Genomic DNA, 57,083 nt, shown 5'->3' on the forward strand with positions numbered 1-57,083 from the left:
ATCAAAATGGATTCCGGCTTTCGCCGGAATGACGGGTTGGGGGTTGCGAGGTTTCTGGAAGCTACGGCGGAGCTACGCCGCTGCGGTTGGATTCCGGCTTTCGCCGGAATGACTGGATTGGGAGCTTCGGGTCTTCGGGGGAGTTCGGCGGGGCTACGTCGCTGCGGTTGGTCGCGACTCGCGTCGCTCCTACAGGGGCTCCGGCCGGCTACGTATCCGACTGTAGGAGCGGCGCGAGCCGCGACCACGACAACCCAGCCATGACGTAGTTGCGCACTTGCAGCCGCGACTCGCACCGCTCCTGCAGCAAGACATCAAACCTGCCGCAGATTTCGCAGGGCGCCGCCCGCCTCAGCTGCGCAACCCCACACCGCGCTTGAGCAACCACAAGCCCAGCGACGACAGCGCCACCACGAAGGCCAGCATCAGCGCATACGCCACCCACAACGGCACGTCGCTGCTGCCGAGCAGGCCGTAGCGGAATGCGTTGACCATGTAGAAGATCGGATTGGCGTGAGTCGCCGCTTCCGCCCACGCCGGCAGCAGCTTGACCGAATAGAACACGCCGCCAAGATACGTCAGCGGGGTCAGGATGAAGGTCGGCACGATCGCCACGTCGTCGAACTTCTTCGCGTACACGGCGTTGATGAAGCCCGCCAGCGAGAAGATCGTCGCGCCCAGCAGCACGGTGGTGAAGGTCACCAGCGGGTGCGGGATGCGCACCTTGGTGAAGCACATCGCGATCAGCAGCACGATCGCGCCGACCATCAGCCCGCGCAGCACCGCGCCGGCGACGTAGCCCCACAGGATCACCCAGTTCGGCATCGGGCTGACCAGCAGTTCCTCGACGTGGCGGCCGAACTTGGCGCCGAAGAAACTCGAGGAGATGTTGCCGTAGCTGTTCTGGATCACGCTCATCATCACCAGGCCCGGGACGATGAACTCCATGTAGCTGTAGCCGCCCATGTCGCCGATGCGCGAGCCGATCAGGCCGCCGAAGATCAGGAAGTACAAGGTCATGGTGATCGCCGGCGGCACCAGGGTCTGGCCCCAGATGCGCAGGATCCGCGTCACTTCGCGGCGCACGATGGTGCCCAGCGCCGTCAGGTTGCGGCGCGCGGGCGAAATCGCGGCGCTGTCGGCCGTTTGGATCTCGCTGCTCATGCGGCGCTCCCGGTGGCGGCGGCGGAAGGCGGAGCGATCATGCGCACGAACAGCTCCTCCAGGCGGTTGGACTTGGTCCGCATCGAACGCACCCGGATGCCGGCTTCGCCGAGCGCGGCGAACACGCGGTTGAGGTCCATCGCGCGCGGCATTTCCAGGTCCAGGGTGTGGTCGTCGGCGGCGGCCAGGGTCGCGCCTTCGATCTGCGGCAGCGCGGCCGGCAGCACGCCGTCGATGTCGAGCAGGAAGCCTTCCACGTCGAGCATCGCCAGCAGCGCCTTCATCGGGCCCTGCTGGACGATGCGGCCCTGGTCGATGATCGCCAGGTTGCGGCACAGGTTCTCGGCTTCTTCCAGGTAGTGGGTGGTGAGGATGATGGTGGTGCCGGCGGCGTTGATCTCGCGCAGGGTCTTCCACATGCCGCGGCGGATCTCGATGTCGACGCCGGCGGTGGGCTCGTCGAGGATCAGCAGACGCGGCCGGGTCATCATCGCGCGGGCGATCATCAGCCGGCGCTTCATGCCGCCCGACAGCGTGCGGCTCATCTTGTCGGCCTTGTCCCACAGCTGCGCGCGCTTGAGTTCTTCTTCGGCGCGCACCAGCGCCTGTTCGCGCGGCACGCCGTAGAAGCCGGCGTAGTTGACCAGGATGTCGAGCGGCTTTTCGAACATGTTGAAGTTGATTTCCTGCGGCACCAGGCCGATCAGGCGCATCGCTTCGTCGCGGCGGCGCTGCAGGTCGGTGCCGAAGATTTCCACCGCGCCGTCGCTGAGATTGACCAGCGAGCTGACGATGCCGATCAGGGTCGACTTGCCGGCGCCGTTGGGGCCGAGCAGGGCGAAGAAGTCGCCTTCGGCGACGTCCAGGGACACGCCCTTGAGCGCCTGGACCTTGTTGTCGTACGTCTTGCGCAGGTCGCGCACGCGCAGGGCGGGAACGGCGGCGCCGGCCGCGACGGCGGCGGCGGAAACCTGACGGGGGCCCGTGGCGAGGGCCGTTGGCTGGGTCATTGCGGGAGGGTCTCGGTCGCTGGCCGCGGGCCTCGCGGCGAATGGCTTAGTATAGGCCGCCCCGTGGCGCCACCCCGGCCACAGACTGTTGCGGACCGCGCCATTTCGACGGCCGCGCGCAGCCCGGACCGGCCGGAGTTTGCGCCGCCGGTCGCTTCGCCCGCCTCGCGGCGCGGCGTCCCTGCCCCCTTTCGCACCCGGCCGCGGCCGGACGCCCATCGAGAACTCCGTCGCATGAAGCAATTCCCGCTCAAGCTCGTCTCGCGCCGCATGCTCGCGCCGACCGTGGGCCACTACGTGTTCCAGCGCGGCGATGGCGAGCCGCTGGACTACATCCCCGGACAATTCATCCAGGTCCACTTCCAGTACGCCGACGGCACCGCGACCAAGCGCAGCTATTCGCTGGCCACCATCCACGACCACGCGCTGGGCCCGGGCGAGGCGGTGGAGATCGCGGTCAGCTACGTGCCCGGCGGCGCCGCCACCGCGCTGTTCGAAGGCTTGGGCGAGGGCGACGCGGTCCAGGCCAGCGGCCCGTTCGGGCGCTTCTGCCTGATGCCGGCCGACGCCAACCGCCGCTACCTGCTGATCGCCACCGGCACCGGCGTCACCCCGTACCGGGCGATGCTGCCGCAGCTGGAACGGCAGATCCGCGAACGCGGCATCGAGGTGGTGCTGCTGTTCGGCGCGCGCACCCCGGCCGAGCTGCTGTACGGCGACGAGTTCCGCGCCTTCGCCGATCGCGTGCCGGGCTTCCGCTTCGTGCCGTGCTTCTCGCGCGAACTGCCGGCCGAGCCGCATGCGGACGTGCGCCACGGCTATGTGCAGCAGTTCCTGGCCGAGTTCGCGCCGGACGCGGCCGGCGACATCGCCTATCTGTGCGGCAACCCGAACATGGTCGATGCCTGTTTCGAGGCGTTGAAGGAATACGGGCTGGCGGTGCCGCAGATCCGGCGGGAGAAGTACGTTTCGTCGAAGTGATCGGTAGGGCGCGGCGGCGGGTACTAGAGCGTCGGGCCTGAAGGCCCTCCCACAACAGCCGATGCTGCGCGGCATCGCGGCGGTTGTGGGAGGGCCTTCAGGCCCGATGCTTTTGGCTCAGCCGCTGCGCGGGCGGAAGAGCCGGCGGAAAGATCTTCGCGCCGGGTGGTCACATTCTTCCCGCCACCGTGGTCTGTCATTCTTGCAGGCGCAACCGCCCTGGCGACGAGATCACGGAACATGCCCATCGATTGGAAGCACCCCCGGCCGCGCTGCGCGGCCATCGCGCTGGCCGCCGCGCTCGCGGCCCTGACCCTGGCCGGCTGCGGCCGCGGCGCGGACGTCGCTGGTGCCGATGGCGGCGCGGTCAAGCGCCGCTACGGCGCGATCGCGTTCGAGCCGTGCACCCTGGCCTCGCCGTTCGCCACCGGCACCATCCCGGCCCAGTGCGCGCGCTTCAAGGTGCCGGAAAACCACGCCGAGCCGAACGGCCGCAAGATCGAACTCAACCTCGCCTGGCTGCCGGCCACCGACAGCAGCGCGGCCGAGGACGACCCGGTGTTCTTCCTCGCCGGCGGCCCGGGCCAGGCCGCGACCTCGTCGTGGCCGCTGGTCGACGCGGCGTTCCGCGACGTGCGCAAGCGCCGCAACATCGTGTTGGTCGACCAGCGCGGCACCGGCAAGTCGGCGCCGCTGACCTGCACCGAGGCCGTGCCGCAGGACGACGACGGCGGCGACGAAGCCGCGCAGTTGGCCGCTTCGGTCGACGCCGTGCGCCGCTGCGCGCAGGGGCTGAAGGTCGACGCGCGCTACTTCACCACCACCGACGCCATCGCCGACCTCGACGCGGTGCGCGCGGCGATCGGCGCGGCCAAGGTCGATCTGGTCGGCGTGTCCTACGGCACCCGCGTGGCCCAGCAATACGCCGGGCGTTATCCACAGCGCACCCGCGCCGTGGTGCTCGACGGCGTCGCCCCGAACGAACTGGTGCTCGGCAGCGAACACGCGCGCAACCTCGATGCCGCGCTGGCCCAGCAGTTCAAGCTGTGCCAGCAGACGCCGGCGTGCCGCGCGCGCTTCGGCGCCGACCCGCGCGAGCAGCTGCGCCAGCTGATGGCGCGGCTGCAGGCGCAGCCGGTCGAAGTCGACTACCGCGACCCGTCCACCGGCGAGCCGCGCCGCGAGCGCGTCACCGCCGGCCACGTGGCGATGCTCACGCGCATGTTCTCCTACCAGCCCGAGGCCGCTTCGCTGCTGCCGCTGGTGCTGTCGGAGGCCGACCAGGGCCGCTACGCGCCGCTGCTGGCGCTGTCGAAGATGATCGGCGGCCAGCTCAGCGAAGAGCTCAACTACGGCATGCAGCTGTCGGTGACCTGCGCCGAGGATGCCGACCTCTTCGTTGCCGATCCGGCCGACAAGGACACCGTGCTCGGCAACGCCATGACCGACGCGCTCAAGGCGCAATGCGCGGTCTGGCCGACCGGGACGCGGCCGAAGGATTTCCACCAGCCGCTGCGTTCGAACCTGCCGGTGCTGCTGCTGTCGGGCGAGCTCGATCCGGTGACCCCGCCGCGCTATGGCGAACAAGTGCTGAAGAACCTGCCCAACGGCCGCCACCTGGTGCTGCGCGGCCAGGGCCACGGCGCGCTGCGCGTGGGCTGCACGCCCAAGCTGCTGGGCCAGTTCCTGGAGAGCGGCGACGCCAAGGCGCTCGATGCGCGCTGCCTGGATGCGTTGGGCTACGTGCCGCCGTTCGTTTCGTTCACGGGGTGGGAGCCGTAGGCGACGGAACCGGGCCACGGGGAACAGGGAGCCGATAGCCGCGCGAGTCTCGCGCCCGCTGTCGATCCCCTCGCCGCGCGATGCGCGCCCCCGTCGCCCTTTCCGATCCTCGACGTCCCATTCCCCATTGCCGAGCCACGACCATGATCACCGCTCACGACCTGCATAAATCCTTCAAGACCAAGTCCGGCATCGTCGCCGCCGTGCAAGGCGTCGACTTCCAAGCGCGCGACGGCGAAATCACCGGCTTGCTCGGCCCCAACGGCGCCGGCAAGACCACCACCTTGCGCATGCTCTATACGCTGATGCGTCCCGACCGCGGCGAAGTGCGCGTGGACGGCGTCGATGCGGCCAAGGACCCGGCCGCGGTGCGGCGCTCGCTCGGCGTGCTGCCCGACGCGCGCGGCGTGTACAAGCGCCTGACCGCGCGCGAGAACATCGCCTACTTCGGCGAGCTGCACGGCCTGAGCCGCGCCCAGATCGAACGGCGCACCGCCGAGCTGTCGCGCGCGCTGGACATGGGCGACATCCTCGACCGCCAGACCGAAGGCTTCTCGCAAGGCCAGCGCACCAAGACCGCGATCGCCCGCGCGCTGGTGCACGACCCGCGCAACGTGATTCTGGACGAGCCGACCAACGGCCTGGACGTGATGACCACCCGCGCGATGCGCGGCTTCCTGCGCGGGCTGCGCGAGGAAGGGCGCTGCGTGATCTTCTCCAGCCACATCATGCAAGAGGTCGCCGCGCTGTGCGACCGCATCGTGATCGTCGCCAAGGGCCAGGTCGTCGCCGCCGGCACCGCCGACGAACTGCGCTCGCACACCGGCGAAGACAATCTGGAAGACGCCTTCGTCAAGGCGATCGGCAGCGACGAGGGCCTGCACGCATGAAAGTCAATCCGTTCGCCGCATTCTGGTCGGTCGTGCGCAAGGAACTGCGCGACATCTCGCGCGACCGCCGTACTCTCGCCATCACCTTGCTGATGGGCCCGCTGCTGTATCCGCTGCTGATGCTGGGCATGGGCTCGCTGGCCGAGAACCGCGCCCGCACCCAGCTCGACAGCGTGCTCAAGGTGCCGGTGGTCGGCGCCGAGCGCGCGCCCAACCTGGTCAAGTTCCTCGCCACCCAGAACATCGTCGCGGTGCCCGCGCCGAAGGACCTGGACGCAGCGGTGCAGAACCAGGAGCACGACGTCGGCCTGATCGTCTCGGCCGACTTCGGCAAGGACTGGAAGGCCGGGCAGCCGGCGCTGGTGGAGATCGTGCAGGACAGCACCCGCCGCGACGCCGACATCCCGGCGCGGCGCCTGCACGCGGCGCTGGAGGGCTACAGCCGCCAGGTCGGCGCGCTGCGGCTGCTGGCGCGCGGGATCGCCGCCAGCGTGATCCAGCCGGTCAACGTCGCCGACCGCGACGTCGCCACCGCCGAGGCCAAGCGCGGCCTGATCCTGTCGGCGCTGCTGCCGTACCTGCTGATCATGACCTCGTTCGCCGGCGGCGCGTTCCTGATCATCGACGCCACCGCCGGCGAGCGCGAACGGCAATCGCTGGAACCGCTGCTGGCCACGCCGGCGCCGCGCGCGGCCATCGTCAGCGGCAAGATCGCCGCGGCCTGCGTACTCGGCTTGTTCTCGCTGCTGCTGACTCTGCTCGCGTTCAAGCTCAGCGCGCAGATGAGCAGCGGAGTGGGGCGCATGCTCGATGTCAGCCTGTACGCGATCGGCAAGATGCTGCTGATCCTGCTGCCGATGTCGTTCATCGGCACCGCGCTGCTGACGTATCTCTCGGCCGCGGCCAAGAGCCTGAAGGAAGCGCAGAGCCACGTGACCTGGCTGATGCTGCTGCCGCTGCTGCCGACCTTCGTGCTGATGGTCAACCCGCTCAAGACCCAGCTGTGGCAGTTCGCGGTGCCGTTCCTGGCGCAGAACCAGCTGCTGCTGAAAGTGATCCGCGGCGAAGCGATCAGCGGCCAGACCTGGGCGATGTACCTGGCCTGCGGCTTCGGCCTGGCGGCATTGCTGTGGGTCGCCGCGGTGCGGCGCTACAACAACGAACGGCTGGCGATTTCGGGCTGATCCGAACCGGCTGCCCCTGTGTAGGAGCGGCGCGAGCCGCGACTGCGGGGTAGCCGGTTGCGTCGCAGCTGCGGTTTCGCGGTCGCAGCTTGCGCAGCTCCTACAGTCGGCTGTCGGCACTATGCGCAGGTCGGGGAGCTCCCTGTAGGAGCGGCGCGAGCCGCGACCGCGACACCCCGCTTACGACGCAACTGAGATGTCGCAGCCGCACACACGACATCTGCGATATCCACAAAGAAAAAGCCCGGCTCGCGCCGGGCTTTTTCGTTCAACCGGATCTTCGTTCCGCGACGATCAACCGCCCGGATTGAACCCGATCGTGCGGCGCGTGGTGACCGGCGCGGGCACCGGCTGGAAGCGCCACTTGCGCACCGCGTTGACCGCTTCGCGGTCGAACACGCGCGGCGGGTTGGCGCGGACCACGCGCGCGGCGGTGACCGAGCCGTCGGTGCCGACGGTGAACTCGACCTGGACCTCGCCGGACGTGCCGGCGCGCAGCGCGTCGGGCGGGTAGCGCGGGGCCGGCGTGGACACCGCGCGCAGGTCGCTGGCGGCGGCGGCCGGTGCGCTCGGCGCGGTCGGCGTCGGGGCCGGACGTTCCGGTGCGGCGGCGGTCGGCGCCGGACGCTGCTCGGCGGCGCGCTGTTCGGCGGCGCGTTGCTCGGCCGCGCGCGTCGCGGCCTGGCGTTCGGCCGCCTGCTGCGCGGCCAGTTGCTGCGCGGCCTGCTGCTGCTGTTGCTGCTGCTGAGCCAGGCGCTGCTTTTCCAGCTCGGCCTGCTTGCGCACCTGGTCCTCGGCGGTGAGCTTTTCCTGTTCGGCGCGCTTGGTCACCGCCTGCTGGGCGCTGGCGATGGCGGCCTTGAGCCGGGCCATGGCCGGGTGCTGCGGGTCGGCGCGTTCGATCAACGCCGACAGGCGCTGGGCTTCGCTGAAATCCTCGCGGCCGATGCTCTGCTCGGTGGCGATCACCGTCATCGGCAGCAGGTCGGTCAACGCGCTGGAGGCGACCGCATCGGCCGGCGCCTTCTCGCGCAGGGCCAGGTAGTACTCCACGGCGTTGTCTTCGGCCGGCGCGTACAGGCGGTTTTCCGCATACGCCTTGCGCGCGGCCTCGCGCAGTTGCTCCACGCTCAGGGCCGAGACCTTGGCCGAGACCGCGTTGCCGGCGTTCGCCGCCGGCGCGCTCGCGCTGGGCGCGGCCTGCTCCGGCGCGGCCGGCGCGGCTTCTTCTTTCTTACCGCAGGCCGCCAGCGCGCATCCGAGCGCGAACACGGCGGAAACCTGCTTGACAGCGGACAGCCGGCTGCAATGCCGGTCGTTATTGGCGATCATCGATAAAAGCTCCCCTGAAGTACGCGAGTCCCCGTCCGATACGGGGCCGGGCGCACGCCGGATAGAACGCGCTAGCGAGCCGCGTTTGTCAAGCGTTCAGGTTGCGACGGGCCCCCGCGATGGGCGTCAGACCCCGAGTGTGCCATCCATCGCGGGCCGCACCGATACCGGGTGTGTCGGTTCGCAGCGGCGCCCGCGACCGCCGCCACAGTTTGCGTGCGCCGGACGCGACCGCCGGCGGCCCCCGTGCGCCGGCGAACGCACGCGCCGACGAGCCCGCGCCGGGTCGCACCGAACCGGTGCCGAACGCGTGCCAACCCGAGGCCGGGCCCGCACCGGGCTGGCCGAACCCGCGCCGCCCTGCACTAGAATCGCCGCACCACGGGCAGGAAGCAGGAGCGGGAACATGAGCATTCTGGGTTTCATCAAGGGCGAGCTGCTGGAAGTCATCGAGTGGACCGACGACTCGCGCGACACCCTCTCCTATCGCTTTCCCGACGACGACAAGGAGATCAAGAACGGCGCGCAGCTGATCGTGCGCGAGTCGCAGCAGGTCCAGTTCGTCGCCGCCGGCCAATACGCCGACCTGTTCGGCCCGGGCAAGCACACGCTCAAGACCGAGAACATCCCGGTCCTGTCGACCATCCTGGGCTGGAAGTACGGCTTCCAGTCGCCGTTCAAGTGCGACGTCTACTTCCTCAACACCCGGCTGTTCACCGGCAACAAGTGGGGCACGGCCAACCCGGTGATGATGCGCGACGCCGACTTCGGCGTGGTTCGCCTGCGCGCGTTCGGCACCTACGATTTCCGCATCGTCGACCCGCCCAAGTTCCTCAAGGAAGTGGCCGGCACCGACCAGAATTTCCGCCTCGACGAGTTCGCCGACACCATGCGTTCGCGCATCGTCAGCGTGTTCACCGAAGCGCTCGCCAGCGCCAAGGTGCCGGCGCTGGACGTGGCCTCGCGCTACACCGAGCTGGGCGAGGCGCTGCTGCCGCTGATCAACCCGGCGATGACTTCCAAGTACGGCATCGAGATCGCCTCGTTCGTGCTGGAGAACGTGTCGGTGCCACCGGAAGTGGAGAAGGCCATCGACGCGCGTTCGAGCATGAGCGCGGTCGGCAACCTCAACGACTACGTCAAGTTCCAGATGGGCAGCGCGATGGGCCAGGGCGGCGACGCCTCGGCCGCGGTGCCGGCGCAGATGGCGATGGGCTTCGGCATCGCCCAGGAAATGATGCGCGGCATGCAGGGCGCGCCGCAGGGCAACGCCGCGGCCGCGCCGGCGGCGGACGCCGCGCCCGCCGGCGGGCTCGAAGTGCTCACCCCCGAACAGGCCGCGACCGCGCTCGGCGTGTCGGTCGAGGACGTGATGGCGGCGATCGCCGCCGGCGACCTCAAGGCGCGCAAGATCGGCAACGCCACCCGCATCGCCAAGAGCGCACTCGAAGAATTCCTGCGCGGCTGATGGATAACGCTACCGTCGGAAAGCATCCCTGCCCGGAGTGCGGCGGGGATCTGCAATGGAATGCGGGCAAGCAGGCGCTGGCCTGCCCGTACTGCGGCACCGTGGTGCCGTTGGCGTCGGCGCCCGCGGGCGCGGGCGACGGCAGCGCGCAGATCGTCGAGCACGATCTGGAGGAAGCGCTGGCGCGGATACCGCCCGAGCTGCCCGAGCCACGCGCGCAGGGCGCCGCCGCGAACGGCGCGCAAGACCCTGAGCTGGCCGCGGTCCACGCCACCATCGAGCGGCTGGCGCGCTCGCCCGGCGGCGCGCCGGGCACCGCCACCAGTTGGAGCGTGTCGGCGCGCGGCCAGGACGGCGAGTTCGAGCTCAAGGGCTCGCAGAACGGCCACGCGCTCGAATTGCTGCGCAGCATGGCCGCGACCCCGGCGGAGCAACGCGGCTACGGCGCGCAGCGGCGCGAGGTGCAATGCCAGAGCTGCCACGCGATCTCGGTGTTCGTCGACGGCAAAGTCGCCGACCGCTGCGAGTTCTGCGGCTCGCCGTCGATCATCGATCACGAATCGCTGGGCGATGCGATCACCCCGGAAAGCCTGCTGCCGTTCAAGATCAGCGACGGCCAGGTGCGCGACGCGATCCGCAAGTGGTACGGCAGCCGCTGGTTCGCGCCGAACCGGCTCAAGACCGCGGCGCTGACCGACACCCTCAAGGGCGTGTACCTGCCGTACTGGACTTTCGACGCCGACGTGTCCGCGCGCTGGAGCGCCGAGGCCGGCCACTACTACTACGTCACCGAGAGCTACACCGAGAACGGCCAGCGCAAGACCCGCGAAGTGCAGAAGATCCGCTGGGAACCGGCCTCCGGCTCGCTGCAGCTGTTCTTCAACGACGAGCTGGTGCCCGGCACGGTCGGCGTGCATGCCGACCTGCTGCAGAAGATCGGCGAGTTCCCCACCACCACCGACCTCAAGCCGTACTCGCCCGAGTTCGTGCGCGGCTGGACCGTGGAGCGTTACCAGGTGGACCTGCGCCAGGCCGCCCAGCGCGGCGAGGCGCAGATGCGCGAACGCACCCGCGCGGCCTGCTCGGCGGAAGTGCCCGGCGACACCCAGCGCAACCTGCAGGTCGACGCCACGCTCAGCCGCCGCACCTTCAAGCACGTACTGGTGCCGGTGTGGCTGGTCAGCTACACCTACGGCTCGCGCAGCTACCAGGTGCTGGCCAACGGCTACACCGGCGCGCTGGCCGGCGAGCGGCCCTACAGCTGGGTCAAGATCTTCTTCGCCGCGCTGGCGGCGGCGCTCGCGTTGCTGGTGCTGCTGGCGGTGTTCGGCGCGCTGCGCTGAACTTATCCACAGACGCGGTTTATCCACAGCCTCGGCCGCAGGGCGGTCGAGGCGGCGGAGCGCCCGGCTTGTCTTGTGGATAACACCGTTGTGGATAAGCCGGATGGCCGCTATCGCCTTGTGCAGCCTGGCTTTCCGGTTTTTTATCCGGCGCTTGTACCGTGCTTATCCACAGCATGCGGCCCGCTCTATATTTGACTTTGAGTCAAATGTAATTCGATAGAAACCCTGTTTTTCCGCAAAGGCCGCCGGCCGACACTGCGCATCCCGAATCGCTCGATTCCCCGGATGCCCGCCATGCCTCTCGCTCTGTTGGCCCTGACCCTCGGCGCCTTCGCCATCGGCACCACCGAGTTCGTCATCGTCGGCCTGATCCCCACCCTCGCCGCCGACCTCGGCGTCGACCTGCCCTCGGCCGGCCTGCTGGTCAGCCTGTACGCGCTCGCCGTCGCCATCGGCGCACCGCTGCTGACCGCGCTGACCGGGCGGGTGCCGCGCAAGCCGCTGCTGATCGGCCTGATGGCCTTGTTCACCGCCGGCAACGTGGTCGCCTGGCTGGCGCCGGGCTACGCCACCTTGATCGTCGCGCGCGTGCTCACCGGCCTGGCCCACGGCGTGTTCTTCTCGGTCGGCTCGATCATCGCCACCAGCCTGGTGCCGAAGGAAAAAGCCGCCAGCGCGATCGCCACGATGTTCAGCGGCATGACCGTCGCCTTCGTCACCGGCATCCCGCTGGGCACCTTCCTCGGCCAGCACTTCGGCTGGCGCGCGACCTTCCTCGCGGTCGCCGGGTTCGGTTTGATCGCGCTGATCGGCAGCGCGCTGTTCGTGCCCCGACGCATCGCCCACAGCGCGCCGGCGCCGCTGCGCCAACAGGCCGCGCTGCTGCTGCAGCCGCGCCTGCTGCTGGTCTACGCGATGACCGCGGTCGGCTACGGCGGCTCGCTGATCGCTTTCACCTTCCTCGCCCCGATCCTGCAGGACATCGCCGGCTTCGGCCCGAACATGGTCGGCGCGGTGTTGCTGGCCTACGGCGTGTCGGTCGCGATCGGCAACGTCTGGGGCGGCCGCCTCGCCGACCGCCACGGCCCGGTGAAAGCGCTCAAGACCATCTTCGCCCTGCTCGCCGCGGTGCTGCTGGCGCTGAGTTTCACCATGCACAGCCAATGGCTGGTGGTGTTGACCGCACTGGCCTGGGGCGCGGTCGCGTTCGGCAACGTGCCCGGTCTGCAGGTGTACGTGGTCAAGCAGGCGCAGCGTTACGCGCCGCAGGCGGTCGATACCGCCGCCGGCTTCAACATCGCCGCGTTCAATCTCGGCGTCGCCGGCGGCGCCTGGGCCGGCGGCCAGGTCGTCGCTCACCTGGGCCTGGCGCATACGCCGTGGATCGCCGCGCTGGTGGTGTTCGCCGCGTTCGGTCTGACCGCGTTGAGCGGCCGTCTGGATCGCCGCGACGGCGTCGCCGAACGCGCCGAAGGCATCGCGGTCGCCGCGCATTGATCCGCCTCCTTCCTACTTTCCGGAGATATCCACAATGAACGTCCCCGCCTTCGGCCTCGGCACTTTCCGCCTCAAGGGCCAGACCGTCATCGACTCGGTACGCACCGGCCTCGAGCTCGGCTACCGCGCCGTCGACACCGCGCAGATCTACGGCAACGAAGCCGAAGTCGGCACGGCCATCGCCGACAGCGGCGTGGCCCGCGATGAGGTTTTTCTCACCACCAAGATCTGGACCGAGAATCTCTCGCGCGAACGCCTGATCCCGAGCCTGCGCGAGAGCTTGGCCAAGCTGCGCACCGACTACGTCGACCTGACCTTGATCCACTGGCCGTCGCCGAACGATGCGGTGCCGGTGGACGAATTCATGCACGCGCTGCTGCAAGCCAAGCGCGAAGGCCTGACCCGCGCGATCGGCGTGTCCAACTTCAACATCGATCTGATGCAGCGCGCGATCGCCGCCGTCGGCGCCGAGCAGATCGCGACCAACCAGGTCGAGCTGCATCCCTACCTGCAGAACCGCAAGCTCGCGCAGTTCGCGCGCGAAGCAGGAATCGGGCTGACCTCGTACATGACCCTGGCCTACGGCAAGGTGCTCGGCGATGCGGCGCTTGTGGATATCGCCGCGAAGCATCGCGCGACGCCGGCGCAGGTGGCGCTGGCCTGGGCGATGCAGTCGGGGTATGCGGTGATTCCGTCGTCGACCAAGCGCGAGAACCTGGCCGGCAATCTGTTGGCGGTTTCGCTGCGGTTGGACGACGAGGACATGCGGCGCATCGCCGGGTTGGACCGTGGCGAGCGGTTGACCGATCCGGATGGTTTGGCGCCGGCTTGGGATTGATGCGCTTGCGTCGTCGCTGAGTTGTCGCGGTCGCGACTCGCGTCGCTCCTACAAGAGCTTCGGCCGCCACGGGATCTACCTGTAGGAGCGGCGCAAGCCGCGACCGCCATCGCACACCCTCGCGCCGCAACCTTGTCCACATCCGCGCAACACAGCATCGGCGCCGCGACGCATACCGCCGCGCGCGCCGCGCCCCACCTCGTTCCCAACTGCCACGAGAACTCCCCATGCTGTTCACCCCACACCGCATCGGCGCCCTCGACCTGCCCAACCGCATCGTCATGCCGCCGATGACCCGCTCGCGCGCCGGCCGCGGCGAAGTCGCCACCGAACTGATGGCGCAGTACTACGCCCAGCGCGCCGGCGCCGGCCTGATCGTCAGCGAAGGCACCCAGATCAGCCGCCAGGGCCAGGGCTACGCCTGGACGCCCGGCATCCACACGCCCGAACAGATCGCCGGCTGGCGCCGCGTCACCGACGCCGTACACGCCGCAGGCGGTCGCATCTTCGCCCAGCTGTGGCATGTCGGCCGCGTCTCCCACGTCGCCTTGCAGGACGGCGGCGCCGCGCCGGTGTCCTCGTCGGCGCTGGTGGCCGAAGGCGTGAAAGTGTTCGTCGACGTCGAAGGCCGCGGCCCCGAGGCCGGCGTCGGCGAAATGGTCCAGCACTCCACACCGCGCGCGCTGCGCGCCGACGAGATTCCCGCCATCGTCGCCGACTACGCCCAGGCCGCGCGCAACGCGCTCGCCGCCGGCTTCGACGGCATCGAACTGCACGGCGCCAACGGCTACCTGATCAACCAGTTCATCGACTCGCAGGCCAATGCGCGCGACGACGAGTACGGCGGCTCGCTGCCCAACCGTTTGCGATTCCTGCGCGAAGTCGCGCAAGCCGTCGGCGACGCCATCGGCGCCGACCGCGTCGGCGTACGCCTGGCGCCGCTGACCACGCTGCAAGGCGCGGTCGACGACACGCCGCAAGCGACCTACCTGGCCGCGGCGAAGATCCTCGACGAGATCGGCGTCGCCTACCTGCACATCGCCGAAGCCGACTGGGACGACGCCCCCGGCATGCCCGACGCATTCCGCGAAGCATTGCGCCTGATCTACCGCGGCACGCTGATCTACTCGGGCAAGTACACCAAAGCCCGCGCCGAAGACGCGCTGGCCCGCGGCTGGGCCGACCTGATCGGCTTCGGCCGCCCGTTCATCGCCAACCCCGACCTGCCGCATCGCTTGCAACACGACCTGCCGCTCAACGAAGGCGACCGCACACGTTACTTCGGTGGCGGTTCCGAGGGTTATACCGACTACCCGCGCGCAGCATGATTGCGACGGATGGCGGCGGTGCGGCATGCACAACGATATCCACATGCCCTTGCACCGCCGCGACCGCGACATCGCGCTTGCGACGCAACTGAACTAGCGTGGTCGCGGCTCGCGCCGCTCCTACAGGGAGATCGCGCAGCGCGTCGCGATCGGTTCACTGCACAAAGATATCCACACCATCGTTCGCAGCCACAACGAAGCGACTGTAGGAGCGGCGCAAGCCGCGACCGCGACACCGCGCTTGCGACGCAACTGAACTAGCACGGTCGCGGCTCGCGCCGCTCCTACAGGGAGATCGCGCAGCATGTCGCGATCGGCTCACTGCACAGAGATATCCACACCATCGTGCGCAGCTACAACGCAGCGACTGTAGGAGCAGCGCAAGCCGCGACCACGACACCACGCTTGCGACGCAACTGAATCATCGCGGTCGCAGCTCACGCTGCCCCTGCAGGATCACCGCCACGACGCCCGCTCCCGCACGCATCACTTGCCGATGCAGAAACTCGAAAAGATATGCCCCAGCAGATCGTCGGCGCGCACGCGCCCGGTGATCTCGCCCAAGGCATCGTGCGCATGGCGCAACGACTCGGCGGCCAGGTCCAGCATCTCGTGGTCGAGTTGCGCGCGCGCTTCGATCAGCTCCTCGCGCGCGCGGCGCAGGGCCTCGACATGCCGCGCGCGCGCGGTGAACGCGCCTTCGGTCGCATCGCTGCCGTCGCCCTGCGCCAACGCGCGCAAACGCGCGTGCAGCGCGTCGAGCCCGGCGCCGCTGTGGGCGGAAACGAATACCCGATTCTCGCCGCCGACATCCGCCGGCCCCGGCGACTCGTAGTCCGATTCGAGCAGGTCGATCTTGTTGTAGACGAATAGGCGCGAAGGCACCGGTTCGATCGCATCGGCGACCGCAGCCAACCCGCCATGCGGATCGCGCGCGTCGAGCACAACGATCGCCAGGTCCGCGCGGTCGAGCTCGCCGCGCGCGCGGCGCATGCCTTCGCGCTCGATCGCGTCGCCGCCGTCGCGCAGGCCGGCGGTATCGACCAAGGTCAGTTCGACGCCGTCGAGTTTGATCGTCTCGTGCAGCAAGTCGCGGGTGGTGCCGGCGATATCGGTGACGATGGCGCGTTCGCTGCCGGCTAGCGCGTTCAACAGCGAACTCTTGCCGGCGTTGGGCGGGCCGACGATCACCGCGTGCAAACCGTCGCGCAGGCGCCGGCCGCGTTCGGCCGCGGCGAGCAATGCTTCCAGCGATTCGGCGGCGCCGCGCAGGCGTTCGCGCAATGCGCCGCCGCCGAGCGTGTCGATGGGTTCGTCGGCGAAATCGATCGCCGCTTCCACGTGCACGCGCACCGCCAGCAGATCGCCGGCGAGCGCTTCGACGCGGCGCGAGAATTCGCCGTCGAGCGCGCGCCGCGCCGCACGCGCGGCGCGCGCGTCGGCCGCGGCGATCAAGTCGGCGACGGCTTCGGCCTGGGCCAGGTCGAGCCGGCCTTCAAGAAACGCGCGTTCGCTGAACTCGCCCGGGCGCGCTCGGCGCGCGCCGAGCGCGCAGGCGCGCGCGAGCAGTTCCTCCAGCAGCGCCGGGCCGCCGTGCGCCTGCAACTCGGCCACGTCTTCGCCGGTGTAGCTGGCCGGCGCGGCGAAATACAGGGCGATGCCGTCGTCGAGCGTTTCGCCGTCGGCGTCGCGAAAACGCACGTAGTGGGCGTAGCGCGGCTGCAGCGTGCGGCCGGCCATCGCCTGCGCGATCGCGCGCGCCTGGGTTCCCGACAGACGCACGATGCCGACGCCGCCGGCGCCGGGCGCGGTGGCGATGGCGGCGATGGTGTCGCGGGCGGGGGCGGCGGAGGTCATGGGCGGATGATAGTGGGTGCTGGGACTGTGGATAAGGTCGGGATCGAAGCCTGGCGCTGAAGTCTCTGGATGCCCGCCTTCGCGGGCATGACGCCAGGTAGGTTTCGTGGCGTCTGTTCAAAGCCGTCATCCCTGCGAAAGCGGGGATCCAGGGCTTCACCGAAGCATGACGCTGAAGTCTCTGGATCCCCGCCTTCGCGGGGATGACGACCGTGGTTGTTGTGGGAGGGGCTTCAGCCCCGACGCTCTTGGCTCAGATCGCGGCGTCTGGCACGACAGCGTCGGGGCTGAAGCCCCTCCCACAACAACTACAGCCGCGTCGTGACCCGGCTAACCCGATCCCAATTCGGCGCAGCTATCCACACAAACGCAAAAGCCCGCCTTGCGGCGGGCTTCGCGAGTACCGATGCGGCCTGCACCGATCAGCTCTTGTCCTTGTCCTTGCCGCCACCGCCGCTCGCATTCTCTTCCGCGTAGCGCTTGGTGGTGATCCACTGCTGCAGCAGGCCCAGGCCGCCGTTGGCGACTTGGTACAACACCAGACCCGCCGGCAGGAACGCCAGGATCGCGCCGAACACCAGCGGCATGAACTGCATCATCTTCTGCTGGGTCGGGTCCATGCCGGTCATCGGGGTCAGCTTCTGCGTCGCCCACATGATCGCGATGTTGCACAGCGGCAGCACGAAGAACGGATCGCGCGAGGTCAGGTCGTGGATCCACAGCGTCCACGGCGCGTGGCGCAGTTCCACCGACTCGGCCAGCATCCAGTAGAGCGTCATGAAGATGATGATGCTCGGCAGCAGCGGCAGACAGCCGCCGACCGGGTTGATCTTCTCCTTCTTGTACAGCTCCATCAGCGCCATCTGGAACTTCTGCTTGTCGTCGCCGTAGCGCTCCTTGAGCTGGGCCACGCGCGGCTGGAACTTGCGCATCTTGGCCTGCGACTTGTACTGCGCCGCCGACAGCGGATACAGCGCCAGCTTCAGCAGCACCACCAGGCCGATGATCGCCCAGCCCCAGTTGCCGAACAGGCCGTGCAGCTTGTCGAGCAGCCAGAACAGGCCGTTGGCCAGGGTGGCGAAGATCGAGTAGCTGCTGAAGTCGACCGCGCGGTCCAGGCCCTGCACCTTCTGCGCTTCGATCGCCTTGACCAGCTTCGGGCCGACCCACAGGCGCGCTTCGGTGCTGGCCTTCTGGCCCGGCGCGACGTTGACGCCGGGGCCGAGGTCGCGGATCAGGTACTGCGGCGCGCCGCCGGCGTTGAGCTGCTCGAGCGAGAACTGGCCCTGGTCCTTCTCGCCCGGAATCCAGGCGGCGAAGAAGTGGTGCTGCAGCATCGCGATCCAGCCGCCGGTGACCTGCTTGTTGAGGTTGCCGTCGGCGGCGAACTTGTCGAACTTGCGCTTCTCGTACTTGTCGGTCGGGCTGTACCACGCCGCGCCCTGGAAGCTGTACTGCTCGGGGCTGAAGGGCCCCTTGCGCGCCAGTTCGCGCGGCACGCGGCTGAGCTGGCGGTAGACATAGCCCTGCCACGCCGCAGCGCCGGCGTTGCTGACTTCGTCGCGGACCTTGATGACGTAGTCGCTGCGGCCGAAGGTGTAGGTGCGGGTGATGGTGACGCCGTTGGCGCCGGTCCACACGAACGGCACCGAGATGTCCTTGGCGCCGTCGCCGAGCTTGAGCTCGCGCGCGTCGCCGGCGTAGCGAAAGCCGCTTTCGTGGGTCGGCGCGCTGCCGCCCTGGCTGACCCAGCCGCTCTGGGCGACGAAGTACAAGGTGGAGTCGTGCGCGAGCAGGCGCATCGGCGGGCTGCCCGGCTCGGTGCCGACCGGATAGCGCAGCAGGTCGGCCTCGCTGACTTCGCCGCCGCGCAGGATCACCTTGAGCACGTCGGTGTTGACCACGACCGGCGCGTCGGTGGCCGGGGCGGCGCTGGCGACCGCAGCCACACCGGCGACGGCCGGCGCGGTGGGCGCGCCCGGCACGCCGGGCTGCGCGGCCAGGCCGGCGGCGCTGGGCACGGTGCTCGCCGGCGCGACCGCGCTCGGCGGCAGAGCCGGCGGCGCCGACGTCTCCTTGCCCCATTCCATCCACAGCAGGGTCGCCACCATCAGCCAGGCGAGGATCAGGAAAGCACGGGTCTGGTTCATGGGCAGCAGGCAGGCTCAGCCGGGACCGGGGTCCGGCAGGGGGTGAGAAGGGGAAGCGGCCGGCATTGTGCCGGGGGCCGCAGTCTCGGGCAATGCGAGCGCGCTTCGCGCGCCGGCGCGCTTGAGCAGACTCTCGAACGCGGCGCGGAGTTCCGGGCCGGAAAGCTTCGACGCGCCGGGGCGCGCGACCAATACATAATCGCCCGGCGCGAGCTCGGCGCGCAGGTGGCGGAAGGCATCGCGGAAGATGCGCTTGATGCGGTTGCGGCCGACCGCGTTCGGATCGACCTTGCGCGAGACCGCCAGCCCCAGCCGCGCCGGAATCGCCGGGTCGGCCTGGAAATGCAGCGCGAGCACGGGCAGCGCCACGCGCCGTCCATGCTTGAAGATGCGGTCGAAATCGGAACGCGCGCGTACCCGCGCGGTGCGCGGGAAGCGGGACGAAATCATTGCAGGCGGTCGGCCGCGCGGCGCCGGATCGTTCCGAAGGGGCCGCAAACGGCCGGGAACGACGGCAGCGCCGACAAGGCGGCCGGCAACGCTTAGGCGGTCAGGCGCTTGCGGCCCTTGGCACGACGACGGGCGAGGATCTTGCGGCCGTCGGCGGTCGCCATGCGGGCACGGAAACCGTGGTCGCGCTTGCGCTTGAGGTTGCTGGGCTGGTAGGTGCGCTTGGTGGCCATGACAGGCTCGCAAAGGTAACGACGAAAGTGGACCGCCGATTCTAGCGGCGCACCCAAGGCAGGGTCAAGCCCTTGTCCCGATTGGGATTGCAGATGCGCGACGCACGCCACCAAAGCGCCTGGGGGCAGCCTGTGTACGAGCTGTGCATGAACCTGTGGATTAGTCCTGTTCCGAACCCGACCGCGGTGGTAGTCTGACCGACCCCCCGGCTTCCTGCGTCGCGATGTCCGCATCGTGCGTTGGGCCGCTTTCGTCCGTCGCCGGCGCCGCCGTCGCGATCGACCGCACCACGCATAAAGAAGACACGCTACAGATGGAAGCCTGGCCCCGCTGCCTCGAACGCCTCGAAGCCGAATTTCCGGTCGAGGACGTGCATACCTGGTTGAAGCCGCTGCAGGCCGCGCAGCGCGACAGCAAGACCGTGCTCTACGCGCCCAATGCGTTCGTGGTCGAGCATGTGCGCGAGCGCTATCTGGCGCGCATCCGCGAGCTGTTGTCGTATTTCGCCGGCAGCGAGGACGTCAGCCTGGAAGTGGGTTCGCTGCCGCGTTCGCCGGCCAGCACCCAGCCGTTGCCGCTGGAGCCCACCACCAGCGCGGTGCGCCAGACCCCGGCCGCGGTGGTCGCGCCGGTCGAGCCGTTCCAGGGCAATCTCGATACGCATTACACCTTCGACAACTTCGTCGAAGGCCGCAGCAACCAGCTCGGCCGCGCCGCCGCCTGGCAGGCCGCGCAAAAACCCGGCGAGCGCGCGCACAACCCGCTGCTGTTGTACGGGGGCACCGGCCTGGGCAAGACCCATCTGATGTTCGCCGCCGGCAACGCCATGCGCGACGCCAATCCGGCGATGCGGGTGATGTACCTGCGTTCGGAGCAGTTTTTCAGCGCGATGATGAAAGCGCTGCAGGACAAGACCATGGATGCGTTCAAGCGTCAGTTCCAGCGCGTCGACGCGCTGCTGATCGACGACATCCAGTTCTTCGCCGGCAAGGACCGCACCCAGGAAGAGTTCTTCCACACCTTCAATGCGCTGTTCGACGGCAAGCAGCAGATCATCCTGACTTGCGACCGCTATCCGCGCGAAGTCGAAGGCCTGGAGCCGCGGCTGAAGTCGCGCCTGGCCTGGGGCTTGTCGGTGGCGATCGAGCCGCCGGACTTCGAGACCCGCGCCCAGATCGTGATCTCCAAGGCCAAGGAGCGCGGCGCCGCGATCCCGGAGGAAGTCGCCTTCCTGCTGGCCAAGAAGATGCGCTCGAACGTGCGCGACCTGGAAGGCGCGCTCAACACCCTGACCGCGCGCGCCAACTTCACCGGCCGCGCCATCACCGCCGAGTTCGCCCAGGAAACCCTGCGCGACCTGCTGCGCGCCCAGCAGCAGGCGATCGGCATCCCCAACATCCAAAAGACCGTGGCAGACTACTACGGCCTCCAGATCAAGGACTTGTTGTCCAAGCGGCGCACGCGTTCGCTCGCCCGTCCGCGCCAGGTGGCCATGGCGCTGACCAAGGAACTGACCGAACACTCGCTGCCTGAGATCGGCGATGCCTTCGCCGGTCGCGACCACACGACCGTCCTGCATGCCTGCCGTCAGATCCGCACCCTGATGGAAACCGACGGCAAGCTGCGGGAAGACTGGGACAAGCTGATCCGCAAGCTCAGCGAGTGATCCGCAGCGCCCGTTCCGCGGGCGCCGGCCTCGGCCTGGGATGCGCGGCAGCGCCGACGGCGCGATCCCGACATCGCGCTGGCGGCTGCGTCGCGCGGCCCGCGCCCAGCTGGCGCCGCCTTCCGGCTCCGAGCCGGCGAACCGGCCGCGAATTCTCGCCAGGCGAACGGGCCAGCGGCTCGTTTGCGTAGGGCGGCTCCTGCCGGCATCCACGACGACGAGCGCAACGCAGGGCACGGCCGTCCGGTCGCCGCGCTGCCGTCCGCGCTCATCCGTAGAGATCGCAGGACCGCGGCTGCAGGGCCGAGCGGTGTTTCGTCGTTGGCGGTATCGCGCGGTCCGGGCAGAACCGGCTTATCCACAGCATGCGCAGTGCGCAGCGGCGGGTTCGAAGGGTTCGGTCCAGGTTCGGTGTCGCTGCCGGCGGTTTGGGGTCCGCAAGGGACGCCGCGCTGCCGGTGGACACAAGGTAGTCGCTAAGTTGCTGATACGAAAGGCATAAGTTCGGGGACTAGACTCGTACAAGCTGTGGATAAAGTTGCGGCCGCGACCACGCGCTGAGGTTATCCACAGGATCTACCGGTCCTCCAGGGCCAGTTCTACCCGCTTTTGAAGTACCGAAAAACGCTTGTAGATCAAAAGCTTAAGCCTGTTTTCAACCGTTTTTCGCCGCTCCACCGCCACTAAGATTTTGATTTATACATCTCTTTTGTAATTGGGCTTGCGCCCACCGACCGGCCAAGGGGTCCGCATGCGTTTCAGCCTGCAACGCGAAGTTTTTCTCAAGCCGTTGGCCCAAGTGGTCAATGTCGTCGAACGCCGGCAGACGTTGCCGGTCCTCGCTAACCTGCTGGTACAGGTGAAAGACGGCCAGTTGTCGCTGACCGGCACCGACCTGGAAGTCGAAATGATTTCCCGCGTCAACGTCGACGACGCGAAGGACGGCGAAACCACGATCCCGGCGCGCAAGCTGTTCGAAATCGTGCGCGCCCTGCCCGACGGCAGTAAGGTCACCGTGAGCCAGGCGGCCGAGAAGATCACCGTGCAGGCCGGGCGTTCGCGCTTCACCCTGTCGAGCCTGCCGGCCAACGACTTCCCGTCGATCGACGAGGTCGAAGCGACCGAGCGCGTACGCGTGCCGGAAGCCGCGCTCAAGGAGCTGATCGAACGCACCGCGTTCGCGATGGCCCAGCAGGACGTGCGCTATTACCTCAACGGCTTGTTGTTCGACCTGCGCGAAAACAGCCTGCGCTGCGTCGCCACCGACGGCCACCGCCTGGCGCTGTGCGAAGCGCCGTTCGAAGGCGGCGCGCAGACCAAGCGCCAGATCATCGTGCCGCGCAAGGGCGTGCAGGAACTGCAGCGCCTGCTCGAAGGCGGCGATCGCGAAGTCGAGCTGGAAATGGGCCGCGGCCACATCCGCATCAAGCGCGACGATGTGACTTTCACCAGCAAGCTCATCGACGGCCGTTTCCCCGACTACGAGGCGGTGATTCCGATCGGCGCCGACAAGGAAGTGCGGATCGAGCGCGAAATCCTGCGCGCGTCGCTGCAGCGCGCGGCGATCCTGTCGAACGAGAAGTACCGCGGCGTGCGCATCGAAGTCTCGCCGGGCCAGCTCAAGATCAGCGCGCACAACCCGGAGCAGGAAGAGGCGCAGGAAGAAGTCGAAGCCGACACCAAGGTCGACGACCTGGCGGTGGGCTTCAACGTCAACTACCTGCTCGACGCCCTGACCGCGCTGCGCGACGAGCACGTGGTGCTGGCGCTGCGCGACGCCAACTCGTCGGCGCTGGTGCGCGAGGCCTCGAACGAGCGTTGCCGTCATGTGGTGATGCCGCTGCGGCTCTGATCCACGCCGCAACGCTCGCGTTCCACGTGGAACAAAACACACGCCCGGCTGATGCCGGGCGTGTTCGTTTTGGGGTTTCGAAGCGTTTTCGACCGCCGCGGAAGGTTCCTGAGCGCCCTGTAGGAGCGGCGCGAGCCGCGACAAACCGAAGAAATTCACTTCCGCGTCGGTGCCGAAGTGGTTGATCTGAAAGCGAAAGCTTTAGATCTGGTGGTTTTGTAGCTTCGGTTGCCCCGCTGACGCACGCCGCTTCGGTTTGTCGCGGCTCGCGCCGCTCCTACAGGTAGCCCATGCGGCTCCATCCAGGTCTCGGCCCATCCCGCCGCCCCGCCCCCGAACCAATCTGCGATCATTTCCCCCATGCACGTAACCCGCCTGGACGCCCGCGGCCTGCGCCGCTTCGCCGACGTGAGCCTGTTGCCGGCGCCCGGGATCAACCTGATCACGGGCGAGAACGGAGCGGGCAAGACCAGCCTGCTCGAAGCCCTGCACCTGATGGCCTACGGCCGGAGCTTCCGCGGCCGGGTCCGCGATGGGCTGATCCGCGCCGGCGATCCGGCGCTGGACGTCTTCGTCGAATGGCAGGAAGCTCGCCGCGACCAGCGGCGCAAGGCCGGGTTGCGCCATAGCGGGCACGAGTGGGCCGGGCGCCTGGACGGCGCCTCGGTTTCCCAGCTCGGCGAGCTTTGCGCCGCATTGGCGGTGGTCAGTTTCGAGCCAGGCAGCCATGCCCTGATCACCGGGCCCGGCGAAATTCGCCGTCGCTACCTCGATTGGGGTTTGTTCCACGTGGAACCAGACTTCACTCCGCTGTGGCGGCGCTATACCCGGGCGCTCAAGCAGCGCAACGCCCTGCTCAAGGCGCGGGCCCGCGATGGGCAGCTCGATGCCTGGGATCGTGAGCTGTCCGACGCCGGCGAGCCGCTGAGCCGGCGCCGCCAGCAGTACCTGGACGAACTCCAGCCCCGTTTCGCCGCCTTCGCCGCCGAATTGGCCCCGGGCCTGGGCGCGATCCGGCTCGATTACGTCCCCGGCTGGCGCCGCGACGAGTTTCCGCTGGCCGATGCCCTGCTCCTGGCCCGCGAACGCGACCAGCAGCAAGGCTTTACCTCGGTCGGGCCGCATCGGGCCGATTGGCGCATCGGCTACGGGTCGATTCCCGGGCGCGAGGCATTGTCGCGCGGGCAGGCCAAGCTGGTCGCCCTGGTCGCGCTGCTGGCCCAGGCCGAGCAGCACGCCCAGGTGCAGGGCGAATGGCCGGTGATCGCGCTGGACGATCTGGCCTCCGAGCTGGACCGGCGCCATCAGCGACGGGTTCTGGAGCGGCTGATCGCCAGCCGGGCCCAGGTTTTCATCACGGGCACCGAACCGCCCGTGGCGCTGGCCGATATGCAGGTCGAAGTCACCAGGTTCCACGTGGAACATGGAACATTGCAGGCGGGGTGATTCACGCTCGGCATGGAACCTGGCACGGGCCACGTGAAACACCTCGCGGCCGGCTCCACGACATGTTCCACGTGGAACACGCTGCAGAACCGGCCTCTAAACCCCAAGAAGCCGCCGCGCATCCCTTCGAAGCGAACCACTCCAGGGATGACCGCTTGAAACCCATGCTTTCCGCGCTATTCGGCCTGTGCCTCGCCGCCCAGGCCTACTCGAAGCCGGCCGCTAGCAACCAGGTAGATCTAGCCGCCGTCGGCCAAGGCTTCGCCGGCCCCCGCACCCAGGTCGCCGTGCTCGGCAGCACCCATCTGAGCGGCCTGCCCAAGGACTACGACTTCAAGGCCCTGGAACCGCTGCTGGAGCGCCTGGCCGCGTTCAAGCCTGAGCTGATCGCGATCGAAGCCGTGTCCGGCGAAGGTTGCGACCATCTGAGCCGCTACCACGAGCTGTTCGACGGCGCCGCCGAGAGCTACTGCGCCGACACCGACGCCGCGCGCCAGGCCACCGGCCTGGATGTCCGCGCCGCCGTCGTCGCCGTGCGCCAGCGCTACGCCGACTGGCCGGCGCAGCCGACCCCGGCCCAACGCCGTTCGCTCGCCAGCCTGCTGCTGGCCGCCAACGAGCGCGCCTCGGCCCTGGCCCAGTGGCTGCAGCTGGCGCCGGCCGAGCGCCGCGCCGGCGACGGGCTGGACCCGGCCCTGGTCGCCCAGCTCGACAAGCTCGCCACCAGCGCCCGCAACGAGAACTACCGCATCGGCGCGGTCCTGGCCGCGCGCCTGGGCCTGCAGCGTGTGTACGCGGTGGACGATCACAGCGCCGACCGGGTCACCGCCGACGCCGGCGGCAAGCCTTACGAAGCCGCGGTGAAAGCGGTCTGGGCCGCCGCGCCGTACCCGTTAGCCGAACGCGAGCAGGCCTATCTCGACCGCGGCGACCTGCTCGGCCTGTACCGCTCGCTCAACGCGCCCGAAACCCAGCGCGCTGCGATCGCCGCGGACTTCGGCGGCAACCTGCGCGAGCCCTCGCCCGAGCGCTACGGCCGCCAGTACGTGGCCTGGTGGGAAGCGCGCAACCTGCGCATGGCCGCGAACCTGCGCGAGGCCTTCGGCAACCGACCCGGGATCCGCGTGCTCGACATCGTCGGCTCTTCGCACAAGCCCTATCTGGACGCCTACCTGGGCCAGATGCACGACGTCGAGGTGCTCGACGTGCAGGCGCTGCTGGCGCCTGGGACGCGCTGAGAGGCCATCGCCGGGCGCAGGGCTGGGGACCCAGGGGGCGGGGGTCGCGAGGTGCTATAATTTCGTCTGGATCCCAATAGCTAATGTCTGGCCGGGCCTTGCACCTCCGACCCGGCCCAGCCAGCCTTTGCAGCCGACCCGAAGCGAATGACCGACGAAACCGTTCCGACTCCGCCCTCGACCACGTACGACTCCAGCAAGATCACCGTGCTGCGCGGCCTGGAAGCCGTGCGCAAGCGGCCCGGCATGTACATCGGCGACGTGCACGACGGCACCGGTCTGCATCACATGGTGTTCGAAGTCGTCGACAACGCGATCGACGAAGCGCTCGCCGGCCACGCCGACGATGTCGTCGTCACCTTGCACACCGACGGCTCGGTGTCGGTCTACGACAACGGCCGCGGCATTCCGGTGGACATCCACAAGGAAGAAGGCGTCTCCGCGGCCGAGGTGATCCTCACCGTGCTGCACGCCGGCGGCAAGTTCGACGACAACAGCTACAAAGTCTCCGGCGGTCTGCACGGCGTCGGCGTGTCGGTGGTCAACGCGCTGTCCTCGCACCTGTGGCTGGACATCTGGCGCGACGGCTTCCACTACCAGCAGGAATACGCGCTGGGCGAGCCGGTGTATCCGCTCAAGCAGCTGGAAGCCTCGGACAAGCGCGGCACCACGCTGCGGTTCCTGCCGGCGGCGGAAATCTTCACCGACATCGAGTTCCACTACGACATCCTCGCGCGCCGTTTGCGCGAACTGTCGTTCCTCAACTCGGGCGTCAAGATCACCCTCACCGACGAGCGCGGCGAAGGCCGGCGCGACGTGTTCCAGTACGAAGGCGGCATCCGCTCCTTCGTCGAGCATCTGGCGCAGGTCAAGACGCCGCTGCATCCGCACGTGATTTCGGTGTCGGGCGAGCAGAACGGCATCACCGTGGAAGTGGCGTTGCAGTGGACCGACGCCTACCAGGAAACGATGTTCTGCTTCACCAACAACATTCCGCAGAAAGACGGCGGCACCCACCTGATCGGTTTCCGCGCCGCGCTCACGCGCACGCTGACCAACTACATCGAGCACAGCGGCATCGCCAAGCAGGCGAAAGTCGCGCTGTCGGGCGACGACATGCGCGAAGGCATGATCGCGGTGCTGTCGGTGAAGGTGCCGGACCCGAGCTTCTCCTCGCAGACCAAGGAAAAGCTGGTCAGCTCGGAAGTGCGTCCGGTGGTGGAAAGCACCTTCGGCGCGCGGCTTGAGGAGTTCCTGCAGGAACACCCGAACGAAGCGCGCGCGATCACCGGCAAGATCATCGACGCTGCGCGCGCGCGCGAAGCCGCGCGCAAGGCGCGCGACCTGACCCGCCGCAAGGGCGCGCTCGACATCGCCGGCCTGCCCGGCAAGCTCGCCGACTGCCAGGAAAAAGATCCGGCGCTGAGCGAACTGTTCATCGTCGAGGGCGACTCCGCAGGCGGCTCGGCCAAGCAGGGCCGCAACCGCAAGACCCAGGCGATCCTGCCGCTCAAGGGCAAGATCCTCAACGTCGAGCGCGCGCGTTTCGACCGCATGCTCGGCAGCGCCGAAGTCGGCACGCTGATCACCGCGCTGGGCACCGGCATCGGCAAGGACGAGTACAACCCGGACAAGCTGCGCTACCACCGCATCATCCTGATGACCGACGCCGACGTCGACGGCTCGCACATCCGCACCCTGCTGCTGACGTTCTTCTACCGGCAGATGCCGGAGCTGATCGAGCGCGGCCACATCTACATCGGCTTGCCGCCGCTGTACAAGATCAAGCAGGGCAAGAACGAGATTTATCTCAAGGACGATGCGGCGCTCGACGCGTATCTGGCCGGCAACGCGGTCGAAGGCGCGGGCCTGATCCCGGCCGACGGCGAGCCGCCGATCGAAGGCGCTTCGCTGGAGAAGCTGCTGCTGGCCTACGCCGCGGCCAAGGAAACCATCGCCCGCAGCGCGCACCGTTTCGATCCGAACGTGCTCACCGCGTTGATCGATTTCACCCCGCTCGACAGCGAGCACCTGCTCAACCGGCCGGTGGATTTCGCCGCGCTGGAAAAGCGCCTCAACGAATCCGGCCTGGGCCGTCCGCGCTATGCGCTGTCGCTGCATCCGGCCAACGAATCGCGCCAGGCCGCGCTGCTGGTCAAGCGCACCCACATGGGCCAAGAGCTGACCCAGGTGCTGCCGCTGGCCGCGTTCGAAGGCGGCGAGCTGCGCGCGCTGCGCGAAGCGGCGGCGATGCTGCACGGGCTGGTGCGCGAAGGCGCGCAGATCGTGCGCGGCAACCGCGCCCAGATCGTCTCGAGCTTCGCCCAGGCTCAGGCCTGGCTGATGGAAGAAGCCAAGAAGGGCCGCCAGATCCAGCGCTTCAAGGGCCTGGGCGAGATGAATCCCGAGCAGCTGTGGGACACCACGGTCAATCCGGAAACCCGCCGCCTGCTGCAGGTGCGCATCGAGGACGCGGTCGCTGCCGACCAGATCTTCAGCACGCTGATGGGCGATGTGGTCGAACCGCGGCGCGAGTTCATCGAGGACAACGCGCTCAAGGTGGCCAATCTCGACGTCTGAGCCCACGCCGGACGATCCGCGCGCCGGCGTCGCACCGGCCGCTTCCTCGCTCGCGGGCGCCGCGGCCGCCGCAACCGCGGCCGGCAGCGCGCCCCGCCCCGCCGCCGACGTTGCCACCAATCCGGCGGCTGCTCGCGCTGCCGCATCGCCACCGGCGCCGCTGCTGCCGACGCTGGCCGGTTTCTTCCTCGACCTGTCGCTCTGGCTATGCCTCATGGCCGGCGGCAGCGTGCTCGGCACCGTCGTCTGGGGCTTCCTGCAGGGCCTACAAGGCGCTCCGGCCGCGCACGCCGGCCCGCCGCTGCCGGTTTCGCTCGCCATCGGGCTCGCGGCGACCGCTTTCGCGGCGCTGATCGTCTACTACTTTCGTCGAAATGCGAATTCGGTCGAGCGCAACGCGTCCTGGCGGGCGCTGTTGCAGCCATCGACCTGGATCTGGATGGCAACCGCTGTCATCGCGCTTCTAACGTTCAGCGCCCTGGCCGACAAGCTGAGCCTGAGCCTGGGCATCGATGCGACCCCGACCAACCAGGTCCTCGGCGACCCGCTGCGCGCCCAGCCGTGGTTGTGGATGGGCTTCGCGGTGCTGATCGCGCCGGCCTACGAAGAGCTGCTGTTCCGCCGGGTGCTGTTCGGCCGGCTGTGGGCCGCGGGCCGGCCGTGGCTCGGGCTGGTGTTGAGTTCGATCGCCTTCGCCCTGGTCCACGAACCGCCCGGGCTCGGCGCCGGCCGCGGTTGGGGCGTGCTGGTGCTGTGGAGCGTGTACGCCACCATGGGCGCGATATTCGCCTGGATCTACCGCCGCACCGGCAGCCTGTGGACGCCCTACCTGGCCCACGCCGGCAACAACCTCGTCGCCTGCCTGGCGCTGATGGCCGGGGTCTGAGCCCACAGCCCGCGCCCACTGCGCGCAGCCCGCACCGCTATTGACGATCCGTTAATCCGGCCGGCGCTACAAAGCCGTTATCGCTTTGGGGACAACCGGCAATGAAACGCATCCTGCTTGGGCTCACGATCGCAGCCTTGGCCGCCGCCTGCGCCACCACCACGTCGCCGACCGGGCGCACCCAGCACGTCGGCGGGGTCTCCAAGGCCCAGCTCGACGAAATGGGCGCGCAGGCCTTCGCCGAGGCCAAGAAGAAAGAGCGCATCAGCACCGACCAGCGCCAGAACGCCTACGTGCGCTGCGTGGTGAACTCGATCACGCGCGAACTGCCGCCGGGTTGGCAGGCCAATTGGGAAGTGGCCGTGTTCGTCGATAGTTCCCCCAACGCCTTTGCCCTTCCTGGCGGAAAGGTTGGCGTAAACACGGGGATTTTTACCGTCGCCAAGAACCAGGACCAACTTGCGGCGGTGATTTCGCACGAAATCGGCCACGTAGTTTCGCGTCACCACGACGAGCGCATCACCCGCCAGATGGGCAGCCAGGTCGCGCTCAACGTGCTCGGCAGCCTGGTCGGCGCGCGCTACGGCGACGGCGCTGCCGGCGCCACCAGCCAGCTCGGCGGCGCGGCCCTGCAGACCGCCTTCCTGCTGCCCGGTTCGCGCACTCAGGAGAGCGAGGCGGACGTGGTGGGTCAACGACTTATGGCACAGGCGGGCTACGACCCGAGGCAGGCGGTGGACCTGTGGCAGAACATGATCGCGGCCAGCAGCACGCGCCCGCCGCAGTGGCTGTCGACCCACCCGGACCCGCAGGCCCGCATCCACGAACTGGGCGCCCGGGCCGGTGCGCTGATCCCGGTCTACGAACAAGCGCGGGCGGCCGGCCGTACGCCCAAGTGTGGATGATGGTTGCGTGAAAAAGGCGGCCCGAACCCGTATCGCGCAGCCCCAAGTTTCTGTTAGGTTGGCGGCCCCTTGGCCTTGCGCCGGTCCCGCCGCGAGGCCCCGGTCTGCGGCCGCTGAGCCCTTTGAAAGGTGAGTCCATGAACAAGCAACCCACCCGTCGCAGCACCTTGCTCGCCGCCGCCATCGGTGCGGTGCTGGTGTTCGGTGCCGTGACCCAGGTCAACGCCCAGACCGCCTCCGAGCGCAGCGCCCAGCGCCGCGCCGCGAAGGACAGCAAGCCGGCCAAGCAGGAAAACCAGTACCCGAACGCGACCCGCACCGCGCCGGAAGCCAAGGCCTCGTCCAAGGGCGGCGCCAAGCTGCAGAAGATGATGGACGCGTTCGACAAGGAGAAGTTCCCGGAGGCCCGCGCCCAGGCCGACGCGATCATCGCCGACGCCGGTCTCAATCCGTACGAACGCTCCTTCGCCGCGCAGATCGGCTTCCAGGTCGCTTACGACGCCGACGACAACAAGGCGGCGATCGAGTACCTGAAGAAGGCCATCGAGATCAACGGCCTCGACAACAACGCCCACTTCGACCGCATGTTCGTCCTGGCCCAGCTGCAGCTGCAGGAAGAGCAGTACACCGAGTCGCTGGCGACCATGGACCGCTTCCTCAGCGAGTCCAAGAGCACCAAGCCCGAGCACCTGATCGTCAAGGGCAACGCGCTGTACCGCCTGGAGCGCTACCCGGACGCGGCCAAGATCATCAAGCAGGCCGTCGACGCCTCGCCCGATCCGAAGCAGGAATGGCTGCAGCTGCTGATGGCGTCGTACGTCGAGAACAACCAGGGCGCCGACGCGGCCAAGGTCGCCGAGTCGATCGCCGCCAAGAATCCGAACGACAAGCGCGCGCAGATGAACGTCGCCGCGGTCTACTCGCAGTCGGACATGCTCGACAAGGCCGCCGCGGTGCTGGAAAAGATGCGCGCCGCCGGCCAGTTCACCGAAGACAAGGATTATCGTCAGCTTTACGCCACCTACCTTAATCTCGACAAGAAAGAGAAGGAGGCGATCGGGGTCATCAACGAGGGTCTGCAGAAGGGCATCCTCAAGCCCGACTACCAGGCCTACGTGGCGCTGGCCCAGGCCTACTATTACTCCGATCAGATCGGCCCTGCGGTCGATGCGTACAAGAAGGCGGCTCCGCTCGCGCCGGACGGTGAGACGTACCTCAATCTCGCCCGTGTGCTGTGGCAGGAAGACCGCATTCCCGAGGCCAAGGAAGCCGCCAAGCAGGCGATCGCAAAGGGCGTGAAGAAGCCCGAGGACGCCAACAAGATTCTCGCGCTGAAAGGCAAGTAATTTCAGCGTGTAGGGCCGGCCGCGCTTGTAAACCTGTGACGCGGTTTGGTATATGCTAGGAGGTTCCCGCAACTGGAAACGGTTGCAGGAACCGAACGATGGCCCGAGGCGCCCAGGCGTCCGGTAACACCTCCCGAGCTGACGGCATGACGCAAGACCTCGAACTCCAAGTTAGGAAAGATGACGACCGCGAAGGCTTGAACTGGGCACGTATTGCCGGTATCACCTGCGCGATCGCCGTGCATGCTGCGGCGCTGCTGTTGTTGCTGGCCCCGATGACTCCGCCCGCCCAGCAGCAGGACAAGGAGGAGGTGACGATGGTCAACATCATCAAGCCGCCGCCGCCGCCCCCGCCGCCGCCGCCGCCGCCGCCGGAGCCGCCGAAGGAAATCAAGCAGCCGCCGAAGGAGCTGTCGCCGCCGCGTCCGACTCCGACGCCGCCGCCGCCGGACCAGCCGCCGATCGAGAACGTCGATCCGAGCCCGATCGATCCGCCCGCTCCGCCGCCGGCTCCGCCCGCGCCGCCGCAGGTGGCCAGCGATATCGGCTCGAGCGTGGATCCGTCCTCGCGTCGCCTGAACCCGCCGAAGTACCCGCCGACCGAAGCCCGTCAGGGCGTGGGCGGTACCGTAGTCCTCGTGATCAGCATCGACGGCCAGGGCAACGTGCTGGACGTGCAGGTCGAGAAGTCCAGCCGCAACCGCAACCTGGACCGAGCGGCCATGGATGCCGCGCGCAAGTGGCGCTTCAACCCCGAAATGAAAAACGGTCAACCGGTCGCCAGCCGCGTCCGCGTCCCCGTCGATTTCGTCCCGCCGACCTGATCGGGGTCGGTTGGACACGCTAGTTGTGTCGTTCGTTCCGCGTAAAACATTTCTTCCTTTCCACGACATTCAAAGGTAAGCGTCATGCTGCAGCAAACCACCACCGCCGCCGCCGGAGGCTCCAACGCTGAAGCGCTCCAGCAGATGAGCTTTTCGCATCTGTTGCAGAACTTCGACCTCGTCGGCTGGATCGTGTTCATCACGCTCACGCTGATGTCGGTTCTGTCGGTCTACTGGATCGTCATCAATTTCGTTAAGAACCTGCGCCTGCGCGGTTCCTCGGACCGCGTCGTCAGCACGTTCTGGGAAACCCCGAACGCGCAGGACGCGATCCGCTACATGGAAGAGCAGCCGCGCAGCGAGCCGTTCTCCAAGATCGCCCTGGACGCCGCTCAGGCCGCCGCTCACCACCAGCGCCATGAAGGTTCGCGCCTGGTCGAGTCGCTGAACCGTTCGGAGTTCGTCGATCGCGCCCTGCGTCAGGCCGTGACCCGCGAGAGCTCGCGTCTGGAAGCCGGTCTGACCGTGCTCGCCACCGTCGGTTCGACCGCGCCGTTCGTCGGCCTGCTCGGCACCGTGTGGGGCATCTACCACGCCCTGCTGCGCCTGGGCGCCTCGGGCGAGTCCTCGATCCAGGCCGTCGCCGGCCCGGTGGGCGAAGCGCTGATCATGACCGCGATCGGTCTGTTCGTCGCGATCCCGGCGGTGCTCGCGTACAACTTCTTCGTGCGCCTGAACCGCGTCACGAACAACAAGTTCGACACCTTCGCGCACGACCTGCACGACTTCTTCGCCACCGGCTCGCGCGTCGGCGAAGTGTCGAACAAGCGCTAAGCGCAACACGTCTCCCATTTAGCGTAGCTCCTGGAGTTCGGACATGGCCTTTAGTTCAGGCGACACCGGCGGCCCGATGGCCACAATCAACGTCACGCCCCTCGTGGACGTGATGCTGGTGCTGCTGATCATTTTCATGATCACGGCGCCGTTGATGACGCATAAGGTCGAAATCAAGCTGCCCGAGGCCACGCTGAAGAAGATCGACGAAGCGCCGAAGATCACGCCGATCACCTTGGCGATCCAAGAAGACGGTCACATCTACTGGAACGACGAGCCGATCACCGCCGACCAGCTCGAGAGCCGTCTTTCGGTCGAAGCGCAGAAAACCCCGCAGCCGCCGATCAACGTCCGCGGGGACCGCACGACCAAGTACCGCACGATCAACAACGTGGTGACCATCGCGCAGAAGCAAGGCATGCGTAAGGTCGGCTTCGTCGCGATCAAAGAACGCTAATCGGAGATCGGGAACATGGCTTTCAGCAACAACTCCTCCGATAGCGGCGCGATTTCGGACATCAACGTCACCCCGCTGGTTGACGTGCTCCTGGTGCTGTTGATCATCTTCATGGTCACGGCGCCGACGGTGTCCTATCCGATCGACGTCAATCTTCCGCAGCCGACGCTCAACCCGCCGCCGCAGACCTCCGAGCCGCCGCCGCCGATCGCCTTGCGCATCGACGCCACCGGCCAGGTGTTCTGGAACAACAACCCCACGCCGCTCGCGGCGATCCCGGGGATGATGAACGAAACGGTGCAGCGCGATCCCACCAACCAACCTCTGCTAGAAATCGACACCAACGAAGACGCCGAATACGGCGTGCTCGCCAAGGTGCTGGCTTACGCCAAAAACGCAGACATGAAAAAGATCGGTTTCGTCCAGAAGTAATTTCGTTCGGAACCGACGCTTACCGTCGTGAAACGCCGCCCAACCGGGCGGCGTTTTTTTTGGCTGTCCCGCCGCGGCGTGGGGGCCGGCGGGCATGGACAGTCGCAGCCTGGGGCGCCCCGCGGCGGGCGTCCGGACGCGCCTGCTTGCGCACCCGGGGGCGGCGGGATTAACGTCGAAGCGGGTATCCCGCCCCAAGGATGGAGGTAGCTCATGGCCGTTTCCGCGTATTCCGCTGCTGGCCGTTTCCGCGACGAGACCGTCGCCGAGATCAATGTGACCCCGCTGGTCGACGTGATGCTGGTCCTGCTGATCATCTTCATGGTGACCGCGCCGGCGCTGACCGGGCAGCTCAAGGTCAGCCTGCCCATCACCACCCCGATCGATGTCGTGGACCCGCCGAAAGCCGAGTTGAGCGTGCAGCAGGACGGCAGCTTCGTGCTCGATGGCCGGGCGATGACGCGCGCGCAACTGTCGGCCGCGCTGTCAGCGCTCGCCGCCGAGCATCCCGACCTGGCGTTGAGCGTCGACACCAATGCCGATGCGGACTACCAGGCCTTCGCGCAGGCGTTGGCCACGGCGGACGCGGCCGGGATCCGTAATCTGTCGACGAGGTAAGGCCGCTGCGGGCGTTGCGCCTGCTGCTAAGCTGCGCCGAAAACGGCCGCCGGATGGGCGGCCGTTTTCTTTGGGGGCGAAGGCGTGGGTTGTCCACAGCGTTGCGATGGGCGATGTCGGCTTCGCATGTCGTGGCAGGTCCGGCGCGGCAGCGACGACATGGGCGCGACTGGCGGGACTTGTCCACAGCATCGTCGCTGTGGATCCACGCGAGAAGCGCGGAATGCCCGATCTACCCTTCCGACGCGATCGCGATTTGTCCACAAGCGGAGCTCCGCTGAAGTGGACGAGCGGGATATCCACAGTCGTTCGGAGTGTGGACAGGTCTAGAGTCTGGACCTGCCCCGCTCAATTCGGCTGCGCTGTGCATAAGTGCGGCGTGCTCGCATGGAGGCAGTAGCTGGGCGCTCATGGCCGGAGAACTTTGTTGTCCACAGGCGCGATGTCGTAGCCCGATGCTGCAGCGAACAAACGGCATCGCGCCCAGGTGCGGCACCTGCCTTTGAAATGAAACGGCAAGGCAGCCGGCAACTGCGAGGTGTTGATAAGTCGTCGCGTTCCTGCTGCCGCAAACGCTCACACGCACCGCGCGCGCAAGAACGCATCGATGCGCGTTGTCCACAGAGGGCTACGCCGCCGTCGTTCGCGTCCGGCCTCGGGATACGCCACCGGACGGCCGCAACACAGCGTGTGCCTCGAACAGTTGTCCACACCGATGCCGGCCTCCTAGAAAAAGCGAGAAAAACGCCTGAATTTGGTGGGTTTTGTGATGCCCGCGCGAAGACTTATGACAAGACTTGTCCACAAGGCAGTACAGCGGCCGCAGCCGCGACGGGCCGGCGGATGCGGCACGTCGATGAGCAGTGCATCGCAGGATGTAGCGGACACTTGTCCGAATCTGTCGTGACGGCGATGGCGGCGGTTCTCGCGGCGCCGCGCGGTGGCTGGGGATTGTCCACAGCGTGGACGCGACCGCTGCGCACGCGCGCTGCCTTGTCAGTGGGCGCCGGCTGCGCGGCTGGCCTGGCTCGTTGGTCTATTTGTCCACAGAGGTATTGCATCGCCCCTGGTCGCTCGCTCGCGGGTCGGGCGTTGTCCACAGGTGCAACTACGAACGGGGCTGTGTCTTAGCGACGCTATCTTTCGGGCCGGCGATACCGCGCGGCAATCAGCGGATCTGCCGAAGCGCGCTTTATCCACATGTCGCACAGAGCGGCGATGCCGCTGGCCTAGGCGACCGTACAAGTGGAGATTCGCGCGAGATCGCTTTGTGCAGCTACGCCTTTGCATCGTCAGCCGCGCTTATCCACAAATGCTGGTGGAAGCGTCGGCGCTGCGTGGCTGCTCAATGCTTCTGCATCATGTTCGAAACGGCGCGACACGATGATGCGAGCGAGTTCGTCGTTGTCCACAGGGATGATTCGAGCGCCGTCGAAATCCTATCCGACGTGGGTTGTCCACAAGTGCGTCTTCGGTGTTCGCAGGGTGCGGGTACGACTCGCAACGATGTTGCTGTAGAGACTTGTCCACAAGCGAATCGGTGCGACGCCCGCGCGAGCGAATCTTCTCGTCGCGGGCGCGATCGCCGAATCGAACGTGCGAGCGACGCGCGCAGTTTGTCCACAGATACCGCCTTACGCGCGTATCGCGTCCAAACGCTTGGTGCGCGCTGGTTGGCGAATTCGGCACACGTACTTGTCCACAAGACATTCGCATGGTCGCCACCGCGTTGTTTGCGAATCTGTGTGCAATGCGGTTGTCCACAAGTCGTATCGCGGCACCTGTTTGTCCACAGCACTCGCGGAGCGTGTCGCGGGAGCGTTGCGGCATGTGCGCAGCGCCGATGGCGAGCAATCGTTTATCCACAGAACGTCGGCGATGCTACGGCCGCATGCGTAGTAGTGATGCGTGCGTCGTCGGCGGTGGACATCGCACCGAAGCGAGCTACCGATCACGCGCGACTGGCTTATCCACACGTGTCGAATCGAATCGCCCGTGACGGGCGCGGATACGCGAGAGGCAGCGTTGTCGAAAACCCGCTTGTCCACAGGCGCGCCGAGTCGAATACGTCGACACGCACGATTCCGCGCAGCGGCGAGTCGTCGCGCATACCAGTTGTCCACAAGCACCGCCGCCGTCGAAGCAAACATCGCGGCATCTCATCGGCGCGCACCACCATCGCCAGAGCGGCAGTGGATAACTCAGCGTCCATCGCCCCGCCGACGCGAGGCCTGCATGCTTCGAACGCCGCCGCCTTGCCTCAGCGACTGGCCGCCATCACCGCCAGATAGCCGCGCACCGTCGCATCGAGGCCGTCATACAGCGCCTCGCCGATCAGCGCATGGCCGATCGACACCTCCAGCACGTTCGGCACGGCGCGCAGGAACGCGCCGAGGTTGGCCTGGCTCAGGTCGTGCCCGGCGTTGACGCCGAGACCGACGGCCTGGGCGCGGCGGGCGGCGGCAGCGAATTCGGCCAGCGCGGTGCTGGCGTCGCCGGCGGCGAAGGCCTCGGCGAACGGGCCTGTGTACAACTCGACCCGCTGCGCGCCGAGCTCGGCCGCGCGCTCGATGCCGTCGCGGTCGGCGTCGGCGAACACGCTGACGCGGCAGCCGAGTTCGCGCAGTTCGGCGATGCGCGGCCGCAGCGCGGCGGCGTCGCGTTCGAAGTCGAAGCCGTGGTCGGAGGTGAGCTGGTCGTCGCCATCGGGCACCAGCGTCGCCTGCGCCGGGCGAGCGCGTCGGCACAACTCGAGCAGGCCGGGGTAGCCGGCGCGCGGCGGCGCGAACGGGTTGCCTTCGATGTTGAACTCGACGCCGCGTGCGTGGGCGAGTTCGGCCAGCGCGTAGACGTCGTATTCGCGGATGTGGCGCGCGTCGGGGCGCGGGTGCACGGTGATGCCGTGGGCGCCGGCGTCGAGGCAGGCGCGCGCGGCGCGGACCACATCGGGTTCGGACCCACCGCGCGAATTGCGCAGCACCGCGATCTTGTTGACGTTGACGCTGAGGACGGTCATGGCCAAAGCCTAGCGCGCACTGCGCGTAGCTGCGAGTGCGCAATCTGGCCGCCGTGGTCGCGGCCTGTGGACAAACGACGTGTGGCCGCGGGCGCGATGGCGCGCCGCGCTCAGCGCTGCGGCGGTTCGGACTGGCTGGCGGCGGCGAGCTTGCGCGCTTCGGCCTGCTCGCGCAGGCGGCGCAGTTCGGCCGGGTCGATCATCGACGACACGTCGCGGCTGTGGTTGTCCAGGCGCCGCGCCAGCAGGCCCATGACCCCGGCGATCAGCAGGCCGAGCGCGGCCAGCAGGCCGACGGCCATCAGCGCGGGCGAGGTGGTCTTCAGCGCCAGCCCGAAGGCGGCGAAGGCCAGCAGCAGGTAAACCCAAGGCATTGCGGCGTGCTCCCTGACGAAAACGGCGTATCCCCTGTCCGGGCCGGTCGCGACGGGCCGGCCGGGGGCCTCGGACGGGCCCGGGTCGAGTGTAGCGCGGGCCGGCGCAGGCTACAGCCGGGGCGGTGCGCGGCTGCGACCGCCGGCACATCGGGGCGGAGTGGCGGCTGGGGGAACGGGCTGAATGCGCGGGTGGTTGCGCGGACCGGTTGGAGCGATGCGCGGCGTGGCTGCGAGGTCTGGCTGTGTAGGAGCGGCGCGAGCCGCGACCGCGACTTCCGGCCTGCGGCGCGAGCTTGAAACCCCGCGGTCGCGGCTCGCGCCGCTCCTACAGGGGGCGATCGTGGCTTCGCGGTGATCGGGCACGCTCGCTGCGGCTTGGGCGGATGCGGATGCGAGGTGGCTGCGAGGTCCGACTGTAGGAGCGGCGCGAGCCGCGACCGCGACTTCCGGCCTGCGGCGCGAGCTTGGAACCCCGCGGTCGCGGCTTGCGCCGCTCCTACAGGGGGCGGCCGCGGCAGCGCGGGCGGTGGCGGTTACAGCAGCGGCGAGACCAGCCGCGCCAGGGCTTCGGGCAGGCGCACGCGCCACAGCGAGCGGTTGCGGTCGTTGCGTACGCGCGGGGCGCGCGAGCATTCCTGTTCGATCAGTGCGGCCAAGCGGCCGCCGAGGTCGGCGTTGTAGAACATCACCGAGATCTCGAAGTTGAGCCGGAAGCTGCGGTGGTCGAAGTTGGCCGAGCCGATGATGACGCTCTCGTCGTCGCACAGCAGCGCCTTGGTGTGGAGCATGCGCGGGCCGTATTCGTGGATTTTGACCCCGGCTTCGAGCAGTTCGTCGAAGTAGGAGCGCGCGGCATAGGTGACCAGGCGGCTGTCGCTGAGCTTGGGCACCAGCAGGCGCACGTCCAGGCCGCCGAGCGCGGCCGAGGTCAGGGCCATGCGCGCGGCTTCGCCCGGGACGAAGTACGGCGTCACCAGCCACACCCGGTGGCGGGCGGCGTGGATCGCGCCGACATGGACGCGATGGATCGCTTCCCAGTTCGAATCCGGGCCCGAGCTGACCACTTGCGCGGCGATCGTGCCCGGCTGCGGCGCCAGGTGCAGTTGCTTGAGCGGCGGTTGGCCGGTGGCATAGCACCAGTCCTCGATGAAGACCAGTTCCAGCTCGCGCACCACGTCGCCTTCCAGGCGCAGGTGCAGGTCGCGGTAAGCGTCCTTGCGCGCGCGCTCGTCCTCTTCGTCGGTGATGTTGATGCCGCCGGTGTAGCCGACGCGGCCGTCGATGACCACGATCTTGCGGTGGGTGCGCAGGTTGAGCCACGGCCGGTGCCAGAACCAGCGCAGCTTCATCGGATGGAACCAGGCCGCTTCGCCGCCGGCGTCGATCAACGGCTTCAGGAAGCGCTGCGAAGTGCTGCCCGAACCGACCGCATCGAGCAGCAGCCGCACCTTGACCCCGGCGCGGGCGCGCTCGACCAGCGCATCGCGCAGCGCGGTGCCGATGCCGTCGGGCTGGTAGATGTAGTACTCCAGGTGGATGTGCTCGCGCGCCTGGGCGATGTCGGCCAGCAGCGAGGCGTACTTGGCGCCGCCGTCGATCAGCAGGCGCGCCTCGGTGGCGGTGGTCGGCGGCAGGCCGGTGGTGGCCTGGCCCAGCCGCGACAGCTCGATCGCTTCCGGCGACGGCGTCAGCCCCGGCGGCGGCGCCGGCAGCGCGGCGCGCGCGCGCACCCGACGCAGGCGCTGGCGGTGGATGCGCTGCGGGCCGAAGAAGAAATAGATCAGAAAGCCGATGTAAGGCAGCAGGGCGAGGCTGAAGAGCCAGCTCAGGGTCGCCACCGGTTCGCGCTTCTGCAGCACGATCCAGGTGCTCAGCCAGACCAGATAGATCGCCCAGCCGGCGGTGAGGTAGAAACCGATGTGGGGAATGGCGACGAGGTCCTGCCACAGAGCGGTCAGCGAGTCGGGCACGGGAAGCTCCATCGGAGGGTGGCGCGGCCGTGGCCGGCGCCGGGCTAGGCTAGCCCGTGCGGGGGCGAGCGCAAAGCGCGCGGTCGGTCGTTTCGCATCGATCGCCTCGACCCCGCCGCCGCCCGCCGCGCGTTAGCCCTGCTCGTGCCGTCCCGGCCCGACTGGAGCAAACCTCATGCCGCGTTTCGCCTGCTGGTGGTTGTTGTCCGCGCTGCTCGCCGCCGCGCCCTCCTCCGCCGCGCCGCGCTATCTGGCGCCCGGACCGGAGCCGCGCGCGATCAGCGTGTCCGGTTCGGCCGAGATCAAGGTGCCGCCGGACGAAGTGCTGCTGAGCGTCGGCGTGGAATCGCGCGCGATCGCGCTGGCCGACGCCAAGCGCGCCAACGACGCCGACGTGGCCAAGGCGCTGGCCTTCCTGCGCGCCAGCGGCGTGGCCGACAAGGACGTGCAGACCGATTACGTCAACATCGAGCCGCATTACTCCTACGACACCGATACCGCCACCACGCGCTTGCGCCCGGAGTTCTACGTCGTGCGCAAGAGCATCGGCGTGCGCCTGACCCGGATCGGCGCCTACGAATCGGTGCTGGCCGGGCTGCTGAGCAACGGCGTGCAGCACGTGCACGGGATCGAGTTCCGCACCTCGCAGCTGCGCAAGCACCGCGACGCCGCGCGCGCGCTGGCGATCCGCGCCGCGCGGGAGAAGGCCGACGCCTTGGCCGGCGAACTGGGCGTGCGCCGCGGCGAGGTCCAGACGGTGTCGGAGTCCTACTCCGGCGGCTGGTGGCGCGGCAGCGGCTGGTGGGGCAACACCGGCGGCGGGCAGGCGATGCAGAACGTGGTCCAGCAGGCCGGCGGCGGTGGGGGCGGCGCCGGCGAGGACGGCGCGACCCTGGCGGTGGGGCAGATCAGCGTCAATGCGACGGTGAATGCGAGTTTCGCGATCGAGTAACGGGTGCGGCGGTGGCGGCGATTGGTGCGGTCGCGGGGGCGAGCCGGCGTCGTTGTTGTGGGGTCGCGGTCGCGGCTTGCGCCGCTCCTACAGGGGCTTCGGCTGCGACCGCGGAGCCTCGATCTCGCGCCGCCGCCTCCGGTCTGATCCTGCCCGATCCGGCAAATCGCCTCACAAACAGAACGCCGACCGAGCTTGGGGATAAGTCGTGGGCAGCGCTGTGAACAAACCCGCGCAAACCGACCGCTGGCGCGGGTTTTCCTGAACGGGGACGGCTGGGGATAAGTGCTGTCGATAAGCGCCGGCTCGTTCATCTGCCTGACCGGTTGTCCACAGCCCCGCCGGCCGGGGTTATCCACCGTCCGAGCGCTGCGGCGGCTCGACCCGGCCGCGGCGTCGCATCCGCTGCGACGGCGCCGGCCTACCCTGGGGCGCATGGATTCGGCGCGCAAAACCCAGATCTCCATGCAGCCGGCGGCGATCAAAGGCCGCGGCGCGGCCAGCTTCGTCGACGGCCGCTTCGCCGTGCGCACCGCCCACGGCGAGGACGACGGTTGGGGCTCGGTCTACGAGGACGCCGAACTCGCCGCGCGTCCGGACACGGTGGTGACCGAGGAGACCGCGCGCAGCATCATCAGCCGCAACGACTCGCCCGACATCGCCTTCGGCCAGTCGGTGAACCCCTACCGCGGTTGCGAGCACGGCTGCGTCTACTGCTTCGCCCGGCCCTCGCACGCCTACCTCGAACTGTCGCCGGGCCTGGACTTCGAAACCCGGCTGTTCGCCAAGACCAACGCCGCCGAGCGCCTGCAGAACGAACTCGCCCGCCCGGGCTACCAGTGCGCGCCGATCGCGCTGGGCATCAACACCGATTCCTACCAGCCGATCGAGCGCCGTTTCCGCATCACCCGCGGTGTGATCGAGGTGCTCGACGCCTGCTCGCACCCTTTCAGCCTGATCACCAAGAACGCCTCGATCGTGCGCGATGTCGAGGTGCTGGCGTCGATGGCGCAGCGCGGGTTGGTGTCGGTGTATTTCTCGGTGACCACGCTCGACAACCAGCTCTCGGCGCGGATGGAGCCGCGCGCCTCGGCGCCGCACTCGCGGCTCAAGGCGATGCGCACCTTGGCCGAAGCCGGGGTGCCGGTGGGCGTGATGGTCGCGCCGGTGATTCCGATGATCAACGACGGCGAGATCGAACGCATTCTCGAGGCCGCGCACGAGGCCGGCGCGCGCGCCGCGGGCTATGTGCTGCTGCGGCTGCCGCACGAGCTCAAGCAGGTCTGGCGCGACTGGCTGCAGCTGCACTACCCCGACCGCGCCGCGCACGTGATGAGCCTGGTCCAGCAGATGAGCGGCGGCAAGGATTACGACGCGCGCTTCGGCCACCGCATGCGCGGGCACGGGCCGTTCGCGCAACTGATCGGGCAGCGTTTCCAGAAGGCCTGGAAGCGGCACGGCTTCGGCCGCTTGCCGGCGCTGGATACGAGCCGGTTCGTCGCGCCGCGCAAGCCGACGCCGCAGCTGGAGTTGTTTTGAGGGCGGCGGATAAGTCCGCGGATTCGGCCGTGTCGGTGGCGAGCGGTGTGGTTGTCCACAGATGCGGGCGGCGATGCGGATTCGTTGTCGATACCTGCGGCTTCGGGATGGCGATGTAGACCGGTTTTCGCGGTCGCGGCTCGCGCCGCTCCTACAGTCGCTGCGTCGCGGCCGAAGCCCCTGTAGGAGTGGCGCAGGCCGCGACCGCGCCACCGCAAACACGGCGACACTCTCTTCGCGCGGCGCCAGACGCCCGCACAGCCGCCTTCACCCCGCTGCGTCCTCGCACAACGCTTCGACCGCCAGCGGCGCCTGCCCCGCCACCTCCGCCGCCGGCCCCAGCAACGCATACACCACCCACGCCACCGCCGCCGTCGCCGCGGCCAGCGCATACATCAGCCACGCGAACGCGCTGTCGTAGGCCGCGCGCAAGGCCGCCGGCGCGAACTGCGGCAGCAGCGCCTGCGCGCGCGCCGCGTCGCCGGTGGCCAGTCGCTGCGCGGCCTGGTTCAAGGCCTCGCCCGCGGCCGCGCCGGCGTGGCCGAGCCGCCACTGCAACAGCCCGGCCAGCGCCGCGGCCACCACCGCCAGGGCGATGCCCTCGCCCGACACGCGGCTGGCGCCGAACACGCCGGCGGCCATGCCGGCGCGTTCCTTCGGCACCACGCTGATCGCCAGGCCGTCCATCAGCCCCCACGGAATCGCCGAGCCGGTGCCGATCAACAGCATCGGCGCGATCAGGCCGTAGACCTCGCCGCGCCCGGCGGCCCAGCCCAGCCAGGCCAGGCCGGCCGCGGCCAGCAGCAGGCCGGCCGCGCACAAGGTCGAGGCGGCCACGCGATGGTTGAGCACCGCGGCGAGCATCGGCACCACCAGCATCGGCGCCGACAGCGCGATCATCATCAAGCCGGCGTCGAGCGTGCCCAGGCCGTGGATGCCGATCAGCCGCACCGGCAGCAGCACGATCAGCGCGAGGTAACACAGCCCGGTGCCGATCGGCAGCAACTGCGCGCCGACGAAGCGCGGATAGCGCAGCAGGCTCAGATCCAGCATCGGCCGCGTCGCGCCGGCGTTGGCGAGCGCGGTTTCGATCCGCACGAACCACCACAGCAACAACGCCGAACCGATCAGCGCCGCCAGCACCCACGGGTCGCCCCAGCCGCGCTCGGGCGCTTGCAGCACGCCGATGGTCAGCAGCGCCAGCATCGCGGTCGAACTCAGGCTGCCGCGCCAGTCCAGGCCGCCGGCGTCGGGATCGCGCGACTCGCGCATGCGCGGCACGCCGAACACCGTCGCCAGCACCGCGATGGCCAGACTCGACAGGAACACCGAACGCCAGCCCTGCACCTGCAGCAGCCAGCCGGCCAGGCTCGGCCCGAACGCCAGCCCCAGGCCGAACGCGGTGCCGAGCAGGCTGAAGGCGCGGATCCGCGCCGGGCCGTGGAATTCCTGCGACAGCGCGGCGTTGCCGCCGGCCAGCGCCAGCGCCGCGGCGATGCCTTGCAGCACCCGCAACGCATTGAGCGCGGCCAGACTCGGCGCCAGCGCCAGCAGCAGTGAGACCGCGGCGTAGGCCACGATGCCGATAGTGAACACGCGCTTGCGCCCGTAGGTGTCGGCGAGGGTGCCGGCGGCCATCAGGCAGCTGCCGAAGGCGAGCATGAAGGCGTTGGTCATCCAGTTCAGCGCCACTGGGCTGCCGCCGAGTTCGGCGGCGATGGCCGGGATCGCCACCGGCGGCGCGGTGAAGCTCAGCGGCAGCACCAGCCCGGCCAGGCACACGGCGCCGAGGATCCAGAAACGGTCGTGGCGGCCGGGCGCGGGCCCGGCGGGAGAGGGGGAAGCGGACATGCGGTCGGCCGTGGGGGGACGGTGCGCCAGCTTAGGAGTGCCGCAATCGGCGAAAAACACCGTGCCGGTTCATGCTTTATGGAGCAAATGGCCATAATGGCCGCCTCGCCCCCGAGGATCGCCGCATGGACAAGCTCGGCAGCCTGCTCGCCTTCGTGCGCACCGCCCACGCCCGCAGCTTCGTCGCCGCCGCGCGCCAGCTCGGGGTCTCGTCCTCGGCGGTGGGCAAGAGCGTGGCGCGGCTGGAGCAGCAACTCGGCGTGCGCCTGCTCCAGCGCAACACCCGCAACGTCCAGCTGACCGAGGAAGGCCGCCAGTTCTACGAGCGCTGCAAGCCGCTGCTGGACGAACTGGAAGACGCCGAAGCCGCGCTGACCCAGGCCATGCAGGCGCCGCGCGGGCGCCTGCGCATCAGCCTGCCGACCGTGGGCTACCGCTTCCTGGTGCCGGTGCTGGGCGAGTTCCGCCAGTGTTATCCACAGGTCGAGCTGGAGCTGGACTTCAACGACCAGATCGTCGACGTCATCGACGGCGGTTTCGACGCCGCCATCCGCAGCGGCGACATGCCCGACTCGCGCCTGCGCGCGCGCCGGCTCGGGCCGTTCTGCTTCATGTTGTGCGCCGCGCCCGAGTACCTGGCGCGGCGCGGCGAGCCGCGCGCGCCGGCCGATCTGGCCGGGCACGACTGCATCCACTTCCGCTTCGCCAACAGCGGCAAGCTGCAGGAATGGTCGCTGCGGCTGGAGCCCGGCGAAGTCGCGCCGCACCTGCCGGCGGCATTGGTGTGCAACAACAGCGAAGCGGCGGTGGAGGCGGCGGTGCACGGCCTCGGCATCGTCTACTCAGTCGACTTCCTGGTGCGCGACCACCTCGCCGCCGGACGCCTGCAGCGCGTGCTGCCGGGATTCGAGACCCAGCGCGGCCAGTTCTGGGCGTTGTGGCCGGCGCACCGGCACGTGTCGCCGAAGCTGCGGGTGTTCCTGGATTTCATCGGCGAGCGTTTGTTCCGGCACAAGCCGATCACTTGAGCGCCGCGCCGCATCGATCTGGCCGACTGTGGCCGCAGCGAGGCCGCGCTGGCACCGGCGCGCGGCGTGGCCGACAATGCGGCCAGCGCGCCGCGCTACCGGGCGCGCGGCTGTTTCGTTCGAATCGCCGGCGCCGCGTCGCCGGATCTTCCAGGACGCCGCCGCACGGATGCTCACGCCCCCGCTGTCCCCCGCACGCTTGTCTTCGGCTTCGCGCCGCTGCGCGCGCTCTGCCGTGCGCGTCTCCCCCTTTCCGCAAGGACTCCGCATGTTCCGATCCGTCCCGTTCCGCGCCTGCGCGGCGCTGGCCCTGCTCGCCGTCGCCGCGCTGAGCCAGGCCGCCGGCTTCGATTGCCGCCGCGCGCGCACCCAGGTCGAGAAAACCATCTGCGCCGACGCCGAGCTGTCGCGTCTGGACAGCGAAATGAACGCGCTCTACAAACAGATCCGCGCCGAAACCCGCGGCGTCGACGGCGAGACCGGCTGGCAGGTCGATCCGGTCGCCGCCGAGAACGCGCGCTGGCTGGCCGGCCGCAACGAATGCCGCGACGCGGCCTGCATCCGCAGCGCCTACCAGCAGCGCATCGCGCAGCTGCGCCGCGACTGGGGCGAGGCGCTGACGCCGGCGCAGGCCGCGGCCGCTACGCCGGCCCAGGACAAGCTCGACTACCGTTACGACCGCCACGGCGACTTCAAGGTCTTCATCGCCGACTTGCGCAAGGCGGTGGCCGCCGACGACCGCGTGGCGGTGGCGAAGATGACCGCGCGCCCGTTCGCCGATTTCAGCCACGGCAGCAGCTGCCTGCCCGGCAACGACCCCTGCGACGCGCAGCAGCGCAAGCAATCGGCCAGCGCGCGCGACCAGGCCGAGGTGGTCGCCAAGTACGACCGCATCGTCACCGCGGCGGTGCGCGCCGCGCTCAAGGCCAACCGGGTGCGCGCGTACTCGCGCAAGCTCGATTCGGGCGAGGACGAAAACGGCGAGGTGCAGGCGCCGGGCGCGATCGAGCCCGGCGAGTACTTGCTGGAAAACGACGATATCCACACCCAGCGCGTGTTCAAGCGCGTCGACGGCGTGTACAAGCTGCAGCGCATTCCGTTCTATTCCTGAGCCAGGACGCTTTCATGACGAACTCACTACGCCTCCTCGCCGCCGCGCTGCTGCTTGCTGCGCCCGCGTTCGCGCCGGCCTTCGCCCAGGCCGCGCCTGCGGCCTCTTTCGACGGCACCTGGCAGGCCTGCAAGCGCTACCAAGGCGAACTGTGGTGCCAGGGCCTGCAGCTGGAGCAGCGCGGTACGCAGATCCGCGGCGCGTGGAACTGGCGCGCCAGCAACACCGGCGGCATCAACCTGTTCAAGGGCCGGCTGGTCGGCGCGCGGGTCGAGTTCGATCCGGAAGGCTGCGTGATCGGCGCCGAGCGCTGCGAGCCGCGCACGCCGTCGCAGGCGCCGAACTATCTGCTGCGTTGCGGTGCGGAGCTGCACTGGGTCGGCGCCGACGTCACCAGCTGCCAGGGCAAGATCGACGAGGGCTCGCGCTACCGCCGGGTCGCGCGCGACAAGATCGACGTGGTGGATTTTTCGGCGTATCCGTTCTTCGACGACGGCAAGGCGCACCCTTCGTTCGATTGCGCCAAGGCCAAGACGCCGGTGGAACGCGGCATCTGCGCCGATCCCGTCGCCGCGCGCACCGATTCGGCGATCGCCCACCGCTACGCCGAACTGCTGCAGCGCTTCGCCGGCGAGCCCGCGCAGGGCCTGCGCGAGGACCAGCGCTACTTCATGACCATCCGCGACGCCGCCTATGAGAACGCCGCGCGCGGCGACCGCGCCAAGGTGCTGCGCGAGCAGCTCGACGGGCGGTTCAAGGAGCTCGATCGCATGCGCGAATACCCGAGCAAGGGCTTGGTCGGCGACTGGAACAACTTCGCCGGCGGCCTGGAGATCCGCCGCAACACCAAGGGCGAGTACGCGGTGCGCGGCAACGCCGCCCATCCGCTCGACGGGCGCTGGGTGTGCGACGCCGAAGTGTCCGGCCGCGGCAGCGACGAGCGCGTGGTCGCGCGCGTCGAAGGCGACTACGAAGGCAGTGCGCTGGAGCTGACCCGCATCGGCCTCGCCGTGCGCGTGCGCGAACTCGACGCCAAGGGCGCGCCCAAGCCGATGTCGGAGTTCTGCGGCGTCAACGGCACGCTCGACGGCTGGTATTTCCAGTCGCCGCCGCCGAAGCCTTGAGCGTGGGTCGCTGCGACCGACCAGATTTCAGGTTCGCGTCGTAAGCCGACTTTCGCGGTCGCGGCTTGCGCCGCTCCTGCAGTCGCTGCGCCGCGCCTCGCGCTGCAGCCGAAAGCCCCTGTAGGAGCGGCGCAAGCCGCGACCGCGGGGCATCGGACTCGCGTCGCAATCCACGATCCGCAGTCGCCGCTCGCGCCGTTCCTACAGTCGCTATGCCGCACTAACGAAAAAAGCGCCGGGACCGAAGTCCCGGCGCTTTGCATTACGTATCGACAATGCCGAACGCGAAGCGCCGCAGCCGCAAGGCCCCGGCGCCGCCGCGATCACTTCTTGCAGCGCGCCGCGTCCGAGCCTTCCGGCAAGCCCACGTTCACCGCTTCCCACGCGCAGGCCACGGTCTTGACCGCGCTGGCCTTGAGCAGGCCGCGGTCGACCAGGTCCTGGGCCGCGGTCTGGGTCGCCACGCGCGCGTCCGGGTAGCTCGCCTGCGAGGTCAGGTACAGGGTGTTGGCGCGGTACCAGATCTGCCCGGCGACCACTGGCGTCAGGCCCTTCAGGCCGGTCGCGCCGTTGCACACCAGATCGGACGGCAACAGGCTCTTGCGGTGCGACTTGGGCACCTTCTGGCCTTCGGCGAGCAGGTAGAAGAAGTGGTTGCCGATGCCGGAGGTGTAGTGCGGATCCTCATCGACGAAGCCGGCCGCCGGATAGCAGTCGAACGAGCCGTTGCCGTCGGCGTCCTTGTCCAGGCTCGGCTTGAACATGTAGCGCAGCGGCGTGCCGTCGAGGTTGACGTTCTCGCCGATCAGATAATCCGGCGGATCCTTCGGGCTGTTGTCGAAGAACTCGACCAAGGTGCCGTGGATGTCGGAAGTGGCTTCGTTGAGGCCGCCGGCGTCGCCGGAATACAGCAGGCCCGAAGTCGCCTGGGTCACGCCGTGCGACATCTCGTGGCCGGCCACGTCGATGGCCACCACCGGGTTGGACACGCCGTAGTCGCCGTTGCCGTAGACCATGCGCTTGGCGTCGCCGTCCCAGAACGCGTTGGTGCCGCCGATGTCGAAGAAGAAGTAGCTAAAGGTGACGTTGACGAAGCTCTGCACGCCGACGCCGTCGCCGAAGATGCCCAGGCGGTCGTAGAACTTCTTGTAGTAGTCCCAGGTGCGGGCCACGCCGTAGTGGGCTTCCACGCCGGTGCGCGCGACGTTGCTCATCTGCTCGTCGCCCCAGACGTTGTCGGCGTCGAACATCGCCGGGGCGCTGAAGTCGCCGCCGCCGAAGATCAGGTCGACCACGGTGCCGCCGGTGTTGTGGGTGGTGCCGCCGCCGCGCTTGTCGTCGCGCAGCAGGTAGCCCGGGCCGCGGCCGTCGCTTTCCTCGGCGCCGACCTTGGCGGTGGTGATGTTCACCTTGCCGCGGGTGATGGTGTAGCCGCTGGTTTCGGTGCTTTCGGCGCTGTAGATGCGGCTGTCGCGGCCGAGCAGGCCGCCGTTGTCGGCGTCGACGTAGATCAGGTCGTGGACCGGGCGCTGCGCCTTGTTGAGGCCGCGGAAGGTGACTTCATAGGCCAGCTTGGGCTGGTTGTCCTTGGCGAAGTAGACCATGCGCGACTTGGGCTGCTCGAGGAAGCGCCCGGCGAAGTGCACGCCGGCGTCGGCGATGGCCTGCGCGGAGGAAAGCTTGGCGTTCGGCGCGGCGCCGTTGTTGCCGAGCGCGAGGTCGAGGGTCTTGCTGATCGAGCTCAGCAGGCCGTTCTTCGCATGGGTGACCAGGTCGCCGCCGATCACCGGCAGGCCCTGGTAATCGCGCTGGAAGCGCACGTGCTCGCTGCCGTCGGCTTCGACGATCACGTCGCGCGGCTGATAGCTTTCCGCGGCCAGCGCGGCGTCGGCGTTCGCGCCGGACAGGCCGTGCGCGGCGGCGCTGCGGGCCTTGTCGGCCTGCAGCAGTTCGCGCGCGCGCTGCACCGCCGGGTGGTTATCCAGCTGCGCCTGCGGCGTCGCGCCCGAGCGCGCCGAGGCATCGGCGAAGGGTTGCTGCAGCGTGGCGTGCGCGGCCGGCGCGTGCGCGTTGCGCTGCGCGGCGGCGTTCGCGGTTTGCGCGCCGGCGCTGCGCGCGGCGTTGCCCGCGTCGGCGCCGGTATCGCGCTGCGCGATGATCAGCGTAGTGGCAGTGGTGCCGGTGATGGCCAGCAGGATCGATGCGGTGAGCACCTTGTGCTTGATCGACATAATCTTGGGTCTCCGAGTCATGCAAAGCGAAAAGAGAAAAGAACGCAAAATCGCCGCCGCGCTTTGATGCGCGGTTACGGCGGTACTGCACAACGGCAGGGAGTCGGTGCAACCGCAGCGATGCGTCTTACGACGAGTGAAGGCGCAGGCGCTGCAGCGTTTCCCCATAGCTGCGAACGCGGCGCCATGCGCATCCCCCCACCTTGTCGATGCGAAAGGCGCGCGCGGAATGGAAGAAGTGAGATGCGCGTCTAAGAGCGCGCCGCTTGATTGGCGACGCAAGTTTCGCGCTCGCCCTGTAGGAGCGGCGCGAGCCGCGACTGCGGCATCGCAGCTACTGCGAAGGTTTCGTCGCGAACGGAAACTTCGCTGTCGCGGCTCGCGCCGCTCCTACAGCGGCTTCGGACGCAACGCTCAGCGCGTCGGCGCGGGCATGATGTGCGACAGATAGATGCGGCTGTCTTCGAAGATGCGGATCGCCACCGCCACGCGCAGCTGCATCGACAGATCGAAGGCTTCGGCCTTGGCCGCGGCCGATGCCGAGGCGGCATCGTCGAAGCGCGTGTCGGCCACGTCGCAGGACAAGGTGCGGCCGTGATAAGTGGATTCGTTGAGTTGCACCGTGAAGACCATGACGCCCCGCGTGGATGGCGAACGATGAGGCCCCGATCCGACTCGCCGTTGGCGCGAAACGGCGGCCCGTTCTGGGTTCCCTGGCCGGTCGGCCTGCGGTGCCGGTGGTTCGGGCGCGCGTCCGGGGCGCGGCTAAGTTGACCCAAGTCGCAGTCTTTCGCCCTCGGAAGACTCGCGGCTGCGCTGTAGGAAATGTCTGATCGGGCCGTCGGCCATCGCCCCGCGGCGCCGTCGCCAACGACTGAACGCCGCCTGTAACCGCCGGCGGCTCCGAGACTTTCGGCGGATCAACCGTGACCGCGGCCGTCTTACCTTGACCGCTCCCGCGTCGCCGCGGCCGTTAAGGACCGACCATGCCCGCCCTCGCCAGGACCACGGCCAAGCAGCACGCACGCCCTCGCCCGCGCTGGCGTTCGCGCCGCCGCGCATGGCTGGGCTTTGCGCTGCTGCTGGCGTGGGCGGTCGCGCCGGCGGCGCCTGGCGCAGGTACGGTCAGCCTGGTCGCCGGCGAACTCGAGGCGCAGGCGCTGCCTCAGCCGCCCGGCCAGAACGGGCCGCCGAGCCAGAGCCAGCGCGCCATCCAGGCGCTGACCAAGGCGATGAGCACGGTCAAGGGCAAGCCGATGCGCAGGAAGTCGCTGAAGCGGTATTGGCCCGGGCCGAGGATGAGAAGGTTGCCGTGGTGACCGATCGGGGTCAGGAACGCGACCACCGCGCCGAGCGCGGTGCACACCACGAACGGCGTCGCCGGCTGGCCCAGCGACTGCGCCAGCGAAATCGCGATCGGCCCCAGCAACACCGTCGTCGCCGCGTCCGACAGGATCTGGGTCAGCAGCGCCGCCACCGTGAACATCACCAGCAAGATCGCCAGCGGCGGCCAGCCGGCGATCACGTGCAACATGCCCTGGGCCAGCAATTGCGCCGTGCCGGTCTGCTCCATCGCCACGCCCAGCGGGATCACGCCGGCGATCATCACGAAGATGCGCACGTCGATCTCGCGATACGCCTGTTCGACATCGACGCAGCGCGTGGCCACCATCGCCACCGCGCCGAGCAGGAACGCCAGCGGCGCCGGCAACCATTCGGTCGCCGCCGCGAGCACGGTCGCGGCCAGGATCGCCAGCGCGATCGGCGCGCGCACGCGCCGCCGCGCTTCGCCGGCGAACGGCACCAGCATCAGGAAGCCGTGGTGCGCGGCCAGTTCGGCGAAGCGCGCCGGCCGGCCCCACAGCACCAGCAGGTCGCCTTCGCGCAGGCGCGCGTCGGCCAGGCGCGGCGCGACCGCGCCCTGGCGCCGCCACAAGCCGGCGATGACCGCGTTGAACTGGCGCGCGAAGTCGAGCTCGCGCACGCTGCGGCCGATGAACTCCGAACCCGGCGCGACCAGGGCCTGCACCAGTTGCGCTTCGCCGTCGCCCTGCGCGTGCTCGCCGAAGCGCGCGACTGCATTGAGATCGAGGCCAGGATCGTCGTGCAGCGAGGCCAGCGCGTCGGCCGAGGCTTCCACCAGCAGGATGTCGCCGCTGATCAGCGGGCTGCTCGGGCCGAGGTCTTGCCGGCGCACGCCGTCGCGCAGCCAGCCGGTCAGCACGAAGCGGTCGCCCAGCGCTTTTTGCAGTTCCGCCAGCGGCCGCGTGCTCCAGCGCGAGCCTTCCACCACCAGCAGTTCGGTGCGGTAGCGGTCCAGGCGCAGATAGCCGTCGTCGCCGTGCTCGCCGCTGCGCTTGGGCAGGATCCAGCGCGCGGCCAGCATGTACAGCACGCCGACCACGACCAGCGCCAAACCGATCGGGGTGATCGAGAAGATGCCCAGGCCCGGCGCGCCGGTGCGTTCGATCAGGTTGTCGGCGAGCAGGAAGGCCGGCGCGCTGACCAGCGTGAGCGTGGTGCCCAGCGAGGCGGCGAACGACATCGGCATCAGCAGGCGCGAGGCCGACAGGCCGCGCGACTTCGCGAACCGGGTCAGGATCGGCAGCATCATCGCCGTGACCATGACGTGGTGGGTGAACGAGGACAGCGCCGCCACCGCCGGCATGGTCACCGCGATCGCGCGGCCCTCGCTGCGGCCGGCGGCGCGGCCGATCCACTGGCCCAGGCGCTCGGTGATGCCGGTCGCGGCCAGGCCGCCGGAAATCACGAACACCGCCGCGACGATGATCGCCGGTTCGCTGGCGAAGCCCGACAGCGCCTGCTTGGCGTCGAGCACCCCGGTCAGCACCAGCGCCAGCAGGGTCAGCATGGCGGTGACATCGACCCGCAGCCGTTCGCTGACGAACAGGTACAAAGCGCCGGCCAGGATCAGGAGGAACGCGATCTGGGAAAAGTCCATGCGCACGATTGTGCGGGACTTGGCCGTGTCCATGCCGTGTGCGCCGTCCACCCTGCCGTCACGGATGCATTGGCTACACTTTCCGGCCAATTCGCCGCCGATGGCCGACGCTGCGCTCCGATCCGACCCTAATCCGATGACCTTGCCGCACCCCCTGCCGACCGCTGCGCAGGCCGGAAACGACCCGGCGCAGGATGATCGTTTCCGTCTGGCGATGACGGCGTCGAACATCGGCATGGCCATCGTGTCGCTCGACGGGGTCTGGCTGGAGGTCAATCCGGCGCTGTGCGCGATGCTGGGCTACCGCGAGGAGCAGTTGCGCGGGCACCACTACAGCGAAGTCACCCACCGCGACGATCTGGCGATCAGCCAGAACCTGGTCGCGGCCCTGGTCAGCGGCGAGCTGGCCTCGGTCGACGAGCACAAGCGCTACGTCCACGCCGACGGTTCGGACGTGTGGGTGCAGCTCAACGTGGCGGTGATGCGCGCCGACGACGGCGCGCCGCAGTATTTCATCTCGCACATGCGCGACATCCGCGGCGAGCGCGAGGCCGGCATCGCGCTGAGCGCGCGCGTGGCCGAGCACGGCGCCGCGCTGGACGCCTCGCACCGGCAATTGCAGCTGTTCGCCGACGCGGTCGCGCACGACCTGCGCGCGCCGCTGCGTTCGATCGAAAGCTTTTCCGCGCTGCTGGCCGACCGCGCCGGCGAGCGCCTGAACGAAACCGACCGCGACTATCTGACCCGGATCCGCGCCGCCGCCACCCGCATGACCGGGCTGCTGGCGATGCTGACCGAGCTGTCGCACGTGACCCGCGCGGAGATGCGGATCGGGCCGGTGGACCTGAGCCTGCTCGCCGACTGGGTCGGCGCCGAGCTGCAGGACGCCGATCCGTCGCGCCGCGGCGAGGTCCGGGTGCAGCCGGGGTTGCAGGTCGAAGGCGACGAGCGCCTGCTCAAGCTGATGCTGACCCAGCTCATGCACAACGCCTGGAAGTTCTCGGCGCTGGCGGCCGAGGCGGACGCGCCGGTGCGGATCGAGGTCGGCGGCGAAACCCGCGACGGGGCGCTGGCGCTGAGCGTGCGCGACCACGGGAGCGGTTTCGACATGCGCTATGCTCACAAGCTGTTCGAGCCCTTCCAGCGCCTGCACGGGCCGGACCAGGGCGGCGGCCACGGCCTGGGGCTGGCGATCGCGCGGCGGGTGGCCGAGCGCCATCGCGGCCGTCTGCGCGCCCACGCCGGGCCTGGCGCGGGCAGCACGTTCACAGTCGAGTTGCCGCTCGTATCGAGGGGCGAGGAAAACGTTGATGCATAAGGAAATCCTGCTGGTCGAGGACAATCCCGACGACGTCGAGCTGACCCGGCTCGCCTTCGACGAGGCCAAGATCGCCAACAGGCTGGTGGTGATGGGCGACGGCGCCGAGGCGCTGGATTACCTGTTCGCCCGTGGCCGCTATTCGGACCGCGACCCCAACGACCTGCCGTCGATCGTGCTGCTGGACCTGAACCTGCCCAAGGTCGACGGCCGCGAGGTGTTGCAGGCGATCCGCGCCCACGAACCCACCCGCACCCTGCCGGTGGTGGTGCTGACCACCAGCACCGAGCCGTTCGACGTCGAAGCCAGCTATGCGCTCGGGGTCAACAGCTACATCCAGAAGCCGGTGGATTTCGAGCAGTTCGTCTGGGCGGTCAAGCAGGTCGGGCTGTACTGGCTGGTGCTGAACCACCCGCGCAATCCCTGATCGGGGCGCCGCGTTCGCGGCGTGGCCGCGGCTGGTGGACCGAAGCCTTCGCGCCGGCGTCGCCGAATAGGGTCTCGTCGCGGTTTTCGCGGGTCGCGCTTTTGCCGCGCGGCTGGCCGTAGTCCCGGCGGTTTTCGCCCGGCCTAGTGCCAATCACTCATCCAAGAACCGCCTCGGGGCTGCCCGCCAGGCGGTTTTTTCGTGCCTTGGGCATGGCAATAGCACGCCGTCGAGCACAGCTCCTGCAGCCAGCATGTCCGCGCGGGCACATCCACGTTCGATAGGCGTATTGCGTCCACATCGGTGCTGCGGCCGGTGACGGCCTGCCCGCCGCGCGGCGGCGCGGCCGGACGCCTCCAGCCCGCCGGTGCGCGGCGGGCCCGCCACGAAGGGATGCCCGCATTGATGCGTGATACTCCGGAGCAACGCTTGAAAGCCGGTTCGGTCGGTTGGCTGCAGATCCTGGCCTTGGTGCTCGCCACCACCGGGCCGTTGATCGGCCTGGTCGGCGCGGTGCCGGTGGCGCTGACCCAGGGCAACGGCATCGGCATGGCCGGCTGTTTCCTGCTTGCCGGTCTGATCTATCTGGTTTTCGGCGCCGGCTTCGCGGCCTTGACCCGGCAGGTGGTGGACGCCGGCGCGTTCTATGCCTGCGTCGCGCGCGGCCTGTCGCGCCCGGCCGGATTGATCGCGGCCGGGCTGGCGACTACGGCGTACATGGCCTTGCAACTGTGCTGCTACGGCTTGATCGGCTTCTTCATGACCCAGCTCAGCCAGGGCGTGTGGGGCGAAGGCCTGCCGTGGTGGTTCAACGCCTTGCTGGTCAACGCCGTGGTGCCGTTTTGCGCGCAGCGCAATCTGACCTTCGCCGCGCGCCTGCTCGGCGTCCTGGTTCTGGCCGAATTCGCGGTGTTGGCCGCGTTCGCTGCGTCGGTGCTGTGGCACGGCGGCGGGCCGGAAGGCCTGAGCGCGCAGCCGTTCGCGCCGGCGCAGGTGTTCTCGGCCGGTTTCGGCGCGGCGATGGTGTTCGCCGTGGCCGCCTTCGCCGGCTTCGAGACCGCGGCGGTCTACGGCGAGGAAGCGCGCGCGCCGCAGCGCACCGTGTCGCGCGTGTTGTTGGTGGCGATCCTCGCCGTCACCGCGACCTTGGCCGGATCGGCCTGGGCGCTGATCGCGGCCTACGGCCCCGGCGAAGTCGTCGACGCGGCCGCGCGCGATCCCGGCGCGTTGTGGTTCTCGGCGGTGTCGCGGTTCTTGTCGCCGGACTTGAGCACGGCGATGGCGGTGCTGCTGATGACCAGCCTGTTCGCCGCCATCATCGGCCTGCAGAACGCGGTCTCGCGCTATCTCTATGCGCTGGGCCGCGATGGCGCGATCTGGCCGGTGCTGGCGCAGATGCATCCGCAGCACGAGACGCCCTACATCGCCAATCTGGCCCAGGCGTCGGTGTCGATCCTGGCGTTGGCCGGGTTGGGACTGGTCGAAAGCGATCCGCTGCGCATCGCCTTGGGTTCGGCGTCGGCGCTGGCGGTGATCGCGCTGCTGAGCGCGCAGATTCTGGTCAGCGCCGCGGTGATCGGTTTCTTCCGCGGCCGCGACGGCGGCGTGTGGAGCACCCGGATCGCGCCGGCGGCGAGCGCGCTGGCGTTGGCGGCGCTGCTGTGCACGGTCTTGCTCAACCTGCGTTCGCTGACCGGCGGCAGCGCGGCCGCGGCCTGGACGATCGCGATCGCGCTGCTGGCGCTGGCGGGCGCCTGCGCGTTGCGCGCCTGGGCGATGAAGCGGCGCGATCCGGCCGCCTACGCGCGGCTCGGCGGCGCGCGCTGACGCCCGCGGCGAGCCGCGTCAGCCGGCCGCGAACAAGCGCTCGGCGCGCTGGAACAGGATCCAGCTGGTGGCGATGTACTTGTCGCCGCCCTTGGGCCGGTTGCCGCGGTGGGTGTGGGTGAACGCCGCCGGCGCGATCAACAGGTCGCCGGCGCGCGGAACGATCTTGCGGCGTTGATAGAGGAACTCGGTTTCGCCTTCGCCGAAGCCGTCGTTGAGATAGATCGTCCACAGCACGTGGCGGTGCAGGGTGTCGGCATGGGCGTCGCGCGGGTACAGCTCGCAATGCCAATACGGATAGCCGCCGCGGCCGTCGGTGTAGCGCTGCAGGTTGATCGCGCCGGGGCGGAACACGGTCTGCGCGACCGGCGCGAGCTGGGCGTCGTCCATCTGCGCCATGCGCTCGGCGGTGAGGCGGTGGCGCTTGCCGTCGGCGTCGGGCGCTTCCAGCATCAGCGGCGCGATCATCATGTGCGGATAGCGGCGCAGGTATTGCAGCAGGCCGCGGAACACCGCCAGGTTCAGCGCGACTTCGATGTCCTTCCAGCCCTCGCGCCCGGTGATGGTGAGGTCGCGGCTGTCCTTGAGGTCGGGCATCACCCCGCCGCCGACGCGGCCGGGTTCGCTCTCGCGGCTGGCGTCGAAGCGCCGGACCAGGTCGGCGCATTGCTCGCGGCTCAGCACCTGCGGATAGACCTCGATGAAATCGTCGCCGCCGGTGGCGGCAGCGGGCAGGGCGTCGCGAGCGGCGTCGG

45 protein-coding genes (1 of these 45 cut by a window edge) are annotated in these 57,083 nt (G+C 68.9%); 30 read left to right on the forward strand and 15 right to left on the reverse strand.

All coding sequences use genetic code 11. The features are described 5' to 3' along the window. Nucleotides 1–351: 351 nt before the first annotated feature. Both BLU84_RS19885 and BLU84_RS19890 read right to left on the reverse strand, forming a co-directional pair. Entirely contained in the window at nucleotides 352–1,164 is an 813-nt protein-coding gene (locus BLU84_RS19885) for an ABC transporter permease (protein WP_074871258.1), read from the reverse strand. Next, nucleotides 1,161–2,174 (reverse strand): ABC transporter ATP-binding protein, encoded by a 1,014-nt coding sequence (locus BLU84_RS19890; RefSeq protein WP_083382909.1) that lies wholly within the window; start codon nucleotides 2,172–2,174, stop codon nucleotides 1,161–1,163. Before BLU84_RS19890 ends, BLU84_RS19885 begins: the two co-directional genes overlap by 4 nt. A 234-nt stretch (nucleotides 2,175–2,408) precedes the next feature. On the opposite strand from BLU84_RS19890, the gene BLU84_RS19895 reads away from it, so the two are divergent. From BLU84_RS19895 to BLU84_RS19910, 4 genes are all read left to right on the forward strand, one after another. After that, nucleotides 2,409–3,155, forward strand: coding sequence for a ferredoxin--NADP reductase (locus tag BLU84_RS19895; protein WP_074871261.1), 747 nt, complete (start codon nucleotides 2,409–2,411; stop codon nucleotides 3,153–3,155). Nucleotides 3,156–3,395: 240 nt separating this feature from the next. Beyond that, the gene (locus BLU84_RS19900) at nucleotides 3,396–4,937 is read left to right on the forward strand and encodes an alpha/beta hydrolase (RefSeq protein ID WP_074871262.1); all 1,542 of its coding nucleotides are present in this window, start codon (nucleotides 3,396–3,398) and stop codon (nucleotides 4,935–4,937) included. 143 nt (nucleotides 4,938–5,080) lie between these two features. Beyond that, complete coding sequence (locus BLU84_RS19905) at nucleotides 5,081–5,827, forward strand: ABC transporter ATP-binding protein (protein ID WP_074871264.1); 747 nt, start codon at nucleotides 5,081–5,083, stop codon at nucleotides 5,825–5,827. Further along, the gene (locus tag BLU84_RS19910) at nucleotides 5,824–7,011 is read left to right on the forward strand and encodes an ABC transporter permease (protein ID WP_074871266.1); all 1,188 of its coding nucleotides are present in this window, start codon (nucleotides 5,824–5,826) and stop codon (nucleotides 7,009–7,011) included. Before BLU84_RS19905 ends, BLU84_RS19910 begins: the two co-directional genes overlap by 4 nt. Nucleotides 7,012–7,305: 294 nt before the next feature. Here the strand turns inward: BLU84_RS19910 and BLU84_RS19915 are convergent, their stop codons facing one another. Further along, nucleotides 7,306–8,343 (reverse strand): energy transducer TonB, encoded by a 1,038-nt coding sequence (locus tag BLU84_RS19915; RefSeq protein ID WP_074871268.1) that lies wholly within the window; start codon nucleotides 8,341–8,343, stop codon nucleotides 7,306–7,308. A 406-nt stretch (nucleotides 8,344–8,749) separates the two neighbouring features. Between BLU84_RS19915 and BLU84_RS19920 the strand changes: the two genes are divergently transcribed. The 5 genes from BLU84_RS19920 (at nucleotide 8,750) to BLU84_RS19940 (ending at nucleotide 14,820) form a co-directional block, all read left to right on the forward strand. Further along, nucleotides 8,750–9,811 (forward strand): SPFH and helix-turn-helix domain-containing protein, encoded by a 1,062-nt coding sequence (locus BLU84_RS19920; RefSeq protein ID WP_074871270.1) that lies wholly within the window; start codon nucleotides 8,750–8,752, stop codon nucleotides 9,809–9,811. After that, nucleotides 9,811–11,154: a zinc ribbon domain-containing protein gene (locus BLU84_RS19925; protein ID WP_139175142.1), complete on the forward strand. Its 1,344-nt coding sequence runs from the start codon at nucleotides 9,811–9,813 to the stop codon at nucleotides 11,152–11,154. The genes BLU84_RS19920 and BLU84_RS19925 overlap by 1 nt, the downstream gene beginning before the upstream one ends. 297 nt (nucleotides 11,155–11,451) lie before the next feature. Continuing rightward, on the forward strand, nucleotides 11,452–12,654 hold the full coding sequence (locus BLU84_RS19930; protein WP_074871438.1) for an MFS transporter: 1,203 nt from the start codon (nucleotides 11,452–11,454) through the stop codon (nucleotides 12,652–12,654). Between the two features lie 34 nt (nucleotides 12,655–12,688). Further along, nucleotides 12,689–13,492 (forward strand): 2,5-didehydrogluconate reductase DkgB, encoded by an 804-nt coding sequence (dkgB, locus tag BLU84_RS19935; protein ID WP_074871272.1) that lies wholly within the window; start codon nucleotides 12,689–12,691, stop codon nucleotides 13,490–13,492. A 227-nt stretch (nucleotides 13,493–13,719) separates the two neighbouring features. After that, complete coding sequence (locus tag BLU84_RS19940) at nucleotides 13,720–14,820, forward strand: alkene reductase (RefSeq protein ID WP_074871274.1); 1,101 nt, start codon at nucleotides 13,720–13,722, stop codon at nucleotides 14,818–14,820. A gap of 486 nt (nucleotides 14,821–15,306) precedes the next feature. On the opposite strand, the gene mnmE is transcribed toward BLU84_RS19940, so the two are convergent. The 4 genes from mnmE to rpmH form a co-directional block, all read right to left on the reverse strand. Continuing rightward, nucleotides 15,307–16,677 carry a tRNA uridine-5-carboxymethylaminomethyl(34) synthesis GTPase MnmE gene (gene mnmE / locus BLU84_RS19945; RefSeq protein ID WP_074871275.1) on the reverse strand — a complete coding sequence of 457 codons (1,371 nt, stop codon included), beginning with the start codon at nucleotides 16,675–16,677 and terminating at the stop codon, nucleotides 15,307–15,309. A gap of 422 nt (nucleotides 16,678–17,099) precedes the next feature. Beyond that, complete coding sequence (gene yidC, locus BLU84_RS19950; protein WP_074871277.1) at nucleotides 17,100–18,827, reverse strand: membrane protein insertase YidC; 1,728 nt, start codon at nucleotides 18,825–18,827, stop codon at nucleotides 17,100–17,102. A gap of 15 nt (nucleotides 18,828–18,842) precedes the next feature. Continuing rightward, nucleotides 18,843–19,277 (reverse strand): ribonuclease P protein component, encoded by a 435-nt coding sequence (rnpA, locus tag BLU84_RS19955; protein ID WP_074871279.1) that lies wholly within the window; start codon nucleotides 19,275–19,277, stop codon nucleotides 18,843–18,845. A gap of 92 nt (nucleotides 19,278–19,369) precedes the next feature. Further along, nucleotides 19,370–19,510 (reverse strand): 50S ribosomal protein L34, encoded by a 141-nt coding sequence (gene rpmH, locus BLU84_RS19960; protein WP_027083663.1) that lies wholly within the window; start codon nucleotides 19,508–19,510, stop codon nucleotides 19,370–19,372. A gap of 314 nt (nucleotides 19,511–19,824) precedes the next feature. On the opposite strand from rpmH, the gene dnaA reads away from it, so the two are divergent. The 13 genes from dnaA (at nucleotide 19,825) to BLU84_RS20025 (ending at nucleotide 34,595) form a co-directional block, all read left to right on the forward strand. Continuing rightward, complete coding sequence (gene dnaA, locus BLU84_RS19965) at nucleotides 19,825–21,177, forward strand: chromosomal replication initiator protein DnaA (protein WP_232518372.1); 1,353 nt, start codon at nucleotides 19,825–19,827, stop codon at nucleotides 21,175–21,177. A gap of 751 nt (nucleotides 21,178–21,928) precedes the next feature. Then, the gene (gene dnaN / locus BLU84_RS19970; protein WP_074871283.1) at nucleotides 21,929–23,029 is read left to right on the forward strand and encodes a DNA polymerase III subunit beta; all 1,101 of its coding nucleotides are present in this window, start codon (nucleotides 21,929–21,931) and stop codon (nucleotides 23,027–23,029) included. A 360-nt stretch (nucleotides 23,030–23,389) separates the two neighbouring features. Further along, nucleotides 23,390–24,475 carry a DNA replication/repair protein RecF gene (gene recF / locus BLU84_RS19975; protein WP_074871285.1) on the forward strand — a complete coding sequence of 362 codons (1,086 nt, stop codon included), beginning with the start codon at nucleotides 23,390–23,392 and terminating at the stop codon, nucleotides 24,473–24,475. Nucleotides 24,476–24,639: 164 nt separating this feature from the next. Beyond that, nucleotides 24,640–25,713 carry a DUF5694 domain-containing protein gene (locus BLU84_RS19980; RefSeq protein WP_233431191.1) on the forward strand — a complete coding sequence of 358 codons (1,074 nt, stop codon included), beginning with the start codon at nucleotides 24,640–24,642 and terminating at the stop codon, nucleotides 25,711–25,713. Nucleotides 25,714–25,860: 147 nt separating this feature from the next. Continuing rightward, a complete protein-coding gene (gene gyrB, locus BLU84_RS19985) occupies nucleotides 25,861–28,293 on the forward strand; it encodes a DNA topoisomerase (ATP-hydrolyzing) subunit B (protein ID WP_074871288.1) in 2,433 nt (810 codons plus the stop codon). 214 nt (nucleotides 28,294–28,507) lie between these two features. Then, complete coding sequence (locus BLU84_RS19990; RefSeq protein WP_233431188.1) at nucleotides 28,508–29,179, forward strand: CPBP family intramembrane glutamic endopeptidase; 672 nt, start codon at nucleotides 28,508–28,510, stop codon at nucleotides 29,177–29,179. A 101-nt stretch (nucleotides 29,180–29,280) separates the two neighbouring features. Beyond that, a complete protein-coding gene (locus BLU84_RS19995; protein ID WP_074871290.1) occupies nucleotides 29,281–30,084 on the forward strand; it encodes a M48 family metallopeptidase in 804 nt (267 codons plus the stop codon). A gap of 137 nt (nucleotides 30,085–30,221) precedes the next feature. Then, nucleotides 30,222–31,430, forward strand: a complete 1,209-nt coding sequence (locus tag BLU84_RS20000; protein ID WP_074871292.1) for a tetratricopeptide repeat protein — start codon at nucleotides 30,222–30,224, stop codon at nucleotides 31,428–31,430. A 146-nt stretch (nucleotides 31,431–31,576) separates the two neighbouring features. Next, complete coding sequence (locus BLU84_RS20005) at nucleotides 31,577–32,254, forward strand: energy transducer TonB (RefSeq protein ID WP_074871294.1); 678 nt, start codon at nucleotides 31,577–31,579, stop codon at nucleotides 32,252–32,254. Between the two features lie 84 nt (nucleotides 32,255–32,338). Then, complete coding sequence (locus tag BLU84_RS20010; protein ID WP_057949725.1) at nucleotides 32,339–33,088, forward strand: MotA/TolQ/ExbB proton channel family protein; 750 nt, start codon at nucleotides 32,339–32,341, stop codon at nucleotides 33,086–33,088. A gap of 43 nt (nucleotides 33,089–33,131) precedes the next feature. Further along, on the forward strand, nucleotides 33,132–33,545 hold the full coding sequence (locus BLU84_RS20015; RefSeq protein ID WP_074871296.1) for an ExbD/TolR family protein: 414 nt from the start codon (nucleotides 33,132–33,134) through the stop codon (nucleotides 33,543–33,545). A gap of 15 nt (nucleotides 33,546–33,560) precedes the next feature. Next, nucleotides 33,561–33,977 carry an ExbD/TolR family protein gene (locus BLU84_RS20020; RefSeq protein WP_074871298.1) on the forward strand — a complete coding sequence of 139 codons (417 nt, stop codon included), beginning with the start codon at nucleotides 33,561–33,563 and terminating at the stop codon, nucleotides 33,975–33,977. A gap of 213 nt (nucleotides 33,978–34,190) precedes the next feature. Further along, nucleotides 34,191–34,595, forward strand: coding sequence for an ExbD/TolR family protein (locus BLU84_RS20025; protein ID WP_074871300.1), 405 nt, complete (start codon nucleotides 34,191–34,193; stop codon nucleotides 34,593–34,595). 2,260 nt (nucleotides 34,596–36,855) lie between these two features. Here BLU84_RS20025 and BLU84_RS20030 read toward each other — a convergent pair. The 3 genes from BLU84_RS20030 to cls form a co-directional block, all read right to left on the reverse strand. After that, nucleotides 36,856–37,611, reverse strand: a complete 756-nt coding sequence (locus BLU84_RS20030; RefSeq protein WP_074871302.1) for a pyridoxine 5'-phosphate synthase — start codon at nucleotides 37,609–37,611, stop codon at nucleotides 36,856–36,858. A 110-nt stretch (nucleotides 37,612–37,721) separates the two neighbouring features. Continuing rightward, nucleotides 37,722–37,985 carry a hypothetical protein gene (locus BLU84_RS20035; RefSeq protein WP_074871305.1) on the reverse strand — a complete coding sequence of 88 codons (264 nt, stop codon included), beginning with the start codon at nucleotides 37,983–37,985 and terminating at the stop codon, nucleotides 37,722–37,724. 536 nt (nucleotides 37,986–38,521) lie between these two features. Then, nucleotides 38,522–39,970 carry a cardiolipin synthase gene (gene cls, locus BLU84_RS20040; RefSeq protein WP_074871307.1) on the reverse strand — a complete coding sequence of 483 codons (1,449 nt, stop codon included), beginning with the start codon at nucleotides 39,968–39,970 and terminating at the stop codon, nucleotides 38,522–38,524. 163 nt (nucleotides 39,971–40,133) lie between these two features. On the opposite strand from cls, the gene BLU84_RS20045 reads away from it, so the two are divergent. Continuing rightward, nucleotides 40,134–40,910, forward strand: coding sequence for an SIMPL domain-containing protein (locus tag BLU84_RS20045; RefSeq protein WP_074871309.1), 777 nt, complete (start codon nucleotides 40,134–40,136; stop codon nucleotides 40,908–40,910). Between the two features lie 435 nt (nucleotides 40,911–41,345). Then, a complete protein-coding gene (locus BLU84_RS20050) occupies nucleotides 41,346–42,449 on the forward strand; it encodes a PA0069 family radical SAM protein (protein WP_170849211.1) in 1,104 nt (367 codons plus the stop codon). Between the two features lie 267 nt (nucleotides 42,450–42,716). On the opposite strand, the gene BLU84_RS20055 is transcribed toward BLU84_RS20050, so the two are convergent. After that, nucleotides 42,717–44,300, reverse strand: a complete 1,584-nt coding sequence (locus BLU84_RS20055) for an MFS transporter (RefSeq protein ID WP_074871311.1) — start codon at nucleotides 44,298–44,300, stop codon at nucleotides 42,717–42,719. 125 nt (nucleotides 44,301–44,425) lie between these two features. On the opposite strand from BLU84_RS20055, the gene BLU84_RS20060 reads away from it, so the two are divergent. From BLU84_RS20060 to BLU84_RS20070, 3 genes are all read left to right on the forward strand, one after another. Next, nucleotides 44,426–45,328: a LysR family transcriptional regulator gene (locus BLU84_RS20060; RefSeq protein ID WP_074871313.1), complete on the forward strand. Its 903-nt coding sequence runs from the start codon at nucleotides 44,426–44,428 to the stop codon at nucleotides 45,326–45,328. 268 nt (nucleotides 45,329–45,596) lie between these two features. Then, nucleotides 45,597–46,439 (forward strand): lysozyme inhibitor LprI family protein, encoded by an 843-nt coding sequence (locus tag BLU84_RS20065; RefSeq protein ID WP_074871317.1) that lies wholly within the window; start codon nucleotides 45,597–45,599, stop codon nucleotides 46,437–46,439. A gap of 14 nt (nucleotides 46,440–46,453) precedes the next feature. Then, nucleotides 46,454–47,563: a lysozyme inhibitor LprI family protein gene (locus BLU84_RS20070; protein ID WP_074871319.1), complete on the forward strand. Its 1,110-nt coding sequence runs from the start codon at nucleotides 46,454–46,456 to the stop codon at nucleotides 47,561–47,563. Between the two features lie 323 nt (nucleotides 47,564–47,886). Here the strand turns inward: BLU84_RS20070 and BLU84_RS20075 are convergent, their stop codons facing one another. From BLU84_RS20075 to BLU84_RS20085, 3 genes are all read right to left on the reverse strand, one after another. Then, the gene (locus BLU84_RS20075) at nucleotides 47,887–49,794 is read right to left on the reverse strand and encodes a M4 family metallopeptidase (protein WP_139175144.1); all 1,908 of its coding nucleotides are present in this window, start codon (nucleotides 49,792–49,794) and stop codon (nucleotides 47,887–47,889) included. A gap of 414 nt (nucleotides 49,795–50,208) precedes the next feature. After that, complete coding sequence (locus BLU84_RS20080; RefSeq protein ID WP_074871321.1) at nucleotides 50,209–50,427, reverse strand: hypothetical protein; 219 nt, start codon at nucleotides 50,425–50,427, stop codon at nucleotides 50,209–50,211. Nucleotides 50,428–50,959: 532 nt separating this feature from the next. Next, complete coding sequence (locus tag BLU84_RS20085; protein ID WP_074871324.1) at nucleotides 50,960–52,756, reverse strand: SLC13 family permease; 1,797 nt, start codon at nucleotides 52,754–52,756, stop codon at nucleotides 50,960–50,962. Nucleotides 52,757–52,892: 136 nt separating this feature from the next. On the opposite strand from BLU84_RS20085, the gene BLU84_RS20090 reads away from it, so the two are divergent. From BLU84_RS20090 to BLU84_RS20100, 3 genes are all read left to right on the forward strand, one after another. Further along, a complete protein-coding gene (locus BLU84_RS20090; RefSeq protein WP_074871325.1) occupies nucleotides 52,893–54,074 on the forward strand; it encodes a sensor histidine kinase in 1,182 nt (393 codons plus the stop codon). Beyond that, nucleotides 54,067–54,501: a response regulator gene (locus tag BLU84_RS20095; protein ID WP_031374300.1), complete on the forward strand. Its 435-nt coding sequence runs from the start codon at nucleotides 54,067–54,069 to the stop codon at nucleotides 54,499–54,501. Before BLU84_RS20090 ends, BLU84_RS20095 begins: the two co-directional genes overlap by 8 nt. A gap of 405 nt (nucleotides 54,502–54,906) precedes the next feature. Next, the gene (locus tag BLU84_RS20100) at nucleotides 54,907–56,328 is read left to right on the forward strand and encodes an APC family permease (RefSeq protein ID WP_074871327.1); all 1,422 of its coding nucleotides are present in this window, start codon (nucleotides 54,907–54,909) and stop codon (nucleotides 56,326–56,328) included. 18 nt (nucleotides 56,329–56,346) lie between these two features. On the opposite strand, the gene BLU84_RS20105 is transcribed toward BLU84_RS20100, so the two are convergent. Next, nucleotides 56,347–57,083 carry the 3' portion of a 2OG-Fe(II) oxygenase gene (locus BLU84_RS20105; RefSeq protein WP_083382916.1) on the reverse strand. The gene runs 16 nt beyond the window's last position, so 737 of the gene's 753 nt are visible here — the last part of the coding sequence; its start codon lies off the right edge, out of view; its stop codon occupies nucleotides 56,347–56,349.

Source organism: Lysobacter enzymogenes (assembly GCF_900106525.1).
GTDB lineage: Bacteria > Pseudomonadota > Gammaproteobacteria > Xanthomonadales > Xanthomonadaceae > Lysobacter > Lysobacter enzymogenes.

Excerpts from the sequence above, each read along its gene's own strand:
- recF (WP_074871285.1), top strand. The coding sequence starts at position 23,390 with ATGCACGTAACCCGCCTGGACGCCCGCGGCCTGCGCCGCTTCGCCGAC.
- BLU84_RS20080 (WP_074871321.1), bottom strand. The coding sequence starts at position 50,427 with ATGGTCTTCACGGTGCAACTCAACGAATCCACTTATCACGGCCGCACC.
- BLU84_RS20025 (WP_074871300.1), top strand. The coding sequence starts at position 34,191 with ATGGCCGTTTCCGCGTATTCCGCTGCTGGCCGTTTCCGCGACGAGACC.
- BLU84_RS20085 (WP_074871324.1), bottom strand. The coding sequence starts at position 52,756 with ATGGACTTTTCCCAGATCGCGTTCCTCCTGATCCTGGCCGGCGCTTTG.
- BLU84_RS20050 (WP_170849211.1), top strand. The coding sequence starts at position 41,346 with ATGGATTCGGCGCGCAAAACCCAGATCTCCATGCAGCCGGCGGCGATC.
- BLU84_RS20045 (WP_074871309.1), top strand. The coding sequence starts at position 40,134 with ATGCCGCGTTTCGCCTGCTGGTGGTTGTTGTCCGCGCTGCTCGCCGCC.
- BLU84_RS20095 (WP_031374300.1), top strand. The coding sequence starts at position 54,067 with ATGCATAAGGAAATCCTGCTGGTCGAGGACAATCCCGACGACGTCGAG.
- dkgB (WP_074871272.1), top strand. The coding sequence starts at position 12,689 with ATGAACGTCCCCGCCTTCGGCCTCGGCACTTTCCGCCTCAAGGGCCAG.
- yidC (WP_074871277.1), bottom strand. The coding sequence starts at position 18,827 with ATGAACCAGACCCGTGCTTTCCTGATCCTCGCCTGGCTGATGGTGGCG.
- BLU84_RS19910 (WP_074871266.1), top strand. The coding sequence starts at position 5,824 with ATGAAAGTCAATCCGTTCGCCGCATTCTGGTCGGTCGTGCGCAAGGAA.
- BLU84_RS19915 (WP_074871268.1), bottom strand. The coding sequence starts at position 8,343 with ATGATCGCCAATAACGACCGGCATTGCAGCCGGCTGTCCGCTGTCAAG.
- BLU84_RS20100 (WP_074871327.1), top strand. The coding sequence starts at position 54,907 with ATGCGTGATACTCCGGAGCAACGCTTGAAAGCCGGTTCGGTCGGTTGG.
- BLU84_RS20090 (WP_074871325.1), top strand. The coding sequence starts at position 52,893 with ATGACCTTGCCGCACCCCCTGCCGACCGCTGCGCAGGCCGGAAACGAC.
- dnaA (WP_232518372.1), top strand. The coding sequence starts at position 19,825 with ATGGAAGCCTGGCCCCGCTGCCTCGAACGCCTCGAAGCCGAATTTCCG.
- BLU84_RS20070 (WP_074871319.1), top strand. The coding sequence starts at position 46,454 with ATGACGAACTCACTACGCCTCCTCGCCGCCGCGCTGCTGCTTGCTGCG.
- BLU84_RS20000 (WP_074871292.1), top strand. The coding sequence starts at position 30,222 with ATGAACAAGCAACCCACCCGTCGCAGCACCTTGCTCGCCGCCGCCATC.
- rpmH (WP_027083663.1), bottom strand. The coding sequence starts at position 19,510 with ATGGCCACCAAGCGCACCTACCAGCCCAGCAACCTCAAGCGCAAGCGC.
- BLU84_RS20015 (WP_074871296.1), top strand. The coding sequence starts at position 33,132 with ATGGCCTTTAGTTCAGGCGACACCGGCGGCCCGATGGCCACAATCAAC.
- BLU84_RS19925 (WP_139175142.1), top strand. The coding sequence starts at position 9,811 with ATGGATAACGCTACCGTCGGAAAGCATCCCTGCCCGGAGTGCGGCGGG.
- BLU84_RS19995 (WP_074871290.1), top strand. The coding sequence starts at position 29,281 with ATGAAACGCATCCTGCTTGGGCTCACGATCGCAGCCTTGGCCGCCGCC.
- BLU84_RS19905 (WP_074871264.1), top strand. The coding sequence starts at position 5,081 with ATGATCACCGCTCACGACCTGCATAAATCCTTCAAGACCAAGTCCGGC.
- BLU84_RS20020 (WP_074871298.1), top strand. The coding sequence starts at position 33,561 with ATGGCTTTCAGCAACAACTCCTCCGATAGCGGCGCGATTTCGGACATC.
- BLU84_RS20030 (WP_074871302.1), bottom strand. The coding sequence starts at position 37,611 with ATGACCGTCCTCAGCGTCAACGTCAACAAGATCGCGGTGCTGCGCAAT.
- BLU84_RS19980 (WP_233431191.1), top strand. The coding sequence starts at position 24,640 with ATGCTTTCCGCGCTATTCGGCCTGTGCCTCGCCGCCCAGGCCTACTCG.
- BLU84_RS20060 (WP_074871313.1), top strand. The coding sequence starts at position 44,426 with ATGGACAAGCTCGGCAGCCTGCTCGCCTTCGTGCGCACCGCCCACGCC.
- BLU84_RS20010 (WP_057949725.1), top strand. The coding sequence starts at position 32,339 with ATGCTGCAGCAAACCACCACCGCCGCCGCCGGAGGCTCCAACGCTGAA.
- BLU84_RS19990 (WP_233431188.1), top strand. The coding sequence starts at position 28,508 with ATGGCCGGCGGCAGCGTGCTCGGCACCGTCGTCTGGGGCTTCCTGCAG.
- BLU84_RS19900 (WP_074871262.1), top strand. The coding sequence starts at position 3,396 with ATGCCCATCGATTGGAAGCACCCCCGGCCGCGCTGCGCGGCCATCGCG.
- BLU84_RS20005 (WP_074871294.1), top strand. The coding sequence starts at position 31,577 with ATGACGCAAGACCTCGAACTCCAAGTTAGGAAAGATGACGACCGCGAA.
- dnaN (WP_074871283.1), top strand. The coding sequence starts at position 21,929 with ATGCGTTTCAGCCTGCAACGCGAAGTTTTTCTCAAGCCGTTGGCCCAA.
- BLU84_RS19895 (WP_074871261.1), top strand. The coding sequence starts at position 2,409 with ATGAAGCAATTCCCGCTCAAGCTCGTCTCGCGCCGCATGCTCGCGCCG.
- BLU84_RS19885 (WP_074871258.1), bottom strand. The coding sequence starts at position 1,164 with ATGAGCAGCGAGATCCAAACGGCCGACAGCGCCGCGATTTCGCCCGCG.
- BLU84_RS19920 (WP_074871270.1), top strand. The coding sequence starts at position 8,750 with ATGAGCATTCTGGGTTTCATCAAGGGCGAGCTGCTGGAAGTCATCGAG.
- rnpA (WP_074871279.1), bottom strand. The coding sequence starts at position 19,277 with ATGATTTCGTCCCGCTTCCCGCGCACCGCGCGGGTACGCGCGCGTTCC.
- gyrB (WP_074871288.1), top strand. The coding sequence starts at position 25,861 with ATGACCGACGAAACCGTTCCGACTCCGCCCTCGACCACGTACGACTCC.
- BLU84_RS20075 (WP_139175144.1), bottom strand. The coding sequence starts at position 49,794 with ATGTCGATCAAGCACAAGGTGCTCACCGCATCGATCCTGCTGGCCATC.
- BLU84_RS20035 (WP_074871305.1), bottom strand. The coding sequence starts at position 37,985 with ATGCCTTGGGTTTACCTGCTGCTGGCCTTCGCCGCCTTCGGGCTGGCG.
- BLU84_RS20065 (WP_074871317.1), top strand. The coding sequence starts at position 45,597 with ATGTTCCGATCCGTCCCGTTCCGCGCCTGCGCGGCGCTGGCCCTGCTC.
- cls (WP_074871307.1), bottom strand. The coding sequence starts at position 39,970 with ATGGAGCTTCCCGTGCCCGACTCGCTGACCGCTCTGTGGCAGGACCTC.
- BLU84_RS19940 (WP_074871274.1), top strand. The coding sequence starts at position 13,720 with ATGCTGTTCACCCCACACCGCATCGGCGCCCTCGACCTGCCCAACCGC.
- BLU84_RS19890 (WP_083382909.1), bottom strand. The coding sequence starts at position 2,174 with ATGACCCAGCCAACGGCCCTCGCCACGGGCCCCCGTCAGGTTTCCGCC.
- BLU84_RS19930 (WP_074871438.1), top strand. The coding sequence starts at position 11,452 with ATGCCTCTCGCTCTGTTGGCCCTGACCCTCGGCGCCTTCGCCATCGGC.
- BLU84_RS20055 (WP_074871311.1), bottom strand. The coding sequence starts at position 44,300 with ATGTCCGCTTCCCCCTCTCCCGCCGGGCCCGCGCCCGGCCGCCACGAC.
- mnmE (WP_074871275.1), bottom strand. The coding sequence starts at position 16,677 with ATGACCTCCGCCGCCCCCGCCCGCGACACCATCGCCGCCATCGCCACC.